Source organism: Pseudomonas sp. LBUM1659 (assembly GCF_059716045.1).
On sequence record NZ_CP166797.1, the window covers coordinates 3,554,269 to 3,611,939 of the forward strand.

Consider the following 57,671-nt stretch of genomic DNA (forward strand, 5'->3'; position numbering starts at 1 on the left):
AGAGCGATGTGCGGGTGATTGCTGCAACGTCCACCGATCTTGAGGCCGCGATCAAACGCGGTGAGTTTCGCGCGGATTTGTACTACCGCCTCAACGTGCTGCCGATCCGGGTGCCGCCGCTGCGGGATCGTCTCGACGATATCCCGGCGCTCAGCGAAGCGATCCTTGAGGAATTACGCAGTCAGCATGAACTCAACCGCGAGGCGCTTGAGCTTTTGGGCCAGCACGCATGGCCGGGGAACATTCGCGAACTGCGCAACGTCCTGGAGCGGGCGGCATTACTCAGTGATGATCTGGTGCTGGATGCGGCGGAGATTCGTGCGGCGATTGGCACCTTCACGCCAGTGGAGCGCTCGACACCGCTGATGATTGAGCCGGTTGCGCATGAGACGTTTAGCGAGGCTCGGGCGCGGTTTGACCGGCAGTTGATCGAATCCACCCTCGCGCAATGCGGGGGCAAGGTAATAGAAGCGGCAGCGCGATTGGGTTTGGGACGTTCAACGTTGTACAAGAAGATGGTGGCATTAGGGATTGCAGAGTCTCCATAACGAGACATAGATCTCCATTGTTAGACAGTCCATCGCGAGCAGGCTCGCTCCCACAGTTTGACCGAGTCGCCCATGAGAATGCGGTCCCCTGTGGGAGCGAGCCTGCTCGCGATGAGGCATTCACTGCCAAACACGTCTCAAATCAGAGACAGCCCTCTCGAAAACCCATCAAAAACAAAACAAATTTCCTTATATTTCAAATACCTAAGCGTCTGGCACGAATCTCGCTAAAGCCCTCTCTCACAAAAGACCTACCCTACAAAAATAACAATCCAGGAGACACACCATGAGTGTGATCATTGCCTTGGCAGCCCTCACGCTGCTGATGGTGGCTGCTTACCGCGGCTACAGCGTTATCCTTTTCGCCCCGATTGCCGCCCTCGGCGCCGTCCTGTTCACCGACCCTTCCGCAGTTGCCCCAGTCTTCACCGGGGTGTTCATGGAGAAAATGGTCGGATTCATCAAACTGTATTTCCCGGTGTTCCTGCTCGGTGCCGTGTTCGGCAAGCTGATCGAGTTGTCCGGCTTTTCCCGTTCAATCGTCGCCTCCGCTATTCGCCTGCTCGGCACGCGCCAGGCGATGTTGGTGATTGTGCTGGTCTGCGCCCTGCTCACCTACGGCGGCGTGTCGCTGTTTGTGGTGGTCTTCGCGGTCTATCCGTTTGCCGCTGAAATGTTCCGCCAGAGCAACATCCCCAAGCGGTTGATCCCGGCGACCATCGCCCTCGGCGCATTTTCGTTCACCATGGACGCCCTGCCCGGCACCCCGCAAATCCAGAACATCATCCCCAGCACTTTCTTCAACACCACCGCCTGGGCGGCGCCTTGGTTGGGTTTGATCGGCGCGATCTTCGTGTTCTGCGCCGGCATGCTGTTTCTGCAGCATCAGCGCAACAAGGCCCAACGCTCCGGCGAAGGCTATGGCACCGAATTGCGCAACGAACCGGAAACGGCGCTCGACATCAAACTGCCTAACCCGTGGATCGCCCTGTCGCCGCTGTTGGCTGTGGGCATCACGAACCTGCTGTTCACCCAGTGGATTCCGCAGTGGTACGGCAAGACTCACACCCTCGCGCTGCCGGGCATGGCCGCGCCGGTGACCACCGAAATCGCCAAGCTGACGGCGATCTGGGCGGTTCAAGCGGCGTTACTGGTGGGCATTATTATGGTGCTGGTGTTCGGCTTTCAGGCGATTCGCGGCAAGTTGGCTGAAGGCAGTCGAAGTGCAGTCGGCGGTTCGTTGCTGGCGGCGATGAACACGGCGTCGGAATACGGCTTTGGGGCAGTGATCGCCTCGTTGCCAGGCTTTCTGGTGCTGGCCGACTGGCTCAAGAGCATTCCGAACCCGCTGGTCAACGAAGCCATTACCGTGACCGTGCTCGCGGGCATCACCGGTTCTGCCTCGGGCGGCATGAGCATCGCCCTGGCGGCCATGGCCAACAACTTTATCGCCGCAGCCCATGCCGCCAACATTCCGCTGGAAGTGCTGCACCGCGTGGCCGCGATGGCCAGCGGCGGAATGGACACCCTGCCGCACAACGGCGCGGTGATTACCTTGCTGGCGGTCACCGGCCTTACGCACCGCGAAGCCTATAAAGACATTTTCTGTATTACGCTGATCAAGACCCTGGCGGTCTTCGTGGTCATCGGCACTTTCTACGCCACTGGCATTGTGTGAGGTATTCATGACGACTCTTACAGGCAAGACCGCACTGGTCACCGGCTCCACCAGCGGCATCGGCCTGGGCATTGCGCTCAACCTGGCCAAGGCCGGCGCCAACGTGGTGCTCAATGGTTTCGGTGATGCCTCCAAAGTGATTACCGAGGTCCAGCAGTTCGGCGGCAAGGTCGGTCATCACCCGGCCGACGTCAGCGACCCGGCGCAGATCGCCGAGATGATCGACTACGCCGAGCGTGAGTTCGGTGGCATCGACATTCTGGTCAACAACGCCGGCATCCAGCACGTGGCGTCGGTGGAAGACTTTCCCGTGGAGCGCTGGGACTCGATTATCGCCATCAACCTGTCGTCGGTGTTTCACAGCACCCGCCTGTGCCTGCCGCGCATGCGGGCCAAGAACTGGGGGCGGATCATCAACATCGCTTCGGTGCATGGTCAAGTAGGTTCGGTGGGCAAGGCTGCGTACGTGGCGGCCAAGCATGGGGTGATCGGCTTGACCAAAGTGGTGGGCCTGGAGACTGCCACCACGCACGTGACCTGCAACGCGATCTGTCCGGGCTGGGTGTTGACGCCGCTGGTACAGAAGCAGATCGATGACCGCGCCGCGACCGGGATTGACCCGCAGCAGGCCCAGCATGATTTGCTCGCTGAGAAACAGCCGTCGCTGGAGTTCGTCACCCCGCCGCAGCTGGGTGAACTGGTGCTGTTTTTGTGCAGCGAGGCCGGTAGCCAGGTCCGTGGTGCGGCGTGGAATATTGATGGTGGGTGGTTGGCGCAGTAATTCCCTGCCAGACCGCGTTATCGTTCATCGCGGGCAAGCCACGCTCCCACATTAGATCGCGTTTACCTGTGGGAGCGTGGCTTGCCCGCGATTGGATCTGCAGATAGAAGAAGAGGCAACCCATGTCCGACATCCTCTGGCAACCCAACGCCGAACGCATCGGCAAGTCGCGCATGGAGGCCTTCCGGCGTTCCATCAGTCAGCGGCATCATGTCCACGTCGATGACTACCCGGCCCTGCACCAATGGTCCATCGATCAACGCGAAGACTTTTGGCAGGCCATCGTCGATTTCTTCGACATCCGTTTCCACGATCAACCCGATGCGGTACTGATCGAGGGCCCGCAAATGCCCAGCGCCCAGTGGTTCCCCGGTGCCACCCTGAACTTTGCCGAACACCTGCTGCGCCGCCGCGACGATGCCATCGCGGTGATCGCCATTGGCGAGAACGGCCAGCGCGAACACCTGACCTGGGCTGAGCTGGCGGAGCATGTGGCCGGGTTCCAGCACAGTTTGATCGCCGCGGGTGTCGGCCTCGGTGACCGTGTAGCGGCTTGCATGCCCAACACCTGGCAAACGCTGGTGGCCATGCTCGGCACCACCAGCCTGGGGGCGATCTGGTCCTGCTCGTCGCCAGATTTTGGCACCCAAGGCGTGATCGACCGCTTCGGCCAGATTGAACCGAAAGTACTGATCACCTGCGCCGGTTACCGCTACGCCGGCAAGGACATCGACCAGACCGGCAAAATCAACGAAATACTTCAACGCCTGCCGTCGCTGCAGCAGTTGATCGTTGTGCCTTATGCACGGCCGCAGGCGCACATCGTGGACTTCCATACCCGCGCCAACGTGACGTTGTGGGAGGATTTCTACGACGTCGGTGGCGAACCGGATTTCGTCCCCGTGCCCTTTGCGCATCCGCTTTACATCCTCTATTCCAGCGGCACCACCGGCGTGCCCAAATGCATCATCCACAGCGCCGGCGGCGTATTGCTGCAGCACGTCAAGGAGCACGGATTGCATTGCGATCTCGGCGCCGGCGACCGCTTGTTTTACTACACCACGTGCGGCTGGATGATGTGGAACTGGCTGGTCTCGGCCCTCGCCGTGGGCAGTGCCGTGGTGCTATACGACGGCTCGCCGTTCCATCCTGATCCGCAACGTTTGATCGACCTGATCGACGATGAGCGCATCAGCGTCTTCGGCACCAGTCCCAAATATCTCGCCACGCTGGAAAACAACGGCGTGAAGCCAAGGGAAAGCCATGACCTGAGCAGCCTGAAAACCCTGCTCTGCACCGGTTCCGCACTGTCGCCCCAGAGTTATGACTATGTGTACCGCGACCTGAAACCCGACGTGTGTCTGACCTCGATGTCCGGTGGCACCGACATCGTTTCGTGCTTTGTGAACGGCAACCCGTTTGAACCGGTGCGCCGTGGCGAGATGCAGGGCAAGAGCCTGGGCATGGCCGTCGAAGTGTGGAACGACGAAGGTAGGCCTGTGATCGGCGAAAAAGGTGAACTGGTATGTACCCGACATTTTCCGGCGATGCCTATCGGTTTTTGGAATGACCCGCAGCATGAACAACTGCAAGCTTCGTATTTCAGCCAGTTCCCTGGCGTCTGGGCCCAGGGCGATTACGCCGAGCAACTGCCCCACGGCGCGATGATGATCCATGGCCGCTCGGACGCGGTGCTCAACCCTGGAGGCGTGCGTATCGGCACGGCGGAAATCTACCGTCAGGTGGAAAAAGTCCCGCAAGTGCTGGACAGCGTGGCCATCGGACAGCAGTGGCAGGATGACGTGCGGGTGGTACTGTTTGTGCGGTTGCAGGACGGCGTTGAACTGGACGAAGCCTTGCAGCAGCAGATCCGCCAAGTCATACGCACCAACACCACACCCCGGCATGTGCCAGCGAAAATAGTCGCGGTGACCGACATTCCACGAACCATCAGCGGCAAGATCGTTGAGTTGGCGGTGAGGAATGTGGTGCATGGGCAAAAGGTGAAAAACACCGATGCGCTGGCTAATCCGGAGGCGCTCGAACAATTGCGCAACCGCCCCGAACTCCAGGACTGAATAAGCCCCCCTGTGGGTCTGTGTCAGTCCATGATTTCAACGCTGCGTGAAAACTTCGGGTGATTTCCATGGCAAAAAGCTCCCGCGAAGCATTCAATGAAAATAATGATCCAATATGGATCATCCAGCGTCTATTGCCCTGCGAGGATAGTAAACGCCGTCACTCCGCCTTAAGCGCAGGACCACTTGATGAACGCATCACCCACCGGCAGCGACGCCCTGGCCTTGATTGCCAGACTGGACTGGACACGCACCCCATTGGGCGCTGCCGGCACCTGGCCGCAGAGCCTGCGCACCGCCGTGGACATCGTGATTCACTCACCGATGCCGATGCTGTTGCTATGGGGACCGCAGCTCACGCAGATCTACAACGATGGCTTCGCCCTCCTCGCGGGCAGCAAACACCCACACGCGTTCGGACAGCCGACGCATCAGATCTGGCCAGAACTCCGGGACTTTACCGACCCGATTTACAGCGCCGTCCTGCAGGGTCAGGTGCGCACCTACAGCGAACAACGCTTTACCTTGCAACGTGACGGTGAAGATTCCGACTTCTGGCTGGATTTGACCTACAGCCCGATCCGCGATGAAAGCGCCGAGGTGGCCGGCATTTTGGTCACGGCCATCGAAACCAACGAACGTCACCGCATCGCACTGGAACTGAAACTGGAACAGCGCTCGGCTGCCAGCCTCAAGGCTCAGCGCGACACTGAACAACGCCTGCAACTGGCCCTGGCCGCCACCGACGCGGTCGGCACTTGGGACTGGGACATCGGCGAAGACCGTTTCCTCGCCGACGCCCATTTTGCTCAACTTCACGGCGTCGATCCGGGCATGGCCGGGCAGTTGCCGATCAGCGAATACCTGCACGGCGTGCACCCGCAAGACCGGGCGATGATTGCGCGCAGCATCAAGCACTGCATTACCCATGGCACCGAGTACGCCGAGGAATATCGCCTGCTGCAACCCGACGGCCAGTTGCGCTGGGTGTTTGCCAGGGGGCGCTGCTACAAGGATCACCACGGCCGGCCAATGCGTTTTCTCGGCGCCGCGCTGGACCTGACTGAGCGCAAACACACCGAACAGGCGTTGCGCCAGAGTCAGACCGAGCTGCAACTGATCATCAACGCCATGCCGGTCTTGATCAGCTACGTCGACAGTGAAGAGCGTTTTCGCCTGAACAATTCCGCGTACCTGGACTGGTATGGGCTGACGCCGCAGGAACTCTACGGCAAAACCATTCGTGAAGTGCTGGGTGACGAGGCCTATGCCTTGCGCGCCGAATACATCGCCGACGCGCTGAAGGGCAAGCCCTGCTGTTTCAGCATCAGTACACCGCACCGTGACGGCAGCCTCCGCCAGGCACTCATGAATTACTTGCCGCGCCACGGTGCGGATGGTGCGGTGAATGGGTTCTACATTTTTGTGATCGACGAAACCGAGCGCAAACAGACTGAAGAAGCCCTGCGCAATCTCAACGAAACCCTGGAAGAACGCGTCTGCGCCCGCACTCAACAGCTCGCTGAAGCCAACCAGCGTCTGCAAAACGAGATGTTCGAACGTGAGCGCGCCGAAGACGCCTTGCGCCATGCACAGAAAATGGAAGCGGTCGGCCAGCTCACCGGCGGTATCGCCCATGACTTCAACAACATGCTGACCGGGATCATCGGCAGTCTCGACTTGATGCAACGTTACATTGCCGAGGGACGCACCGACGAGATTGGCCGTTTTACCGAAGCCGCCGTGTCCTCGGCCAACCGCGCCGCCGCGCTAACCCATCGCCTGCTGGCGTTCTCCCGCCGCCAATCACTGGATCGCAAGCCGCTAAACACCAATGAATTGGTGCTCTCGCTGGAAGATTTGCTCAGCCGCACCAAGGGCGACCACATCGAACTCAACCTGCAACTGGCCGACGAAGTCTGGCCGATCAGCACCGACGTCAGCCAACTGGAAAACGCCCTGCTCAACCTGGTGATCAACGCCCGTGATGCAATGCCCGATGGCGGCGAACTGCTGATTGAAACCGCCAATGTTTACCTCGACTGCAGTGACATCATCACACTGGAACCGGTCAAGGCCGGGGACTACGTGATGATCGCCGTCAGCGACAACGGCACCGGCATGACGCCGTCAGTACTGGCCAAGGCGTTCGATCCGTTCTTCACCACCAAACCCATCGGCCAGGGCACCGGCCTGGGGTTGTCGATGATTTACGGCTTCGCCCAGCAATCGGGTGGGCATGTCAGCCTGTTCAGCTTGCCGGGCAAGGGCACCAGTGTTCGTTTGTACTTGCCACGCCTGCTCGCCGTGGAAACAGAGGTGGTGCTGAAGCCGGTAACGGGCGAGGCGCCGGCGGCGATTGCCGGTGAAACCGTGGTGTTGGTGGAAGACGATCCGGCGGTGCGCATGCTGGTGCTCAACTTGCTCAATGAGCTGGGTTACCACGCTCACGAAGCCGAAGATGCGAAGACGGCCCTGCCCTTGCTGGAATCCGACTTGCGCGTCGACCTGCTGGTGACCGATGTCGGGCTGCCGGGCATGAACGGGCGGCAACTCGCCGAGATCGCGCGTCAGCATCGCCCGAACCTCAAAGTGCTGTTCATGACTGGTTACGCAGAAAAAGCCACCGAACGTCAGGGCTTTCTGGAAGATGGCATGGACATGGTGGCCAAGCCCTTTTCCATCGACCTGCTGGCCAACAAGATTCGCACGATGATCGGCCAACCCGAGTGAGTTGAGGCATAATCGCCCGCCCCCCGCTGGCACTAACATAGCCACCATCGTTGCAAGGTATGCAAATGAAAGCTCAAGCCCGCCATATTCTGGTGAAAACCTCGGAAGAAGCCGAGCAACTCAAACAACGCATCGCCAAGGGCGAAGCCTTCGATGTGCTGGCCAAAAAGTACTCCACCTGTCCGTCCGGCAAACGCGGTGGTGACTTGGGCGAAGTGCGGCCGGGTCAGATGGTCGGCGTCATTGATGCAGTGATTTTCAAGAAACCGCTGCGGGTGGTGCATGGGCCGATCAAGAGCAAATTCGGGTATCACCTGGTGCAGGTGTTTTACCGGGATTGATGGTTTACCTTCAGGGCCCTTTCGCGAGCAAGCCCGCTCCCACATTTGATCTGTTTTGCTCGCAAATTATGTGTCCACTGAAGATCAAATGTGGGAGCGGGCTTGCTCGCGAACCGACCGCGACGGCCATTCACCCTTGCCTGGGAATGATCGCCCCCGGCACCTGAATCACCCGACTCGCCAACCGATGCCCCGCCTCAGCCGCTTCAACCGCGCTCCCGCCCTTGAGCCGACTGGCCAAATACGCCGCACTGAACGAATCCCCCGCCGCCGTAGTATCCACAACGCGCTCAACCTTCTGCGCCGGCACTTCAAACGACTCGCCGTCGCAGCGAATCAGGCACGCTTCTGAACCGCGCTTGAGCACCACTTCTGGCGTGCCGATCTGCTCGTACGCGGTAAACACCGCATCGCAATCGGAAAAATGGAACAGCGCCTGCTCGTCCTCCACGGTCAGCAACGCCAGGTCCACATAGGGCAACACACTGCGATACGCCGTGCGGGCCTCTTCAACCGACGCCCACAAACGCGGCCGGTAATTGTTGTCGAAGACGATCCGCGCATCTCGCTGGCGGGCTTCGATCAAGGTTTCCAACAACTTTTCCCGACCTTGCACACCGAGCACCGCCAAGGTAATACCGCTGAAATACAGTACGTCGTAGTCCGGCAGCGCCGCCAGAATCGGCTTGGCGGCCGGCGTGGTAAAGCAATCGCGCACGGCCGCTTCGTTGCGCCAGTAAAGGAAACGGCGCTCGCCGGCCGCGTCGGTCTGGATGCAATACAAGCCGGGCAAACGTCCCGGTAGCCGCTGAACCATGCCAAGGCCGATGTTTTCGCCGGCCCAGTTCTGACACATGGCTTCGCTGAAGCTGTCATCGCCCAGGGCGGTGACGTAATCGACGATGCCGCTCGCACCCAGTTCACGGGACAGGTAGACGGCGGCGTTCAACGTGTCGCCGCCGAAGCTTTGTTGCAGGCTGCCGTCAGCGCGTTGTTGAAGTTCGATCATGCATTCGCCGATCAAGGCAATGCGTGGGGTGTTGGGGCCGAGGGTGTTGATGGTGTGCATTGTGTGGGGTCTCTGGTGTTTCTTTGTTGTCTGGGCGGGCCTCATCGCGAGCAAGCTCGGCTCCCACAGGGATTGTGTGAACACTGAAAATCAACTGTGGGAGCCGGGCTTGCCCGCGATGGCCGCACCTCGGTCCCAAACCTTAGAAACAGGTTTCCATGGTTTCGATGACGTTCAGCTGTTCATCCACCAGACACCCCGTACGCCACTTGTCGAACGTCAGGCACGGGTGCGAGGTGCCGAACGAAATGATGTCGCCCACTCGCAATTCAACCCCCGGCGCCACAGTCATGAACGCGTGCTGATCCATCACCGCCGTCACCTTGCAGGCGCTGACGTCATCGCCCTTCGCCGGCACCACGCCGGCCTTGTAACGCAGCAACGGCACCGGCAAACCGGCATCGTAGGCCACATCGCGCTTGCCCAGGGCAATCACTGCGAAACCCGGCTCCGGTATCGACTGCACGTGCGCCCAGACTTCCATTGCCGGACGCAGGCCTTCGTGCAGGTCGCTGCGGCGGTCGAGCACGCAGCATTGCGCTTCTTTGTAGATGCCATGGTCGTGGGCCACATAGCTGCCGGGACGCAGCACACTGAGGAAACGGCCGCCCGCGTTCTGCGCTTCGAACTCCTCGGCAATCAAGTCATACCAGGCCGAACCCGACGCGGTAATGATCGGCTTGGCAATTGCAAACGCGCCGCTGTCCTGCAACTGCACCGCCAGGTGTACCAAAGACGCAGCGAAATCACGAATACCGCTGACCGCATGATCACCATGGATCACGCCTTCATAGCCTTCGATGCCGGTCAACGCCAGCGCCGGTTGCGCGTTGATGGCTTTGGCCAACGCGATGACTTCTGCTTCAGTCCGACAACCGCAACGACCGCCCACCACGCCGTACTCGATCATCACGTTCAAGCGCACACCGCGTGAGGCGAAGTAGGCGCCGAGGTCGGCGACGTTGTCCGGGTGATCGACCATGCAATGAAAATCGAAGCTCGGGTCTGCCAGCAGAACGGCAATCAGCGCCATGTTCGGCGTGCCGACCAATTGGTTGGCCATCAGCACCCGACGCACGCCATGGGCATATGCCGCGCGGGTTTGCGTGGCACTGGCCAATGTGATGCCCCAGGCGCCGGCGTCCAGTTGGCGGCGAAACAGGGCTGGAGTCATGCTGGTTTTGCCGTGGGGCGCGAGCTCGGCGCCGCTGTTGCTGGCAAAGGCCTGCATCCAGCGAATGTTGTGTTCCAGCGCTTTGCGGTGCAGCACCAGCGCCGGCAGGCTGACATCGCGGACCAGGTTGGCGCCGATATGGGCAAAGCCCTTTTCCACGGTGGCAGTGTTTTGGGCAGTAGACATGGTCAAACTCCTCACGTTTGCGGTCGCAGACAGCCGCTGTTATTCGTTGATACGCCGGGCCAGGTTGTTGGCGCTGTCAATCAGCACCCGACGATAGTCGCTGTAATGAGTCTTGGCATCGGCCCGTGGGGCAACGATGCACAGGGTTGCAATGGCCACGCCGCTGGGGTCTTTGACCGGGGCAGCAAAGCAATGAGTAAAGGTGTCGGCGACGCTATCGAACGAGAAAAACCCATCGATAGCGGCCTGACGGATTTCACCCAGGAACTGCTCCAGCGGCAGGCGTTCGCCGTTAGGCAGGATGAAATCGTCGTGGTCGATCAGGTCGATGATTTCCTCGTCACTCAAGTGCGCCAGCAGCAAGCGCCCGGACGCGGTCCAGGGAATCGGCGCGTTTTCGCCAATGTCCGAGGAAATGCGGAAATGCCGCTCGCCCTCCTTCATCAACGCCACGGTGTATTTGCGCCCGTTGAGCAGGCACATTTGCGCGGTTTCATGAGTCTGGCTGACGATCTCCTGCAAGGCGTGATCGGCCTCGCGGGTCAGGTCGAAATGACGTAAATGCGCCTGACCGAGGAAGTACAACTGACGGCCCAGATAGACGTGACCGTCTTTGCCCACAGGTTCCAGAATGCGCCGCTCCAGCAGGGACGCCACCAGTTCATAAACCGTGGATTTCGGACTGCCGATGCCACTGGCGATTTCATTCGGGCGCAGCGGTTTGCCGACTTCCTTGAGGAAATCGAGGATATCGAATGCCCGGTCCAGACCACGCGCCCGACGCTTGATGGTGTCTTCGGTCATGTCTTCAGGTTCCCACTCAAAGTGGCCGCGAGTTTAACCAGAGTAAGAAGGCGACTGTCAGGCCGCCATCGCTGGCAAGCCATGCTCCTACAGATTTTGCAGCGCTCTTGTAGGAGCAAGGCTTGCCCGCGATGGGCGCGACTCGGTTCAAGCCTTTTTCTTGTAGGCGATGCAGTCAATCTCGACCTTGCAATCCACCATCATGTTCGCCTGCACACACGCGCGCGCCGGGGCATGTTCCGGGCTGAAGTACTCGGAAAACACCTTGTTGAAACTCCAGAAGTCTCGTGGGTCTTCCAGCCACACGCCGGTGCGCACCACGTCTTCGAGCCCATAACCGGCCTCTTCGAGAATCGCGATCAGGTTTTTCATGGTCTGGTGAGTCTGCTCGACGATGCCACCGACAATGATTTCGCCATTCAGCGCCGGCACCTGCCCGGACACATGCAGCCAGCCATCGGCTTCAACGGCGCGGGCGAAAGGACGGGATTGGCCGCCACCGGCGGTGCTGCCGGTGCCGTAACGGATAATGCTCATGAGTGTTTATCCTGATTGATGCATATTCCGCTATAGCGGATGCGTGTAGGTAATAACGGAAACAGACGGCAGAAAGTGTGCCACAGGTTTTGGGGGGAATGTTGGGGGAGATGGAAAACAGAACGTGCGATGCAGTAAGCCGCATCCTTCACAGCTCAGGAAAAAGCCACCTGTAATTTCTGACAGTAGACCCACCCTGCCCCCTCCTTTAACGTCAGAAAACCTCGATGGTCGTTGTGAAAAGGAGATTTCAATGAGCTCGACCCGCCACCCTCCAACACTAGCCCCGGCCTACAGTAAGGCCTTGAACACCTGGCGCCCGGTGATCCTGTATTTCGGAAATACCCACTGCCCTGCCTGCGAAATCGCCGAGCCGATTTTCCGTCAGGTTGCGGAACAGTATCGGGACCGGGCGAGTATTTACGTGCTGAACACCGGCGAGTCTCCCCGCCATCCTAATGTGACCGGCACACCGACCGTGCTGTTTTACCAGGACGGAAAACTACGGGAGAAACTCAAGGGCACCGGTAGCAAGCAGTTTTTGAGCGAAGTCTTTGCCCGGCACGTCACAAAGCGGCATGGCAAAAAGCTTGAGCGAAAACCGCGCCACGATTTGTCTTGGCTTCGACACACTCTCAAGACCCTTTGCCAACCGGCTCGCGCGCGTAATCTTTTGAAACGAAGACTTTTTGATGGCACGAGCTGATCACCGGTCAACCGGGAAAGTTGTTACAAACTCCCGGCTGCTGAACCGCCTTGGTGCGTTGTACCATCCCGCCCCCGTTGGCCGAGAGCCATCATTCTCAGCGTAACCACGGCCTTTGACTGACCTCAATCAGGGGCCGAACCGAATTGGACAAGCTTCCGATCGGCTGTTTTTTTCATATACCAATAAGAGACGCAACCCTGTAGGCCTTAAGCCTGGGCGTTGCTCCGTATCTGGAGAGTCAATGTCTTTCAAAGTCATGATGGTTTTCGGTACTCGCCCAGAGGCCATCAAAATGGCACCGCTGGCCAGAGTGCTGCGTCAGTGTCCCGACATCAAACTGAACATCTGCTCCACCGGCCAACACCGGGAGATGCTCAAACAAGTGCTCGATTCCTTCGACCTGACGGTCGATCAGGATCTGCAAGTGATGACTCAGGATCAGACCCTCAACGGCCTTTCTCAACAACTGCTGATTCACCTCGACCAGGCTTACAAGCGTGTAAGACCTGACATCGTCCTGGTCCACGGTGACACCACCACCAGCTTCATCGCGGCGCTCGGCGCCTTCAATCGCCAGTTGCCCATCGGTCACGTCGAGGCTGGCTTGCGCACGGGCAATCTGCGCGCGCCCTGGCCGGAAGAAGCCAACCGGCACCTGACCGGCGTCATCGCCGATCTGCATTTCACCCCCACCACCAAGACCGAGGCCAACCTGCTGCGCGAAGGTGTGCCCCAAGCCAGTATCGAAGTCACTGGCAACACGGTAATCGACGCGCTGCTTTGGATGCGCACGCATCAACAGGACATCAACTGGCACCCGGCCGCCGACTCGCCGCTGGCCGTGCTCGACGACAAACGGCGGATGGTGTTGATTACCGGTCATCGTCGGGAGAATTTCGGCGACGGCTTTCGCAACATCTGCCAGGCGCTGGCCAACCTCGCCGAGCGTTACCCGGATGTGCAATTCGTTTACCCGGTGCATCTCAACCCACAGGTGCAAGGCGCGGTGTATGGCGTGCTCTCGGAGAAGCCGAACATTTATCTGGTGGCGCCGCAGGACTACCAGCATTTCGTCTGGCTGATGGCCCGGGCGCATTTCATCCTCACCGATTCCGGTGGCATCCAGGAAGAAGCGCCCGCCCTCGGTAAACCGTTGCTGGTACTGCGCGAAGTCACTGAACGGCCCTCAGTTGAAGGTGGAACCGTGCTGCTGGTGGGCACCGACACCGATCGCATCGTCAAAGAAGCCAGCCAGTTGCTCGATGACGAGGCGCACTTCAGACGAATGAGTCGCGTCCACAGCCCCTATGGCGACGGCCACGCCAGTGAACGCATCGCCACCCGACTGTGCGCCTGGCTGAGCGAACGCTCGGCAGCAGTTAAAACGGTATGACGCTGGGTTTAGTCGATTTTTTTGCCTATGTGCTGTTCGGTCTCAAATACCTCGCGATTACTTTGGCTCTGTTGATGTTCCTGCTCGGGCTCGATGACCTGTTCATCGACCTCGTGTACTGGAGCCGCCAGTGGATCCGTCGCAGGCAGATCTACGAAAAATTCAAGCGCGCGGATGAGGAACGCCTGTATGCCATCGCCGAAAAACCGCTGGCGATCATGGTCCCGGCCTGGAACGAAGTCGGTGTGGTCGGTGAAATGGCGCGCCTGGCAGCCTCGACCCTCGATTACGAGAATTATCAGATTTTTGTCGGCACCTACCCCAACGATGCCGAGACTCAGGCCGACGTCGATGCAGTGTGTCGGCACTACCCCAACGTACATAAAGTGGTTTGCGCTCGCCCCGGCCCGACCAGCAAGGCTGACTGCCTGAACAACATCATCGACGCGATCCTGCGTTTTGAAAGCGAAGCGAAAATCCAGTTTGCCGGATTCATTCTGCACGATGCCGAAGACGTGATTTCACCCATGGAATTGCGCCTGTTCAACTACTTGTTGCCGAGCAAGGACCTGATCCAGATTCCGGTCTACCCCTACGCACCGAAATGGCGAGGCTTCACCGCCGGGCACTACGTCGACGAGTTCGCCGAGAACCACGGCAAGGACGTCATCGTCCGCGAAGCCCTGACCGGCCAGGTGCCCAGTGCTGGCGTCGGCACCTGCTTCAGCCGTAAAGCGATCACCGCGTTGCTCGAAGACGGCGACGGCATTGCCTTCGACGTACAGAGCCTGACCGAAGACTACGACATCGGTTTCCGTCTCAAGCAAAAAGGCATGAAATGCATCTTCGCCCGATACTCGGTGACCGACCCGAAACTGGCGCTCGATCAACCCTGGGCGTTCGGCATGTGCCGCGTATTTTCCCAGGTGATCTGCGTTCGTGAGCATTTCCCCCGGGACCTGCAGTACGCCATCCGGCAAAAATCCCGCTGGATCGTCGGCATCGTTTTTCAGGGCACCAAGAATCTCGGCTGGAGCCCCTCCGGCCTGCTCAACTATTTCCTGTGGCGTGACCGGCGCGGCATGATTGCTTACCTGCTGAGTTTTCTGGTCAATCTGCTGTTCCTGGTGCTGTTGACGATGTGGCTGATGACGGTGATTGCACCGGACGCCTGGCGCTATCCGTCGATCCTCGGCAACAGCCCGCTGCTCGCGACCCTGTTGTGGCTCAACGGCTTGATGCTGATCAATCGGCTGTTCCAGCGTGCCTGGTTCGTCACTCGTTACTACGGTCTGGTTGAAGGGCTGTTGTCGGCTCCGCGCATGATGTGGAGCAATTTCATCAACTTCTTTGCCAACGTGCGAGCGCTGCGCCAGGTCATGGAAATGGGCGACTCGCGTCGCGTAGCCTGGGACAAAACCACTCATGAATTCCCGGCCCTGACCAAAGCCCAACGCACGCCACTGGGTCATCGACTGGTGGAGAAAGGCCTGCTCACCGAAGAGCAACTGGAAGCGGCGATCACCAATCCGATCCGGCGTCGCCTGGGCCACGAACTGTTGCTTCGCGAGCACATCAACAGCACGCAACTGGTGGAAACCCTCGCCGAGCAACTGGACATGGAATGGGCGCCACTCAACCCGTTCAAGCTCGACAAACGCCTGATCGACCTCGTGCCACGCAAGGTGGCCTCGCACTATGGCGTGCTGCCAGTGGCCGAAGAAGGCAAAACGTTGGTACTGGCCTCCGAAGGGCCGGTCAGCCAGGTTTCACTGGGCGCCATCAGTCGTCAATTGAAGCGCCCCGTGCGCTGCCGCCTGGCACCCCAGGGCCGGGTCACGCTGGGAATCCGTTACTGGTACGCCAGCCCCCATCAAACTGAGGATGTCCTCCACATGCTTCAAGTGCTTGAGCGTCATCAGGACGATGAGGCCTTGCTCGAACGCGTCAGTCACCACCAGGTGCTGCTGGGCAATCTGCTGCAAGTACGCGGCATGGTCCCGCCGAGCCTGTTCAATCAGGCCTTGATCGACTTCGATGCCGAGCACATGTCCCTGGGCCAACACCTGATCTCGCGCGGCATGATTACTCTGGAAGTCCTCGAACAGGCGTTGGCCGATCAGGCCAGCGAACAACAAGCCGCCTACCGCATTGCCCGGGAGGTCGCATGAAGCCGCTTCTCGTCGCCAGCCTGTTGCTGAGCCTGAGCGCCGCTACCTGGGTGCAGGCCGAACCGCTCACCGAGTTCGAACAGTTCCGCAGTTTTCCTTACATGGATCGCAGCTACCGCGAAGCGAAAAAAGGCAACTGGGGCGAAGTCGAACAGCTGATGCGCCACCTGCTGGCCAAGGTGCCAAAAAACGATGAGGCGCGGGCACTGCTGGTGGAAGCGCTAGCCAAGCAACGACGCTACAAGGATGCCGTGCAAGCGCTGCCGGACAACCCGGACAACAGCGATGCCCTGCTCAACCTGCGCCTGACCTGGATCGAACAAGATCCACCGGGCGGTGGGCAAGTCGAACAGTGGATGGCCACCGCCCCCCTCAACCACCGCGTGCGCCTGTGGCAGGCTTACAGCCTGAGCCTGGCCAAGTTCGGTGGTGGGGCCAAGGCGTACGACTGGCTGGCGCAATTGGCGCCCCGGGGCGACGACGACATCTTGCGTCGCGCTCGCGCGAACTGGTCCGAGCAACTGCGCGACTGGAACGGCACCATCGAACAACTGGCGCCACTGGCGGCCCGCAAACAACTGGACGCTCAAGGCTGGCAGCGATTGGCTAATGCCTACGTGCAGCGCCTGGACGAGAAACCGCTTCAACAACTGCTGGAACAGGCACCCAGCGCCGAAGCCGCGCGCAAAACCCGCCTGGCCATGATCGACCGCGCGATTGCCAGGGGCCACATCGAGCAAGCCCAGCGCTGGATGCAATCGCTGCCGGCCAGCGACCTCGCGGCGCCGACCCAGCGTCAGCGGCTGTGGGAATTGGCACGGCAAACTGGTGACGCACCCACCGTGCAGCGCCTGAGCGGCGAATTGCAGCGCCCGTGCCTGGAGACGACAGAATGGCTGTCGCAGCACGACCCGGACGCTGCACTCAGGCAATTGCGCGGTTGCCGGCCCGACCACGATCCGCAGACCTGGCTGATCCTCGCCCAACGCCTGCAAGCCACCGAATTGCTGGACAGCGCACGCCTGCCGGAGCCGTGGGACACGCGCCGACGCGAACGACTGCTGGACGTCTGGCAGGCGCAGGGCAAAAACGACAAAGTCATGGCCTGGCTGGCCAGCCAGCCGCAAACTCCTGACGTGGTCAAACGCCGTGCCGAACTGATGCAAGCACTGGGCCGAACAACTGAAGCGGCGACGCTGTGGGAACGCCATTACCAGCAGACCGGTAACCTCGACTCGCTGAATCAGGCCACCTATCTGGCGCTGAACAACGGCCAGCGAGAACACGCGCAACAACTGCTCGAAAATGCTTACGATCGTCACAACGGCAAATTGCCGGCCGCCCTGCTGCAACGCCTGGCGAATTTCCATGCCACGTCGACCCCAACCTCGGCGCAGCAACGGCGCATCGTCTCGCTGCTCCATCGTGTCGATCCCGCTACACGCGGTCAGTTGTTGGCGCAACTGGCTGAGAACGGTCAATGCGACGCGGTTCAGCAAGCCATCGGCGCCCATCCTCAGGCGATGGGCGACTTGCGCGCACTCGGTCGCTGCGCCATGCCGGATCGCCCCGGCGAAGCCGTCGTTTATTACCAACAAGTCGAAAAACTCGGGGACCGAAGCGGTCGCCTGCCGTTGGCCTATGCCCTTGAAGCAGCGGGTGACTCGGTCGGTGCACTGGCGATCTGGCGCAGCGTTCCTGCGGTACAAATGAGCGACAACGCCACGATTACCGCCAGCCGTAGCGCCCTCACCGCAGGTGACAATCAGGCCGCTGAACGCTACTGGCAACAGAGCCGCGCGCGGGGTTCCAATGTATGGACGTTTGGCGCAGCAATTGCCGATGCGCGGGGTGATCATGGATTGGCCTTGCAGCGACAACGCTCAGCCTTGCAGCAATCGCCGGACGCTGGGGATTACTACGCGGCGTCCGTCACGGCGCAAAAGGCCGGTGAGACGCAGCAAAGTACCGCGTGGCTCGCCGAAGCCGTGCGCCGCGAGCCAGACAACCCCCGTTATCGGGCCGATTACGGCATGCGACTGGCCGGCGCCGACACCCGCGAAGAACGCGCGAAAGCGCTCCCCTACCTGCAAACCGTCACCCGCAATTTCCCCGAGGACTATCGCCTCGGCGAAACCCTCGCCTGGCGCTATGACGAGATCGCAGACAGCGCTTCGGCGCGCAAGGAACTGCGCCGGGTGATCGACCTGGTGCAAAACCCGGTGGCCGCCGACGATGAAGACGGCAGTTTGCAAGCTCGGCGTTATCGCCAGCGTCGCGCTCACGAAAGCCTGTCTCGCCGCGATACGCGCACTGTGGCGAGTATTTGGTCGCCGGCCGGCATATCGACCAACGACTTCGTGCGCCCCGACGACAACAGCACCGGTTCCAGCCGCCATCGCGCCTCGCAAAACCTGCAATTGGCCATGTGGGACCATGCGCTGGGCGAAGAACCGAGCCGGGCCGGCAGCTCGCTATCGGTTTATGGACGGGTGTTGCTCGGCGGTGTAAGCCGTACGAGTTACGCCGAATCCATCGGCACCGGCGTTGGCCTGCGCTACAAACCGTGGGGCACGGCAAACATCAATTTTTACGGCGAGATCTACAAACACAGCCAGTTCGACGACCAGGACAATCACAGCCTGAGCCTGGGGCAACTGCTGATTCCTGAAAAACTGGCTGATCAGGTCGACGATCACCGTCAGGATGGCCACACCACCACCGATTACCTGTTGCGCGCCACCGGGTCATTTCTCGATCAGGGGCGGTTCCGCAACGACTGGCGAGTCGATGAAAGTGACTGGGATGAACGCTCCCTCTACCTCGACGCCGCCTGGTGGACCAAGGCGGGCGACCACCAATGGCGCTCGCGTTTCCAGCAAGGGCATACCTGGAAGATGCCATTCAACGGCGCGCAAACTCTCATGCCGTACGGATTTCTTGAATTCGCCAGCCAGGACTCGAGCAACGTCTGGCGCCAGGACCTGCGCACTGGTCTGGGCTTGCGCTGGCAATGGTGGTTCGACGAGGACATCTACAACGCTTATCGCGCGCACCTGAGCGTACATACCGAGTACCAGCAAACGCTGGGCGGCAACTTGTACGAGGGCGGCAACGGCATGCGGGTGGCCGTGGAGTTGAATTTCTGATGAAACGAATAGTGTTGATGCTCTGCTTACTGCTGGTCAGCCTCGGGGGGCGTGCCGATGAGCGAGTTTTCTATCAACCGCTGAACGTCGATGCCAGCCTCAGCCAGGCGCAATGGCGAACGGTCTGGCAAGAAACCGCCAGGCAGGGTTCACACACCTTGATTGTGCAGTGGACGGCGTACGGCGATTCGCACTTCGGCGGGGCCAATGGCTGGCTCGCCAGCAGTTTGCGCCTGGCCCACGAGCAGGGCCTGAAACTGGTGCTGGGGCTGTCCATGGACCCGGCCTACTACCAGCGCATCAATGAGCTGGACAGCGTCGGGCTGGCCACCTACTGGCAAGCACAACTGGGGCAATCGCTGGCTCAGCAGCAGATGCTGCGCAAGGACTGGAAACTACCCGTCAGCGGCTGGTACCTGCCGCTGGAACTGGATGATCTGCACTTTTTGCCCGCCGACCGACGCACCACCCTGCAACGCCAGTTGAAAGACTTCGCCGGCAAACTAGATGCGCCGCTGCATATCAGTGCCTTCAGTGCCGGCAAGCTGGCGCCAAAGGTCAACGGACAATGGCTGGGCGCGTTGGCCAACGCTGGCCTGCAGGTCTGGTGGCAAGACGGCGCCGGCACCGGCCGCTTGCCGACATTGGTTCGCCAGGGCTACGCCAGCGCAATGCCCTGCCCGGTCGGTATCGTGCGTGAAGCCTTCCATCAAGTCAGCGCCGAAGGCCAGCCGTTTCGTGCGCAACCGGCGACGCCTGAGGCAACGTCCGCGGGTTGCCATCCGACATCGGTGTTTTCCCTGCGCTACCGGCCATGGGGCAAGGTGATCCTCGACAACCAGCTCAACAGCAAGGTCGGTGATGTACAAAACCATTGAGGCTGAAATCCGTAGCAAAGCCGCGCCGGCCGCGTTGAAAGCCGAGTTCATCCAGCACGACTTCGAACGTCTGCACAGCTTTTGCCTGCTGATCTATGTCGCCAGTGTCGCCATGTGGGTGGTGTTCGACTTAATCCTCGGTTTCATGGGCGGTCGGCCTTTCACTTGGCTGTCGCTGCTGTTCTTCGGTTTGTTTTCGATCCTGACGATCATTTTGCTGTTCATCCGCAAAGCCAGGCATTTCGATGTCCTGGATCTGCTCTTCGTGTTCTCCACCACGTTGGGCGCACGGCTGTTGGTTGAAGATTTGCCTGAGACTTATCGTGCCGCATGGCTATTAATTGCCGCGTCAAGCACGCTGTACAGCGCCTCGATCCTGCCGCTCAGTCACTGGTCCTTTTACGGTGCGCAGCTGATTACATGGGTGAACCTCAACCCGTTCTTTCACACCGACGTGCACGTGTTCGAGTTCAGGGGCGTGATGATTCTAAGTTACAGCGCCTTCATCTGTGCGCTGACGCTCTACAGCTTCTTCAAATTGCGCGAGGCCAAACTACACAACTTCATCATGTCCAACTTGTTGCTGGATCAGGCCTACCTCGACACCCTGACCAAAATCCCCAATCGCCGGTCATTCATGACCCGCGCCGACCAGCAATTGCGCGCCGCCCCCCGCACGCACGACCATTACCTGGCGATGATCGACATCGACAACTTCAAGAAGGTCAACGACGTCTACGGTCACGACATCGGCGACGAGGTGCTCAAGCGCATTGCTGCGGACATCAAAACGGTGATGGTCGATTTTGCATACGCTCGATTGGGTGGTGAGGAGTTTGCGATTTACCTGGCCGGGGTGCGTCGCGAAGACGTCGAGCACCTGGCAGGTGAACTGTGCCGGGTGGTGCGCGAACACCCGACCCGGCATCCGGTGACCATCAGCATCGGACTGGTGCGGGTGGCGGACGACGACTCGTTGAATCGGGCGCTGATCAAGGCCGATAAGGCCTTGTATGAGTCAAAGCACTCGGGGAAGGATCGGTATACGTTTCACGAATAGCGTACAGCGGCTTTTGACCTGATCGTTCCACCTCGTCCCGGTTCAAAAAAACTTTGCCCTGAGCCTGGAATAAACCCAGGCGGGGCTCGTCGTACTGCCACTGAAATCATTCAGTAGCCACTACGAGAGCCCCATCATGAAAAGCCTTCTGTCCGCGCTGTTTCTGATTGGCCTGTGCGGCACCGCTGCCGGCGCCGCTGTCGACAACTCCAGCCCCTCGAACGTCGAGGATTACGGCTATTCGAAACCGCTGAACATTGCCAAGGTCGTCAACATCACCAACGGCGACTATTGCGGAATCGGCCCACGGGAGATGACTTACGTCGACACCATGGGCACCACCCATGTCTTGCGCTACCTGGCTTACGGTGATTCGTGCATCGATCAAAACTGATGCTTGAGCGACGCCATCACCCGCTCGGCATTTGCCTCACAGGCTATCCCTTCGGGCCGCGCCTGGATGCCTTCGATCACCACTAGCAACTTCGCCTTGCTCTGGGCCAGGTGAAGTTGCATTTCTTCGATCTGCTCGACCTTGCGCACAAGCCCCGCCACCAGTTCATCGCGCTTGAACTCGCCCGTCACCGTGTCCGGTAACAACTGCTTTAGCTCTTCAAGGCTGAACCCGGCCTGTTGGGCGCACTGAATGATCATAAGCGTTTGCAGCACTTGCGCCGGATACCGCCGGTAGCCATTGGACGAACGCTCGACCTGACGAATCAAACCCTGAGCCTCATAAAAACGAATGCGCGAAGCGTTCAGTCCACTTAACTGCGCCAGTTCACCAATTTTCATCACGGCCTCATTTGCCTGCTTGACATTAAAGTTAACTTTAAGCTTAGCCTCTGCTCTTCACTGATGAGGAGTCAAGCATGTCGCCCTTCCAAGCGTTGAATCTGCCCAACGGCCAGACCGTCGGCAATCGTATCGCCAAAGCCGCGATGGAAGAAAACCTCGCCGACACCGGGCAAGCACCGTCCGAGGCGTTGTTTCGGCTGTATCAGGCCTGGGCCGAGGGCGAAACCGGTCTATTGCTGACCGGCAATGTCATGATCGACCGCCGCGCCATGACAGGCCCCGGTGGCGTAGTGCTGGAAGACGAACGCGATCTGCAACGCTTTCGTCAGTGGGCAACCATCGGCCGATCCGGTGGCGCGCAGTTCTGGATGCAACTCAATCATCCCGGCCGCCAGACCATGGCCAACCTCGGCCAACAAGCCTTGGCGCCGTCGGCCGTGGCACTGGACCTGGGGGCGTTTTCGAAGATGTTTGCCGAGCCAAAACCAATGTCCGAGGGTGATATCGCCGAGGTCATCGCGCGCTTCGCCACCAGCGCGGCCCTCGCCGAAAAGGCCGGCTTCACCGGGGTGCAGATTCATGCCGCGCACGGCTACCTGATCAGTCAGTTCCTCTCTCCGTTGACCAATCGCCGCACCGACCGTTGGGGTGGATCACTGGAGAATCGCGCGCGTTTGCTGCTGGACGTGGTCAGCGCCGTTCGCCAAGCCGTCTCGCCGCAGTTTTGCGTAGCGGTGAAACTCAACTCAGCCGATTTCCAGCGTGGCGGGTTTGACGCCGATGACGCCCGCCAGGTGATTGTCTGGCTCAACGAGCAACAGATCGACCTGCTGGAACTCTCCGGCGGCAGCTACGAAGCCCCGGCCATGCAAGGCGAAGCCCGCGATGGCCGAACATTGGCCCGTGAAGCTTACTTCCTGGAAATGGCCGGTGAACTAGCCAGCGTGGCGCGCATGCCGGTGATGGTCACGGGCGGCATTCGGCGCCTGGCCATCGTCGAACAAGTGCTCGACAGCGGCATCGCCATGGCCGGCATCGGCACGGCGCTGGCGGTCGAACCGCAGTTGGTCAAACACTGGCGCGAAGGCCGCTACAGCCATCCGCAGTTGCCGCCGATTCTGTGGAAACGCAAACCGCTGGCCGCGCTGGCGAGCATGGCCGTGGTGAAGTTTCAGCTTCATCGATTGAGCCGCGGGCGCAAGCCGCGGCCGCAGGTCTCGGCGGTGTGGGCGTTGATACTTGACCAGTTGTACATTGGCCGTCGTACGCGGCAGTACCGTCAGGCGATGGGCAAATAATCTGAGACCGAGTTGGCCCCAGTCGCTGGCAAGCCAGCTCCTACAGGTTTTGTGAACACCGAAGAACCACTGTAGGAGCTGGCTTGCCAGCGAAAGGGCCGTGACAGACAGCCAATAACTCAGCCCAGAATCAGCTCATCAATATGCCGATAATCAGCTTGCAGCTCCGCCGCCATCTGCTTCGCCCGCCCGAGCCGAATCGGCCCACGCTCGATATCAATCAGCAGCCCCGGACACTCCAGCACCGGCAAATACGACCACTCTTTCAACCGCCCATCCGTCACCAGCAACACCCGCTGCTGTTCCGCCGGGAAACGCTTTTGCCGTATCGCCAGCCAGCGCCCCGCCTCACCCAGCGCCGCCAATAACGGCGTACCACCGCCCGCCCCCAGGTTATCGAGCCAGTCGCGCATACCCGACGACGCTTTCAGGCCTTGAACTTGCCACTTGGGCGCAAGACCGCTGGCTGTCAACAACGCCAACCGCGCGCGCTGGCGGTAGGCATCGTCGAACACTTGCGCCAGCAGGCCTTTGGCATCGCGCAACGCCTGGTGACGCCGGGTCGAGGCGGAGGCATCGACGATCACCAGCCACAACTCATGGGAGCAACGGGTACGCAGTTGGAACAGCACATCACTGCGCTGACGTGGCCGGCCGGTGAGCAAAGTGCCGGGCCAGTTGATCGCGCCGCTGCGCGCGGCGTGGCGTTTGCCTTGCTTGCCATTGTCCAGCCGTCCTGCGCGGGGTCTGGCATTCGCCCCCGCATCAGATCGAGGGCGAATGCCTAGGGCTTTTTTGGCCAACTCGGCATTTCGCGGCGTGCGCCGACCGGCAGCGCCTGGGCAGGCATTTCACCCCATTGGCCCTGGCCTTCGCTCGGGTTGGAGTTTTGCGCAGACGGCGGCTGACGGTGTTGCGGTGCCGGCGGTGATTGCTCGCGGCGACGATGGCGCAAGGCGAATTCGGCGACGGCGTCGATATCGGCCTCGCTGATCGCGTTTGCACCGCGCCATGCGGCATGGGCGCGCGCAGCGCGTAACCAGACCAGGTCAGCGCGCAAGCCATCGACGCCGGCGGCAAAGCAGCGCTCAGTGATCAGTGCCAGCGCTTCATCGTCGAGGGGGATGCTCGCCAGGACGCTACGGGCCTTTTCACACCGTTCGCGCAACGACTGCTGCTGGTGTTCCCACTGCGCACAGAAGCTTTGCGGATCGCTGTCGAAATCCAGTCGTCGACGGATGATCTGGCCGCGCTCGGTGGGTGCTGTGTGCCCACCGAGCGCGACGTTCAGGCCAAAGCGATCGAGCAGTTGCGGACGCAGTTCACCCTCTTCCGGGTTCATGGTGCCGATCAGCACAAACTTCGCCGAATGCCGATGGGAAATGCCGTCACGCTCGATCAGGTTGGTGCCGCTGGCGGCGACGTCGAGCAACAGGTCCACGAGGTGATCGGGCAGCAGATTGACTTCATCGACGTAGAGCACGCCGCCGTCCGCCTTCGCCAATACACCGGGGGAAAATTGCGCACGCCCGTCACTCAGGGCGGCGTCGAGGTCGAGGGTGCCGACCAGACGCTCTTCGGTGGCGCCCAGCGGCAAGGTGACAAATTGACCGCTGGCCAGCAGGTCCGCGAGACCCCGGGCCAACGTAGATTTGGCCATGCCGCGCGGGCCTTCGATCAGCACGCCGCCGATTTTCGGGTCGATGGCGGTCAGGCACAGGGCGAGCTTCAAGTCGTCGGCGCCGACCACGGCGGATAAGGGGAAATGCGGGGTGTCGGTCATCTTCAATACTCGGTCATGGTCGGTGGCAGGTGAACCTTGTACCTGTGGGAGTGAGCCTGCTCGCGATAGCGGTATTTCAGACAGCATCTTTGTCGGCTGAAAGAATGTCATCGCGAGCAGGCTCGCGCCCCCAGGGGTAAGCGCATTAGCTGTCTTCTTCTATATCCAACAGGAGGTTTTCCAGCGCCTCGCGGTACTCGCCCGGCTCCTTCCACATCCCCCGTTGCTGCGCCTCCAGCATCCGCTCAGTCATGTCTCGCAAGGCGTGCGGATTGTGCTCGCGAACAAAATCCCGAGTCGCCGGGTCGAGCAGATAGGCGTCGGCCAGCAACGCGTACTGGTGATCGTCAATCAATTGCGTAGTGGCGTCGAACGCAAACAGGTTATCGAGCGTCGCCGCCAGTTCAAACGCGCCTTTGTAGCCATGACGCTTAACCCCCTCGATCCACTTTGGATTGGCCGCCCGGGAGCGGATCACCCGGTTAAGCTCTTCCTTCAAGGTACGGATCTTCGGCAAGTCCGGCTGACTGTGATCGCCGTGGTAGCTGGCCGCTACTTCACCGCTGAGGATCTCCACGGCGGCGAGCATGCCGCCCTGGAACTGGTAGTAGTCGTTGGAATCGAGCAAGTCGTGCTCGCGGTTGTCCTGGTTTTGCAGCACCGCTTGCACCTGGCTCAAGCGCTGGGCGAATTGATCGCGGGCGGCGGTGCCTTCGTCGGATCCGCCATAAGCGTAGCCGCCCCAGTTCAGGTAAACCTCGGCCAGGTCTTCACGGCTTTGCCACAGACGACCGTCGATAGCGCCCTGCACACCGGCGCCATAGGCACCGGGTTTGGCACCGAAAATTCGCCAGCCGGCCTGGCGGTTCGCGGCCTCTGCATCCAGGCCCGATTGCATCAACGCTTCACGTTCGGCACGCACTTTGGCGGCCAGCGGGTTGAAGTCGTCGGGCTCATCCAGCGCGGCCACCGCTTGTACGGCCGCGTCGAACAAGCGGATCAGGTTGGCAAAGGCATCGCGGAAGAACCCGGAGACGCGCAAGGTCACGTCCACGCGCGGGCGGTCGAGCAAGCTCAGCGGCAGAATTTCGAAATCGTCGACTCGCTGGCTGCCCGTGGCCCACACCGGACGCACGCCCATCAGCGCCATGGCTTGGGCGATGTCGTCGCCGCCGGTGCGCATGGTCGCGGTACCCCAGACTGACAGGCCGAGTTGACGCAGGTGATCGCCATGGTCCTGCAGATGTCGTTCGAGAATCAGGTTCGCTGACTGGAAGCCAATGCGCCACGCGGTGGTGGTCGGCAGGTTGCGCACGTCCACCGAATAGAAGTTGCGCCCGGTCGGCAGCACGTCCAGGCGACCTCGACTGGGTGCGCCGCTCGGTCCGGCGGGGACGAAGCGACCGTTCAAGGCGTCGAGCAGACCGCGCATTTCTGCCGGGCCGCAGGCGTCCAGACGTGGGGCGACGACTTCGTACAGGTTCTCAATGATCGAATTTACATCAGACCACACAGGTTCCTGTGGGAGCGGGCTTGCTCGCGAAGGCGTCGTGCCAGCCAACATTTCTGTTGCTGATATACCGTATTCGCGAGCAAGCCCGCTCCCACAAGGTTCGTTGAGTGTCAGCTGGATCAACTGGGCGGCGAACAACTCAAGGCGTTCGCGGGTATCACCGGCGGTGCGCCAGACTTCGTCACTGACAGTTTGCAATTCCATCGGACGCGGACCGTTCCAGGGATCAGCAAGTGCGCAATCGAGCGGATCGAACCCCAACTCGAACGCCTTCGCCAACGCCCGCAGCAAACTCGATTGCGCACCACGCCCATCGCCACGCGGAATCCGCAACAAAGCCAGCAACGTGTCAATGCGCAACCGCCCGGTCGGCGACTCGCCAAAGATGTGCAGGCCATCGCGGATCTGCGATTCCTTCAAGTCGCACAAATACGTGTCCAGGCGCGGTAACCAGATCGCCGCATCGGCATCGCTGTCGAGTTTTTCGTCCAGTTGCAGTTCCCGATCGATGTGCGTATCGCGCACCAGCTGCAGGATGTCGCGCTGCAATTCCCGGGCACGACGCGGATCAAGCAGTTGCGCTTCGTAATATTCATCGGCCAGCAGCTCAAGGTTGCGCAGTGGCCCGTAGGTTTCGGCGCGGGTCAGCGGCGGCATCAGGTGGTCGATGATCACCGCCTGGGTACGGCGCTTGGCCTGCGCACCCTCGCCCGGATCGTTGACGATAAACGGATAAATGTTCGGCAGCGGCCCGAGCAGTGCATCCGGCCAGCAGTTTTCCGACAGCCCGACGCCTTTGCCCGGCAGCCATTCGAGGTTGCCGTGCTTGCCGACATGAATCACGCCGTGGGCACCGTAGGTGTTGCGCAGCCAGAAATAAAACGCCAGGTAGCCGTGAGGTGGTACCAGGTCCGGGTCGTGATACACCGCGCTCGGGTCCACCTGATAACCACGCGCCGGTTGAATGCCGACGAAGGTCAGACCGAAGCGCAGACCGGCAATCATCATCCGTTCGCCACGGTACATCGGATCGTTTTCGGGTGTGCCCCAGCGCTCCAGCACGGCCTGGCGATTAGTCTCGGGCAAGGCGTCGAACATCCGCTTGTATTCGTCCAGCGAGAGGCTTTGATGACACGGACGCTGGTCGAGGGTGTCGAGGTCGTTGCTGACGCCGCCGAGCAATTGCTGGATCAGCGCAGTGCCGCTGTCCGGTAACTCGGCCGGCAGCGGATAACCTCCTTTATGCAGCGCTTGCAGGATGTTCAACGCGGCGGCCGGAGTGTCGAGGCCGACGCCATTGCCGATGCGCCCATCACGGGTCGGGTAGTTGGCAAGGATCAGGGCGATGCGTTTTTCGCTGTTCGGCACCCGCGCCAGATCGATCCAGCGCCGCGCCAGTTCGGCGACAAAATCCATGCGTTCCGGCTGCGGTCGATAGCACACCACATCGGACTGACTGCGCTCGCTGCGCCATGCCAGGTCCTTGAAACTGATTGGGCGACTGATGATGCGGCCATCCAGCTCCGGCAGCGCGATGTGCATCGCCAGGTCCCGCGGACCGAGGCCCTGCTCGCTGGCGCGCCAACCGGGTTCGTTGTCCTGGGCGCAAATCGCCTGGATCACCGGAATGTTGCGGCGAAACGGTCGCAGGTGCGGGGCTTCGGGGCTGGATTGGGCGAAACCGGTGGTGTTCAAAATCACCCCTGCCTCGACTTCATCCAGCCAATCCTCGACCACCGTCAGGCAGCCGGGCTCTTTCAAACTGGCCACGGCAATCGGCAAAGGGTTTAACCCGGCCGCTTGCAAACGTTGGCAGAAAACATCGATGAAAGCGGTATTCGCCGCCTGCAAATGCGAGCGGTAAAACAGCACCGCCGCCACCGGTTGATCAGCTTGCCAGTCGGCTTGCCAATCGCTCAGTTCAGCGGGGCTTTTTTGTGGGTGGTAAATCGCTGTGCGCGGCAGGACTTGCGGCTCGGCCCAAGCGTAATCACGGCCCAACCAGCGAGTGGCCAGACAGCGAAAAAAGTCCAGGGCATTGCCCATGCCGCCCTGACGCAAAAACTGCCAGATCCGATCACTGTCTTCGGCAACGACGGTACTGAGGTCGCTGAGTTCCGGGTCCGGACGATCATCGCCCGGCACCAGAATCAGCTGCACGCCCCGTTCGGACAATTGCACCAACCGCTCGACGCCATAACGCCAATAGGCGATACCACCGTGCAGCGAGATCAGAATCACCTTGGCGTGGCGCAGCACTTCGTCGACGTACAGATCGACCGAGGCGTGATTCTGCACCTGCATCGGGTTGGCCAGCCGCACGCTGGGGTAGTCGTCGGGCAGTTGCTGCGCGGCTTCGGCGAGCAGCGCAAGGCTGGAGTCGCCGCTGCACAGGATCACCAGCTCGGCGGGGGTTTGTCCAAGGTCGGCGATGTTGTCATCCGACACAAAACCGCCGGGCTGGGTCCTGAGCAGGTGCATGGCTTAAACGCCCAGCGCGGCGCGCAATTGCGTTTCGAGCTGGACGGCGTCCAGTTCCTGGCCGATCAGCACCAGGCGCGTGGTGCGCGCTTCTTCGGCGCCCCACTGACGGTCGAAGTGCTTGTCGAAACGCGTGCCCACGCCCTGGATCAGCAAACGCATTGGTTTGTTCGGGATGGCGGCGAAACCTTTGACGCGCAAGATGCCGTGCTTGACCACCAGTTGCGTCAGCGCATCCATCAGCAGGCTTTCGTCGGCTTGCGGCAGCTCGATGGAGATCGAGTCGAACGCGTCGTGGTCGTGATCGTCTTCACCTTCATGGTGATGATCGTGATGGCTGTGACGGCTGTCGATGTGTTCTTCGGAACCGGCGCCAAGGCCGATCAACACGTCCAGTGGCACGCGACCGCTGCTGGCTTCGATGACTTTCACCGCAGGCGGCAATTCTTCGGCGACTTCAAGGCGCACGCGGGCCAGGTCTTCAGGGCTGATCAGGTCGGCCTTGTTGAGGATCACCAGGTCGGCGCTGGCCAGTTGATCGGCGAACAATTCGTGCAGCGGCGACTCGTGGTCCAGGTTCGGGTCGAGTTTGCGCTGGGCATCGACTTGATCCGGGAAGGCAGCGAAGGTGCCAGCAGCGACGGCCGGGCTGTCGACCACGGTGATGACTGCGTCGACGGTGCAGGCGCTGCGGATTTCCGGCCACTGGAAGGCCTGGACCAGCGGCTTGGGCAGGGCCAGGCCCGACGTTTCGATGAGGATGTGGTCGAGATCACAGCGACGGGCGACCAATTCGCGCATCACCGGGAAGAATTCTTCCTGGACGGTGCAGCACAGGCAGCCGTTGGCCAGTTCATAGACGCGGCCGTTGGCTTCTTCTTCGGTGCAGCCGATGGAGCACTGCTTGAGGATTTCGCCGTCGATGCCCAACTCGCCGAACTCGTTGACGATCACCGCAATGCGACGGCCCTGAGCGTTGTCGAGCATGTGCCGCAGCAAGGTGGTTTTGCCCGAGCCGAGGAAGCCGGTAACGATGGTGACGGGGAGTTTGGCCAGTGTTTTCATCGGATGCCCTTTGGCAAGGTGGCGGGCATACGGGACGACAACCGCTGCAGCACACGCTGCGCGGAAGATTTCGCCACCGGATCACCCCGCCCGGTTGAAAGTGAGAATCTGTGTCGAGGCAGGTCTCCTGGCTGACGGCTGGCCAGTCGTTTGACTGGCGGCTTCTGCGCCTTCCCGCTCGCGCCATGGCTGGCGCATGCAGTGGCATGGCAGAAACTGAACCGTTCACAGTTGCGGGGGCAGCCGCGGCATTGACCGCGTTCCCTTCTTAGCTTCGGCAAACGCCGAAGAACCTCGAAAGCGCAAGGCTACGCATCGCGCTGGGGCGGGTCAATGTCTTGTGGCGGCCATCAGACGCTATCACGGGCAAGCCTTGCTCCTACGGGACTATGGCGCACTTGTAGGAGCAAGGCTTGCCCGCGATGGCGTCGACACAATCCCGAGTTGAGAACCCTTGCCAATTGACGCGTATCCCCCGCCCATGCTCTCCTACGCACTTTGTTACGGGTGCCCTTCACAGGGTGAAACGGGAAACCGGTGAATCATGTGCTTTACTCAAAGCCATGTCAGTCCGGTGCTGCCCCCGCAACGGTAAGCGAGCGAAGCATCAAATCCACTGTGCCAGCAGTTCGGCATGGGAAGGTGATGCTTGCAGGTCAAGGCGAAAGCCTGCGCCCCTCGTGAGCCCGGAGACCGGCCCGCAACACAAAGTGACCGTTACGGACACTGAACAACAAACCCGCGGTGGGCGGGCGCTGTTTGAACGTCTGCGTGCCCGACTCGCAGGGGTTTTCCATGCGCTCTATTCACCCGCTGACAGACCAGAGGGATGCGCCATGTCGATCATCAGCAGCACCGGCCACACAACCGCCAGCACCACTTCAACCCTTACCCAACGCCTGACCGCCGCCGTGTGTGCGTCGATCCTCGGCGCTAGCCTCGTGTATTTCGCCGGTTTCTCGCACATCGAAGCGGTGCACAACGCCGCGCACGATACCCGTCACAGCTCTGCATTCCCGTGCCATTGAGAGCTGCCGACATGATCAAGCGTATTGCGCAAACCGCAGGGTTCACTGGGCTGCTGGCCGCCCTGCTACTGACCCTGCTGCAAAGCTTCTGGGTCGCACCGTTGATTCTTCAGGCGGAGTCCTACGAAAAAACCGAGCCGACGCTGGTTCAACCCCATGAACACGCCGATGGCGCCATGGCCGGCCACACCCACGACGCCGAGGCCTGGGAGCCGGAAGATGGCTGGCAGCGCGTGCTGTCGACTACCGGCGGCAATCTGGTGGTGGCCGTCGGTTTTGCCCTGATGCTTGCCGGCCTCTACACCCTGCGCGCACCGACCAAAACGTCTCAGGGCCTGCTCTGGGGTCTGGCCGGTTATGCGACGTTCGTACTGGCGCCGACCCTTGGCCTGCCACCGGAACTGCCGGGCACTGCGGCAGCTGATCTGGCTCAACGGCAAATGTGGTGGATCGGCACTGCCGCCTCCACCGCTGTCGGGATCGCGCTGATCGTGTTCAGCCGGCACTGGCTGATGAAAGTGCTAGGCGTGGCGATTCTGGCCGTTCCGCACGTGATCGGCGCGCCACAACCGGACGTGCATTCGATGCTCGCACCGCAAGCCCTGGAAACTCAGTTCAAGATTGCTTCGCAGCTGACCAACGTAGCGTTCTGGCTGGCCTTGGGCCTGATCAGTACCTGGTTGTTCCGCCGCAAAAGTGATGGCCAATACCACGTATGACCGATGCCAGCACAGCGCCGACGTTAGTGGTCGGCCTGGGCTGCCAGCGCGGCTGCCCCGCCAGCACGCTGCGCGCATTGCTCGATCAGGCATTACAGGCTCATCAAATCGGACTTCATGAGATCACGGCCCTGGCCAGCATCGATTTGAAGCGTAATGAACCTGGCCTGATTGAGCTCGCGGAGCAACTCGCGCTGCCGGTTATCTATTTCAGCAGTAAACAATTGGCCGGGTACCAGCCCAGACTCAGCCATCATTCAGACATCGCGTTCGAACGTACCGGCTGCTACGGCGTCGCGGAAAGTGCCGCCCTGGCACTGGCCGAACAGCTGGCTCAAGCGCCAGCAAAACTGCTGATCCCCCGACAAAAATATGCGCAGGCGACTCTGGCATTGGCGGGTGCTGCGTAAAATCCCCGATAATCGCGCTTTCGATCATGAGCAATCTTCATCTGAAGCCTTGCCCAGTCTCTTTTTTCACAGGAACCGACGATGACCGTCTACTTCATTGGCGCAGGGCCCGGCGACCCGGAACTGATCACGGTCAAAGGCCAACGGCTGATTCGCAGCTGCCCGGTGATCATCTACGCCGGCTCCCTGGTGCCTGCGGCTGTGCTGGAAGGCCATCGCGCCGAACAGGTGGTCAATAGCGCCGAATTGCACCTGGAACAGATCATCGAACTGATCAAAAACGCCCATGCCAACGGCCAGGACGTGGCGCGGGTGCATTCCGGTGATCCGAGTCTTTATGGCGCGATTGGCGAGCAGATTCGCTACCTGCGCGAGTTGGATATTCCGTTTGAAATCATTCCGGGCGTTACGGCGACGGCGGCGTGTGCGGCGCTTTTAGGGACGGAACTGACCCTGCCGGATATTTCGCAAAGTGTGATTTTGACCCGCTACGCCGACAAAACGGCTATGCCGGAGGGCGAAGAGCTCGGCAGCCTGGCGCAGCATGGGGCGACCATGGCCATCCATTTGGGTGTGAATCACCTGGAGAAAATCCTCACTGAACTGCTGCCGCATTACGGCGCGGATTGTCCGATTGCGGTGATTCACCGGGCGACGTGGCCGGATCAGGATTGGGTGGTGGGGACGCTTGAAGATATTGCCGGGAAGGTTGAGGCCAAAGGGTTTCGGCGGACGGCGTTGATTTTGGTGGGACGGGTGTTGGGGAGTGATCAGTTCAGCGAGTCGTCGCTGTATCGCGCGGGGCATGCGCATCTCTATCGCCCGTAGGGCCTCTTCGCGAGCAAATTCTACCCATAAAAAAACGGCACTCACGGGTGCCGTTTTTCATGTCGCAGCGAACACCTTAGTAGTAGGCGTTTTCTTTCTGCGTGTGGTCAGTCACGTCGCGCACACCTTTCAATTCAGGAATTCGCTCAAGCAAGGTGCGCTCGATGCCTTCCTTCAGGGTCACGTCCGCCTGGCCGCAGCCCTGGCAACCACCACCGAATTTCAGCACGGCGATGCCGTCTTCGACCACATCGATCAAGCTGACCTGACCGCCGTGGCTCGCCAGCCCCGGGTTGATCTCGGTTTGCAGGTAGTAATTGATGCGCTCGTTGACCGGGCTGTCGGCGTTGACCATCGGCACTTTGGCGTTTGGCGCCTTGATGGTCAGCTGGCCGCCCATGCGGTCGGTGGCGTAGTCGACCACCGCATCGTCCAGGAACGCTTCGCTGAACGAGTCGATGTAAGCGGTGAAGCTTTTGAGCCCCAGCGCCGTGTCTTCAGGTTTTTCTTCGCCCGGCTTGCAGTAGGCAATGCAGGTTTCGGCGTACTGGGTGCCAGGCTGGGTGATAAAGACGCGGATGCCGATACCCGGGGTGTTCTGCTTGGAGAGCAGGTCAGCCAGGTAATCGTGGGCGGCGTCGGTGATGGTTATAGCGGTCATGGAAACTCCTCGCAGGCTTGGGCGCAGTTTACGCCAATCAACGCGCCGCACAAAGTCCTAGTATTTTTGTCGGGAAAGAAATAGTGATCCCCCCTGTAGGTGTGAATCAGAGGTTTTCGTAGCGATTCATGTCCAGCACGCCCTCTTCCACCGGGTCGGTCTCGTGGACGTAGCGGCTTAGGTCGTGGAAATAGAACCAGAATTGCGGATGACTGCGCCGAATACCCCAACGTTCGACGATTTTCTCAAAGCTGTGGGTGTCCTTGGCGTTTTCCATTGCATCAACGAAAGCCGGCACCTGATCGGCCGGGATGTTGAACATGAAATTCGGATAACTGCTGAGTACACCCGGGAAAATGGTGAGCGTGTCGAGCCCCGGCTGATAGCGCAACGACTCACCGAGCAGGAACGCCACGTTGCTGTGCGCGCGGTTGCGCAGCAGGCTGTAGACCTCACGTTTGCCGCTCGTCGTTTCGATACGCAACATCGTCGCTTCCGGCAACTGGTCGATGACCTTCAACCCGGCTGCCGGGCGCGACGTCAGACGACTCAGGGACTGTTCGGCGCTCTGCAAGTCCGGGGCGATGTTCGGCCGCGAGCAATACGCACCGTCGCAGCGGTTGATCGGATCGGGCTTGGCATTCACATCGCCGTAACGGGCGAGCAATTGCAGGGCGAAGTCGCGTTTGGGGTCTTTTTCGTCGAGTTTCAGCGCCGTCGGTTTGTCGTCATCAATGGACTCGTAGTCCAGCCACATCTTGAACTTGCCGCTGTTCTGGTACCAATCATCGAGGTAGCCATCCCGGGAATCCGCCGGCATCAGGCGCAGGAAGTTCTGCTCGGCGCCGTTACGGATCAGGTCGAAGTACAGGCGGGTCTGGGCCTGATGGGAAACGTTGCCGAACACGTCGAAGTTCACCGCCAGTTGATAGTAGGTGCGTTCCAGCAGCGGGAAGTCGAACAGCCACATTGTTTGTGGCACCTCGCCGATCAGGCCCTTGTTCACCGACGCACTGTCGAAGTGCCGGAAGATGCTCAGCAGCGCGTTGTCATTTCCCGCCCACAGGGTCGACCAGCTGGGCGCCGGTGCATCGGCGTAGCTGTCCCGGCGCAGCGCTTCGTACTCGTTACGTTTGTCGAGATAGTCATGCCACAGGCTCAAGACACTGCCGACGTCATCGTTCTGCCCCGGCATGGCCAGCAACGGCGTGGCTTGGCCGCGGTAGTTGGGGTCGATGATATAGAGGTCGTGTTCCGGGGCCTGGAACAGCGCCCAGAAGTTATCGCGAATCACATCGGTGGCGATCTGGCCACGGCACACCGGGCCGCGAATGAAGGTGCGCACAAAGTATTCGGCGTTATCCAGCATGAACTGGTAGCGCGCCTGCGCCGGGATAGCCTCGAAGGTATCGAACGGATTGGCCCGGCGTTCCGGCCCGTAACCCGGCAAGGCATCGACCTGCCAGTTGCCGCTGTAAAACAGGCTTTTGACCCGTGCCATCTTCGCCGCACTCAGCGGATAGGTGATGTGGGTCTTCTGCACAATGACACCCTGCACCGGCCACAGACGGTAATACACCTGAGTGCCGGGGTCGTCATTCGGGCGGCGTGTGCTGATCAGATCAATCGGCTGGCCAGTGGGCGTACGCGAACGCACCCACTGGAAGAAGTGACCCGGCTCACCGTCCTTGAAGTAGATGTGAGCCAGAAACCAATGCTCGAACAACCAGCGCGCCACCAGGCTTTGCCGGGAGCCCGGCGCGTTGAGCAGGTTTTCCCATTGCACCACCTCCAGCGCTTCTTTCGCGCTCGGCATCAGCGCCTGCTCATCGATCGGCGCACCCGACGTCAACCAGCGTTGCAATGTCTGGTATTGCTGATCGGTAAGGCCCGTGACCGCCAGCGGCATGCCCTCTTTGGGATGCGAACTGGCGTAGCCGTTGAACTCCCCCGGCATGGCGCACATGTTTTCCCGGTTCAGACCCAGCACGATGTCTTCCGGCAATTTCGCATTGGGTTGCAACGGGGTTTTGTGGCCCAGCTCAAGCATCCGCGCCATTAATGCAGCCTGACTGCCTTGGGCGTCGAGCACCGGATAGAAGCCCTTCTGCTGCCAGGCGTGTTTGCCGAAGGCGTCGTAAAACAGCCGGGTCGGGGCCGCGGCGGTGCTGCGATCGCCGTCGTAGACCGGGACTTTCGTCGCGCCACGCGCCGCGCCTTCGCCACTGCCCAGGTTGAGCTGACAGGCGGCGTCGTTACAGGCATGGCAGGCGACGCATTTTTCGGTAAAGATCGGTTGAATGTCGCGGCTGTAGGAAATCGCAGTGGAAATTGCCGGACCTTGCGCAGTGGCGCCCCAGCTTAAAAGCAGCATAAAAATGCTGGTGATGACGCGATACGACATATCCCTGGTCCCAATCATAAAAAATCGCCGCGATTCTACCGGGTGGACGCCCGTACCAACATGAGTGATATTCATGCAAAACCGGGACATGCTCTAAAAGCGCACAGGTTTGCTATGATCCCGCCCCTTCGTCATGGCCTTTCCGAGTAGTCCAAATGTCCGATCGCAGTGTTCGCCTTCAAGCTCTCAAGCACGCCCTCAAAGAGCGCATCCTGATTCTCGATGGCGGCATGGGCACGATGATCCAGAGCTACAAGCTCGAAGAGCAGGATTACCGTGGCAAACGCTTTGCTGACTGGCCAAGCGATGTCAAAGGCAACAACGACTTGTTGGTGCTGACTCGCCCGGATGTGATTGGTGGCATAGAGAAAGCTTATCTGGATGCCGGCGCCGACATTCTGGAAACCAACACCTTCAACGCCACCCAGATTTCCCTGGCCGACTACGGCATGCAAGGCCTGGCGTACGAGTTAAACGTCGAAGGCGCGCGCCTGGCCCGCAAGGTCGCCGACGCCAAGACCCTGGAAACCCCGGACAAGCCGCGCTTCGTCGCCGGTGTACTGGGCCCGACCAGCCGCACCTGCTCGCTGTCGCCAGACGTGAACAACCCCGGCTACCGCAACGTGACCTTTGATGAACTGGTGGAGAACTACACCGAGTCCACAAAAGGCCTGATCGAAGGCGGCGCCGACCTGATCCTGATCGAAACCATCTTCGATACCCTGAACGCCAAAGCGGCGATCTTCGCCGTGCAAGGTGTGTTCGAAGAACTGGGCATCGAGTTGCCGATCATGATTTCCGGCACCATCACCGACGCCTCCGGCCGCACCCTCTCCGGCCAGACCACCGAAGCGTTCTGGAACTCCGTGGCCCACGCCAAACCAATTTCGGTCGGTCTGAACTGCGCCCTGGGTGCCAGCGAGCTGCGCCCGTACCTGGAAGAGCTGTCGAACAAGGCAGGCACCCATGTTTCCGCGCACCCGAACGCCGGTCTGCCGAACGAGTTCGGCGAGTACGACGAGTTGCCGGTGGACACCGCCAAGGTTATCGAAGAGTTCGCTCAAAGCGGCTTTCTGAACATTGTCGGTGGCTGCTGCGGCACAACGCCTGGGCACATCGAAGCCATCGCCAAAGCCGTGGCCGGTTACGCACCGCGTCAAATCCCGGAAATCCCCAAAGCCTGCCGCCTCTCGGGCCTGGAACCGTTCACCATCGATCGCAGCTCGTTGTTCGTCAACGTCGGCGAACGGACCAACATCACCGGTTCCGCCAAATTTGCTCGTTTGATCCGTGAAGACAACTACACCGAAGCCCTGGAAGTCGCCCTGCAGCAGGTCGAAGCCGGTGCCCAGGTGATTGACATCAACATGGACGAAGGGATGCTCGATTCGAAGAAGGCCATGGTGACCTTCCTCAATCTGATTGCCGGTGAACCGGACATCTCCCGCGTGCCGATCATGATCGACTCCTCGAAGTGGGAAGTGATCGAAGCCGGCCTCAAGTGCATCCAGGGCAAGGGCATCGTCAACTCGATCAGCATGAAAGAAGGCGTCGAGCAGTTCATTCACCACGCCAAACTGTGCAAGCGTTACGGTGCGGCTGTTGTCGTGATGGCGTTCGATGAAGCCGGCCAGGCCGACACCGAAGCGCGCAAGAAAGAAATCTGCAAACGCTCCTACGACATTCTGGTCAACGAAGTCGGCTTCCCGCCGGAAGACATCATCTTCGACCCGAACATCTTCGCCGTGGCCACCGGCATTGAAGAACACAACAACTACGCCGTGGACTTCATCAACGCCTGTGCCTACATCCGCGACGAGCTGCCGTATGCGCTGACCTCGGGCGGCGTGTCTAACGTGTCGTTCTCGTTCCGCGGCAACAATCCGGTGCGTGAGGCGATCCACTCGGTGTTCCTGCTGTATGCGATCCGCAACGGCTTGACCATGGGTATCGTCAACGCTGGCCAGCTGGAGATCTACGACCAGATCCCGCAAGAGCTGCGTGACGCCGTCGAAGATGTAGTGCTCAACCGCACACCGGAAGGCACCGACGCCCTCCTCGCCATCGCCGACAAGTACAAGGGCGATGGCAGCGTCAAGGAAGCCGAGACCGAAGAATGGCGCGGCTGGCCGGTCAACAAGCGTCTGGAGCATGCGCTGGTCAAAGGCATAACCACACACATCGTTGAAGACACCGAAGAGTCCCGTCAGTCGTTCGCCCGTCCGATCGAGGTGATCGAAGGCCCACTGATGTCCGGCATGAACATCGTCGGCGACCTGTTCGGCGCCGGCAAAATGTTCCTGCCGCAGGTGGTTAAATCCGCACGCGTGATGAAGCAGGCCGTGGCGCATTTGATCCCGTTCATCGAACTGGAGAAAGGCGACAAACCGGAAGCCAAGGGCAAGATCCTCATGGCAACGGTAAAAGGCGACGTGCATGACATCGGCAAGAACATTGTCGGCGTGGTGTTGGGCTGTAACGGCTACGACATCGTCGACCTCGGCGTGATGGTCCCGGCAGAAAAAATCCTGCAAGTGGCCAAGGAGCAGAAGTGCGACATCATCGGCTTGTCCGGCCTGATCACGCCTTCGCTGGATGAAATGGTTCACGTTGCCCGCGAAATGCAGCGTCAGGATTTCCATTTGCCGCTGATGATCGGCGGCGCGACCACCTCCAAAGCGCACACGGCGGTGAAGATCGAGCCCAAGTACAGCAACGACGCGGTGATCTACGTCACCGACGCCTCCCGCGCGGTCGGCGTGGCGACGCAGTTGTTGTCGAAGGAGCTGAAACCGGCGTTTGTCGAGAAAACCCGCCTGGAATACATCGACGTTCGCGAGCGCACGGCCAACCGCAGCGCGCGCACCGAACGCCTGAGCTACCCGGCAGCCATTGCCAAGAAGCCGCAGTTCGACTGGGGCACCTACGAACCGGTCAAACCGACGTTTACCGGCTCCAAAGTGCTGGACAACATCGACCTCAAGGTTCTGGCCGAATACATCGACTGGACGCCGTTCTTTATCTCCTGGGACCTGGCCGGCAAATTCCCGCGCATTCTCGAAGACGAAGTGGTCGGTGAAGCCGCTACCTCGCTGTACGCCGATGCCCAGGAAATGCTCGCCAAGCTGATCGACGAAAAACTCATCAGCGCCCGTGCGGTGTTCGGCTTCTGGCCGGCCAACCAGGTGCGTGACGATGACATTGAAGTCTACGGCGATGATGGCAAGGCGATCGCCAAGTTGCATCACCTGCGCCAGCAGATTATCAAGACCGATGGCAAGCCGAACTTCTCCCTGGCCGACTTCGTCGCGCCAAAGGACAGCGAAGTCACCGACTACGTGGGCGGCTTCATCACCACCGCCGGCATTGGTGCCGAAGAAGTGGCCAAGGCGTACCAGGACGCTGGTGACGATTACAACTCGATCATGGTCAAGGCCTTGGCCGACCGCTTGGCCGAGGCTTGCGCCGAATGGCTGCACCAGCAGGTCCGTAAAGACTACTGGGGTTACGCCAAGGACGAGACGCTCGACAACGAGGCGTTGATCAAAGAGCAATACACCGGCATCCGTCCTGCCCCGGGCTACCCGGCGTGCCCGGATCACACCGAGAAGTCCACGCTGTTCAAACTGCTGGATCCGGAAGCTGAAGAGCTGAAAGCTGGTCGTAGCGGCGTGTTCCTGACCGAACACTACGCGATGTTCCCGGCGGCGGCGGTCAGTGGCTGGTATTTTGCTCACCCACAGGCGCAGTATTTCGCCGTGGGCAAGATCGACAAGGATCAGGTGCAGAGCTACACGTCGCGTAAAGGTCAGGAGTTGAGCGTGACCGAGCGCTGGCTGGCGCCAAACCTTGGGTATGACAACTGATCCGATCCGTGCAAACCGCTGCCATCACGCCGATAGCAGCGGCGGCCGTGCTGGGTCTATAGGCCCAACCTGGTTCGCTCCAGCCCGGTGAATTCAATTTTCAACGCGAGCTCCGCGACTTTTTTATCGATACTCCAAGTGGTAATCGCCAGTTCGCGCCCATCATCGAAATCTGGATAAAGCTCATCCAGCCGGTTGTATTCAACGTCTCGGAGCCGTTGAAACTCGGTAAACCTTTGCGGGTATGTTTTCTTCAGGTAGTCACTCCAGAACGAACACTCTGCGAGGCTTTTCACCAGTTCATCGGTCTGTTCCGCCGCCGTAACCTGTGAGAAGGCAGTCTCGAGGTCCGCAGCGGAAACGTTCGCAATACCTTCATACAGCATGTCCAGTGGCTGGTTTGGCAGCTGGAGTCGACCGGCCAGGCCCTTGCGGTAAGCGAGACGGATTTCTGCCGAATCGATCCCTGGATTGGCTTTGACGCGGTCATCGGCAATAGCTTTGACCCGGTCCAGACGAAACAGCTGTTTGGCCAGTCCAAAGAGCGCGGCGCCCTGTTGACCGGTTTCTACGGATTGTTCGGTGTTGAATACCAGTACCTGAACTTCCAGGTCGCTGAACAGCAGAATGCGCCCATCTGCGCAGGTGTAACCTGATCGCGCGGCGACGAACAATAGCTCACGAAGTTTGTCATTACGGTTCGCAGCCTCCGGGACTCGCCAGACGCGTTCGCCAAGGTCGACCCGAGTGCGGGCGAAATCGGCGGTTTGCCGAAGCTCCGAGAGCAGGTGAAAGAACGCCTCATTCCCCGCTAGCGCCTTGAGCCCCTCCCAAACAGATCTTCTTGTTACAGTGCTCCCGGCATCGTCGGTCAGCCAGCGCGCCCGCTGTTCATCCTCTGACTCGCTACCGGCCTCCTCCAGAGACTCATCCGCAGAAGCTTCTTCCTCGTCCGACACGTCGTCTTCGTCCGCGGCATTGCGTTCAAGATCACGCTGGGAATATCCCAGTGGCTGGCCGTACTCTTGCGAACAATCGAGTATTTGCGAAAACGCCTCGCGCGATAGCGGGTTGTCGCTGATATCCAAGCCACTTATCAAGCGATCATGGCTAAGTAGACTGTTCACATACGGCCCGCGAGACTGGCCAATCTGCGTATCCCATAACGCCTCGGGAATCGTTGTCAGTCGATTGCGGCTCAGGTTCAGTTGCGCCCTGAAACCTGCAAAACACCTGTGGGCCATTCGGCCAGGTTGTTGCCCTCTAAGTTCAGGGTCTCAAGCCGGGGCATTGCACTGACGTCAAACGCCAGCAAGCGGTTATTGCCCAGGTCCAGATCCTTGAGCGCAGGCAGGCCGTTGAGTTGGCGTTGCAACGTCTCGCTCATCGACAATTCGTTGTAACGCAGGTGCAGGCGGGTAAGGTCGCGCATCCCCATCACCGCGTCCGGCAAACTGTCCAGCCTGTTTTGGTCAAGCAGCAAGTGCCGAAGTCGAGGAAAGCTGTTGAGAAACCCGTTGGAACCTTGCTCACTCAACCCTACGCCACCCAACTTCAAGGTATGAACGGATGTAAGTGGCAGCGGCAATGCAGGTATTCGGCGAGGGTGGTACATATTTATATCGGCCAATTTTTTTCATGCGGTCAGGATGACGATCATTGACGATAAAGTTGACTATTCTTGGGTGATTGAATGTACATCACAACGCGTGAGGCCCCGCATGGATGATCCAAACCACAAACCGCCCACCTTCTGGCAGATGCTGCACAGCGTCATGGCCGCCGCGTTCGGGGTGCAGAGCGGGAAGAATCGGACCCGGGACTTCACTCACGGCAAACCGAGTCATTTCGTGATTCTGGGGATTTTATTCACCGCAGTGTTCGCGTTGGCCCTATACGGCATCGTGCAGCTGGTGGTGCATCTGGCCGGGGTTTAGCGCATCAACGTTTGCAGATTGAACGGGTAACGATAAGACGTTGGCCGCCCCTTGGCCGAAAGTCGACGGAAGTTCACGCCATAATCCGGCGATGCCCCCAAGGTTAGCAGCTGTTTGGCTTGCGCCTTGTCGATCAGTTGCAGCAGCGGGATCAGCCGTTGCCGGCCGCCATACTGATCGAGATCCACGCCCCGCTCTTGGTCATGCAACGCCACCAGCGCCCAGCCCCCCAAGGTGAAATGACCGCCCAGCAGCACACTCAGGCGACCGTCAATAATCGCTTGTAACGCAGAGGGAGAGGCGTTGACTGCGCTGAAAAACGCGTCTTTGCCGGGTTGCCCACCTGTCTCGGCGAATGCCTGCATCGCGCCGAAGGCCATTTCGTCGTTGGCTGACCATATCAGCGAGACTTTCGGATAGCGCCGGAACAACATTTTCGCCTGCTCATAGGCGCGGTCACGGGTCCAGCCGCTATATACCAATTGGCGCAAACGTACTTCGGGGTGCTCGGCCAAGGCGCGCATCATCCCTTGCTCGCGCAGTTGCGCCGAAGGTGTGATTTTCAGACCGGAGAACGCCAGCAACTCAATGGGCTGATCTCCCGCCGCCGGTGGATGCTGGCGGATCAGCTCTTTGAGCATCAGGTAACCGCCTTCCTCGTCGTTAGGCACCAAACTGGCCAATTGTTCCGCACGCTCACCTAACAGGCTTTGCTGGCCAGGCGTCAGCGATGCATTGACCATAAACAGCTTTACACCGCTGCCTTGAGCCAGACGCACGATCTGCGGGGCGACGTACTGTTCGTTGGCGAAAATCAGATAGTCCGGGCGATCAGGCCCTTGCAACGCCAGACGGGCTTGCGCCACCGTGAGTTCAGGCATGCGCTGAGAATAAAGAATCCGCAGGTCGATACCCAAATCTTTGGCAGCGGCCTGCATGAATTGCGAGTAGCTGAGCCAGTAGGCTTCCTGTGTGGAGCCGGGGCTCAGGAACAGCACCGATTCCGCCCGCGCAGCCGGTCCGTAAACCACGCCCAGCATCAGCAGGAAGATGTAGAAAAACTTCAACATTAACGTCCGAGCCCCCGGAAATTCCGCCGCGCATTATAGCCAGTGAAATTCCGTAAAACGGCGTTTATTCCGGTTATTGTCCGACAATCGTCGGAACGGGACCCGGACGGGGTCGGTTATTGATGGCTGACCCAGAATACCGCTGTGCCCACGACCAGGATGATCAGAAACAAGATCGCCCAAGCATCGACCGTACTGTCAGGCTTTGTAGCTTTGGTAGGGTTGCTCATTGCATCGCCTCTTGTCGGTTTTATCGGTGATTGCATAAAGACTCGACCACAGTAAAGACGACGATTGCCCGCACCACAAATAAGGGTTTAGTCATAACGTTTCCTGTTAGTCACTTTGGTTCTTTACATATACTCAAACATCACTTTTGCGCATAACCGCAAACTGGTATCTTGCCCCGGCTCCCTAGGGAGCGCGCGGCCGTGCGCGCAGAATTGCAGAGGCTCTTTCGGACTCCGGCAAGCACAAAAACGCAGCTGTATCCGAGCGACCCAAGCCTGAGAACAGGACTTATATGTACGTATACGACGAATACGATCAGCGGATCATCGAGGACCGCGTCAAGCAGTTCCGTGATCAGACCCGACGCTATCTGGCAGGGGAGCTGAGCGAAGAAGAATTCCGCCCCCTGCGCCTGCAAAACGGGCTTTATATCCAGCGTTTCGCGCCGATGTTGCGAGTGGCGGTGCCTTACGGCCAACTGACTTCGCGTCAAGTGCGAATGATGGCCAAAATTGCCCGCGACTATGACAAGGGCTATGCCCATATCAGCACCCGGCAAAACGTGCAGTTCAACTGGCCGGCCGTGGAAGATATTCCGGACATTCTCGCTGAACTGGCGACTGTGCAGATGCACGCGATCCAGACCAGCGGCAACTGCCTGCGCAACGTCACCACCGACCAGTTCGCCGGTGTCGCCGCCGATGAATTGATCGATCCGCGCCCATGGTGCGAGATTGTCCGTCAGTGGACCACGTTCCACCCGGAATTCGCCTACCTGCCGCGTAAATTCAAGATCGCTGTCAACGGTTCGACATCTGACCGTGCCGCCATCGAAGTCCATGACATTGGCCTTGAGCCGGTGCACAACGCCGCAGGCGAGTTGGGCTTCCGAGTATTGGTCGGTGGTGGTCTGGGCCGTACGCCGGTGGTGGGTGCGTTCATCAATGAGTTCCTGCCGTGGCAGGACCTGTTGAGCTACCTCGACGCCATCCTGCGGGTCTACAACCGCTATGGCCGTCGCGACAACAAGTACAAGGCGCGAATCAAGATTCTGGTCAAGGCGCTAACACCTGAAGTCTTTGCGCAAAAGGTCGATGCGGAAATGGAACACCTTCGTGGTGGCCAGACCACGCTGACCGAGGCCGAGGTGCATCGCGTCGCCAAGCACTTCGTTGACCCGGAATACAAGGCGCTGGACAACCAGACCGCCGAACTGGCCGAGCTCGACCAGCAGCACCCGGGTTTCGCCCGCTGGCGCACGCGCAATACCCTGGCGCACAAGAAGCCGGGCTATGTGGCCGTTACCCTGTCCCTGAAGCCAACCGGTGTGGCACCGGGCGACATCACTGACAAGCAGCTCGACGCCGTGGCCGACCTGGCTGATCGTTACAGCTACGGTCAACTGCGCACGTCCCACGAACAGAACATCATTCTGGCCGACGTGGAACAGTCCCGACTGTTCGCGATGTGGGGCGAGTTGCGCGAACAAGGTTTCGCCACGCCAAACATTGGCTTGCTGACCGACATCATCTGCTGCCCGGGCGGTGACTTCTGCTCGCTGGCCAACGCCAAGTCGATCCCGATTGCCGAATCGATCCAGCGTCGCTTCGACGACCTGGACTACCTGTTTGACATCGGTGAACTGGACCTGAACATCTCCGGCTGCATGAACGCCTGTGGTCACCACCACGTCGGCCACATCGGCATCCTCGGGGTGGACAAGAAAGGCGAAGAGTTCTACCAGGTATCCCTCGGTGGCAGCGCCAGTCGTGACGCCAGTCTGGGTAAAATCCTTGGCCCGTCCTTTGCCCAGGAAGCCATGCCTGACGTGATCGAAAAGCTGATCAACGTGTACATCGAACAACGTACCGAAGACGAACGCTTCATCGACACCTATCAGCGTATTGGCATCGACCTCTTCAAGGAGCGCGTCTATGCAGCGAATCATTAAAAACAACGAGGTCGTCGACGAAACCTGGCACTTGCTGCCAAAAGACGCGACCCTCGACGGTATTTCCAACTGCGACGACCTGATCGTACCGCTGGCCCTGTGGCGTGACCATGGTCACGCGCTCAAGGCCCGCGACGGCGGCCTGGGTGTGTGGCTGGATGCCGATGAAGAAGCTGAAGAAATCGGAGACGACGTCAAGTTTTTCAAGGTCATCGCCTTGAACTTCCCGGCATTCACCGATGGCCGCAACTACTCCAACGCCCGCCTGCTGCGTGACCGTTACGGTTTCAAAGGTGAACTGCGGGCGATTGGCGATGTGCTGCGCGATCAATTGTTCTACCTGCACCGCTGCGGTTTCGATGCGTTTGCAATACGCGCCGACAAAGACCCGTACGAAGCCCTGGAAGGTCTCAAAGACTTCTCCGTGACTTATCAGGCCGCCACCGACGAGCCGCTGCCACTGTTCCGTCGCCGCTGATGGTCAAACCTTGAACCCCTTTCGGGGTTCAAGGCTCAACTCCTGCTTCAAATTAAAGATTGGCACGCTCCTCCAGTGCCCTGAAAGCCGCCATCGGATGATCAAAACGCCCGCTGCTGCGACTTAATCGATTCCACATTTGCTCGGACGCATCGGCCTCGGTCAACAATCGCCAGACTCTCGTCTGTAGCGACAAATAACTGACCTGAAAGTCGGCTGTCAGACTCAGCCTGTCTGTGACGGCTAAAAACCGTGTGCCGGAAGGTTTGCCTGCCAGTCGTTGCCAAAGGGCCTGTCGGGACTGTTGCAACGCTACGTCGTAATCTCGCAGCCATACAATCGCCGAGCCATAGTTGGCACCGGGCGCGCTGAGCCATAAATTGATTCCTGTTCGCTCTCTATGGCTGACCAGCCGGCGCAGCGTGTCCTCGTCTGTCAGCGGATTCCCCAATAGCAGCACACGATCATCTTCGACTGCCTGGTTTATAACGGCAGACGGTATCCGGGTGATTTGGTTATCCCGTAAATCCAGAGACGTCAGATAGGGCTCATCCTTGATACCGATCGGGCAGCGGGTGATTTGTGTGTTTCTCAGGTTGAGCTGACGCAGATCGTCCATACCCATCACCAGCGGTGGCACACCCAAAGGGTTATCGCTCAAGTCCAGCGCTTGCAGATGGGTCAGGTCACGCAGTTGTGAAGCGGCACTGTCAGTGAATACCAACTCAGTTGCTCGCAGGTTCAGAGAGCGAAGGCGTGTCAATTGACCGATTGCCAGCGGCAAAGATCGACCTGCGTCGCCAGCCACGAAAAAATGACGCAAGTCCACGCTCTCCAGATTCAAAATCTCGAGGTTGGGGAAGCTCTCGAAAAACCCGTTCAAACTCTCCTGCTCGGTCAGATGAAAGCCTCCCATCAACAGCTCGGTCACATCGTCGAAACCGACATTCAATGTGGGCAGTCGGTGGTAATTCTCAAAATTCATATCCAGCGTGGCATGTGGAGAGCCTCCACGCTTTTGCCAGATGGCGACCAGCTCTTCGGCGAGCTCAGTCCTTAGGGCGCGCTCGTCTTGCCGCTCATCCATCAGGAGCTGGACGTTGTATGTTGCGATCTGTGCTGGGCTCAAATCCGCTGCCGCTGCGTCGCCAACTGTCAGAAAGGGAAGCACCATGTCATCAACATCATCGACGACCTGATCTATCCAACTGCTCAAATCGGTATTGAGTTGCTGTAACTGCTGCGTCAACCCATCGATATAGACCTGAGCGTTATTGCCCACGCGTTGCAGTACTTCATCAGCCTGCGCAGAGGTGAAGTCGGGGTAAATATCCTTGAGCTGCAATCTCATCATCTCGCGGGTCATGGCTTCGCCTTGAGGCGTCGACGGGTGACCTCCGCCGCGCAACCCCTGAGGCTCAAACGTCAGCCCGCTGTCCATCCTTTGCAACCCGAGCAGGGTTTGCGAACGAGGCAGCGCCACCGCGCCGACCTTTTGTCGCAACTCATTGGCAGGATCTTCAGACGTCAGGTGTAACGCCGAGCGTTCGTCCTTTGACAGGATGGCGAGGACAGCCTCGTAGAAGTCCGATGGCAAGGCCGGGGACTGATAGCCGTCCTCTGCCCTGATGAGGATTCGAGTGTTTGCCGCATCGAGTGGACCGCAGCTGTCCAGAACTCGCCCGGAAGGCGAATGGTCAAGAATGTTTATCCGAAGATTTTTGGGCCACCCGGGCACATTCTGGAGCGAGTGCAAAGCCAGAGTGTCCGTCTCGGCATTGGCGGCCGCCCCAAGGTAAAGGCCTTCGTAGGCACGATTCAGGCGCACATGCAGCTGGTACTGACGGGCCTTGCTGTCCAGGCGTTTGAATACGTGCCTGACCTCGCTGACGTCGGGCATCGCACGGATGTCTACACCGTAGCGGTCGAGCATTTGCTCGATGGCATTTTTGGGAAGCCCCGGGTATTGGCGTTGAAACAGCTGGACCCATTCATGCTCCGATTGCTGCAGCGCAGCGTAACGGCTATTGAATAACCCGGTTTGACCGGTCGACCCCAGCTCCTGATCGAGTTTGAACCGACTGATCGTATCGGCCAGCAACGGAGTCGGTGGCCGGCCGGTGTTCATCAAGCGCAGCATGTCGTCGTCTACTGCGCTGACCTTGCCGATCTGCGCCAGGACTTCGTCGCTGAATGACGTTACTGAAGGGCCGATGCCGCGGATCAACTCCAGCCGCGATAGCCTGGAAGGTGCTGCCACACTTTCCTCGGCCGGCGTTACGAAGGCGACGTGTTCACTTGGCCCAAGTGCTTTGGCCTCAGCCCTTCCAACGCTAACATCCGCCCCCGCGCCTGCCAGCGGCAGCGCATTGAGCAAGCCAAACACCGTGCGCGTTACGCCCTCTTTGCGCTGGCCCGGCGTTTCACCGTTCACGGCCTGATCCAGCCCGTAACCGGCGTCGATGAGCCCGGCCAGCGCCAATACGCCCTCTCCCCCCGGTACAAACAGTGCCAGCGGCCCAAACTGGTTTATCCATTGCACGAGCGGTTCAACAACTGCGCTCAAATTGTCACGGTTGACTTGCGCGTCGTTCCGAATGGTTTTGACGCTCTCCCAAGCCGCCTGCTTCATGTTCAATACCAACTGTGCAAACGGATCGGTCGCATGGCCTTGATCGTCGAAGCCGATGTACTCGGCGGGATCCCAGTAACCATCATTGTTGAAGAAGCCGGCATTGTTCGTCAGCCAGTGCTTTTTCGGGTAAATCGCCATGCCGTCCAGCGCCGTCAACACGCCTGCGTGGAACGTGCCGTCCTGTCGATCGTCTTCGATAAAATGCGCGGCCAGCGCCTGCTTCGTGGCACTGGCGTTGCTTTGTTTCACCACCCATTGCTGCAACTGCGAAACGTCGGCGAAGTCATGCAGTGGTGAAGAATTGCCCGGGATGTACATCAACACCCGGGGGCTGGCGGCGACACAAAAGGTCCAGATGTCGGTCGCAGTGTAGCGATACAGCTTTAATCGGCTCGCCGTGACCGTGGGTGGAGTTCGGGTCGGTGCTTTCAGCGATTCGATCGTCAGGGTTTCCCATGCCTGATCCACCGGCAATCCTGCTGCCTGCATCGCGAGCTTCAGGCCCTCTTCACTCAGGCGTTGTTCTTGTCGCTGCAACCAGGCGGACATTGCAAATGCCGCTATGACTGACGTCCTGAACCCATAGGCTTGCGGTGCCAAGAGCACCTCGTCAGACGGCCAGGCCTGATCGAGATACGCCTTGTACAAACCCTGCAAATCCAGTTCCCAGACCCATTTCTTGAAGTCGGCGGGTTTTAAGCGAATTTGCGACAGCGGCCCGTAGGTTTGCGGGGTCGTTTGGCGATAAATGCCTTCGTAGGTCTGGTGATTGCCGCTGCCGTGGTCAGCGAACTCGTCGACATGCTGCACGATTCGAACAGAAGGCCCTAGGTCCGGCGGGGTATACAGGCCAAATGCGGTTTCCGCGAAACGTCCGTCTCCCACGGTTTGATAATTGGAAAGCAGCGCTTGCAGCAGCGATTGCGAGCTCGCCACTTGCCCCTGCTGAATGCCACCCTGTGCAGGATGGCCCTTGTAGTCGTAATCGAGCGTGACCAGCAAGGCAGTCTGCGGATCGATATCCGCCCCCCACTTTTCCTTGATCAAGCGGGCGCCAAATTGACCAGGGGTTTGCGGCAGTGCGATGTTCACAGCGGCGTTAAGTTCGTCGCGCATTCGTAGCGGGCCGGCGGCGATGTAATGATTGAGGTCGGTCATGTGCATTCCTTTGCGAGCATTTGGAACATCACCCTACCTCCCCGCCATTCAATCGGATGCAGGAACGGGTCGACAGCCGGCTTAGGAGATTTCGCAAGTTGAGGAAGGAATGTGAACGGAGCTGAAGCGCTCTGTCCCCCACAAAAAAAGAAACCGGGACATGAGCCCCGGTTTCTTCTTCAAAACGATGATGCGCTGGCGATTACCAGAAGCGTTGCTGGGTCAACCGGCTCCACCAGGTCAGCAAAACGCGATCGACCGAACCGCTGGCCGCCATGCCAATACGCTCTTGCAGGCTTTTTCGCTCGGCGTAGTGCAGGTGAAAGAGTTCGGCATTTTTTGCCCGTTCGGCGAGGTATTCATCGCTGGTTTTGAGTTCGTCGACCAGTTGCTTGTCGAGAGCTGCGACACCGAGCCAGACTTCACCGGTGGCCACGTCATCGATGGCCAGTTGCGGGCGATAACGCGAGACGAAGTTCTTGAACAGCTGGTGGGTAATGTCCAGGTCTTCCTGGAATTTCTCGCGACCCTTTTCGGTGTTTTCGCCAAACACGGTCAGGGTGCGTTTGTATTCGCCGGCCGTCAGCACTTCGAAATCGATGTCGTGTTTTTTCAGCAAGCGATTGACGTTGGGCAGCTGCGCCACCACACCGATCGATCCGAGGATCGCAAACGGGGCGCTGATGATCTTCTCGCCGATGCACGCCATCATGTAGCCGCCGCTGGCGGCGACCTTGTCGATGCAGATGGTCAATGGCACGCCAGCATTGCGAATGCGCGCCAGTTGCGAGGACGCCAGGCCGTAGCTGTGAACCATGCCGCCACCGCTTTCCAGACGCAGCACCACTTCATCCTTGGGCGTGGCAAGCGTCAGCAGCGCAGTAATTTCGTGGCGCAGATTCTCGGTGGCCGAGGCTTTAATGTCGCCGTCGAAATCCAGCACGAACACGCGTTGTTTGGACTCGTGGGTTTTCTTTTGCTTTTTCTCGGATTTAGCCTGGGACTTGCGCAAGGCCTTGAGCTGGTCCTTGTCGAGCAAGGTTTGCTCCAGGCGTTCGCGCAGCCCTTTGTAGAAATCATTGAGTTTGCTGACTTGCAACTGGCCGGCCGACTTGCGTCGACCTTTGCTGCGCAACGCCGCAAAACTGGCCAGGACCACCAGAATGGCGATCACCAGTGTCACGGTCTTGGCCAGAAAACCGGCGTATTCGGACAAAAACTCCACAGTGACTCCTTCATTACGATGCGCGGCTTAAACACGCGCGGGATGTGTTCAGCATACCCATGCGCCAGCTCGGCGACCAGACGTGAAACCTCTGGCAACAGCCCTGGAGCAGCCATTTCAAACAAGCGTATGTTTTTTCATTGACAGCTCACTGCCATCCTCATAACCTCGCCAAACCTTCAACGTACCGGGACGACGCGGACGTGGGCAGTATCTATTTGATTCGACATGGCCAGGCCTCCTTTGGTGCAGACGACTATGACGTCCTGTCGCCGACCGGTATTCGCCAGGCAGAAATCCTCGGCCAGTACCTGGTCGAACTGGGTATCAGCTTCGATCGCTGCCTTTCGGGCGACCTGCGCCGCCAGCAACATACCGCCAATAGCGCGATGGAACAGTACGCGGCCGCGGGCCTGCCAGTGCCGACCCTGGAAATCGATCCCGCGTTCAATGAGTTCGACGCCGACGCGGCGATCCGCGCGCTGTTGCCGGCCATGCTGGACGATGAGCCCGAAGCCCTGGACATCCTGCGCAATGCCGCGCAAAACCGCGCCGAATTCCAACGCATCTTTGCCTTGATCATCGAACGCTGGCTCACCGGCTCCTATGACACACCGGGCCTGGAAAGCTGGCTGGGCTTTGTGGAGCGTGTGCACGGCGGACTGCAACGAATTCTGGAAAGCGCCGACAACCATCAGAAAATCGCCGTGTTTACCTCCGGCGGCACCATCACGGCCCTGCTCCACCTCATTACACAAATGCCGGCCAAGCAGGCATTTGAGCTGAACTGGCAAATCGTCAATACCTCGCTCCACCACCTGAAGTACCGTGGTCGCGAGGTAGCACTGGCTTCCTTCAACAGTCATGCACATCTGCAACTGCTGAAGGCCCCGGAACTCATCACGTTTCGCTGAGTCCGGATTATTGTGACCCTGGCTGTAATCACCCAGCTCTTATTACCCCAAAAAGGATCGAACCATGACCTCCGTAGCTGATGCCGTACAAGCAATGAAAGCCAAGTTCAACCCAGCCGCTGCTGCCGGCGTGGACCTGGTTTTCGGTTTCCGCATCGACGAAGAAAAGAACTTCTCGTTGATCGTTAAAGATGGCACTTGCGACCTGCAAGAAGGCGTGAATCCTGACGCTCAAGTGACTCTGGTCATGGACGGCGAAACCCTGGAAGGCATCGTTGACGGTTCGACCGACGGCATGCAAGCGTTCATGGGCGGCAAACTGCGCGCTGAAGGCGACATGATGCTGGCGATGAAACTGTCCGAACTGTTCCCGAGCTAAGACGGCGGCTCCCGACCTTCGGGAGCCTGTCTGGCTATCAACGAATCCCGCCCCTTGTGGCGGGATTCGTCATTTTCCGCCCCCGGAAAACGCCCCGCTGCGGATTCACCGTCTATATTCCTTCTGGCCGCATGCGTCAGAGATCGGCTGTTTGCCCCCGACTGATTTTACGCGGAGCACGGCCATGAGCCCACCTGACGACCCTGACGGCTTTAACCGCCGACGTGTACTGCAAGGCCTTACGGTTGGTGCTGTCGGTGCCTGGATCAGCCCGCTATTCGCAGGGAGTAAGACCATGCCCGATACCCCGGCCGACCTCATTCTGTACAACGGACGCCTGCACACCGTTGATCGCAAAAAGCCCCAGGCCAGCGCTGTCGCGATCAAGGACGGGCGCTTTGTGGTGGTCGGCAGCGATGCCCAGGCCATGGCCCTGCAAGGCCCCGGTACGCAAATCGTTGACCTGCACGGCCGCACGGTGGTTCCCGGCCTCAATGACTCACACCTGCATTTGATCCGGGGCGGCCTCAATTACAACCTCGAACTGCGCTGGGAAGGCGTACCGTCTCTGGTCGATGCCTTGCGCATGCTCAAGGACCAGGCCGATCGCACACCCACGCCGCAATGGGTGCGGGTGGTCGGTGGCTGGAACGAATTCCAGTTTGCCGAGAAACGCCTGCCGACCCTCGATGAACTGAACAAAGCAGCGCCGGACACCCCGGTGTTCGTCCTGCACCTCTACGACCGCGCCCTGCTCAACCGCGCGGCACTGAGGGTGGTCGGCTACACCCGCGACACGCCGAACCCACCCGGCGGCGAAATCCAGCGCGATGCCAATGGCGATCCCACCGGCATGCTGATCGCCCGGCCGAACGCGATGATTCTCTACTCGACCCTGGCCAAAGGGCCCAAGTTACCACTGGAGTACCAGATCAACTCAACCCGTCAGTTCATGCGCGAACTTAATCGACTTGGCATCACCAGCGCTATCGATGCCGGTGGCGGTTATCAGAACTATCCCGACGACTATCAAGTCATCCAGCAACTGGCCAAAGACCAACAACTCACGGTGCGCATCGCCTACAACCTGTTCACCCAGAAACCCAAGGAAGAACTGACCGACTTCAAAAACTGGACCAGCACTTCTCACTACGGCCAGGGCGACGATTTCCTGCGGCACAACGGGGCCGGGGAAATGCTGGTGTTCTCGGCGGCGGACTTCGAAGACTTCCTCGAACCGCGCCCGGACCTGCCGCAAACCATGGAACAGGAACTGGAACCGGTGGTGCGGCATCTGGTGGAACAGCGTTGGCCGTTCCGTCTGCACGCGACGTACAACGAATCCATCAGCCGCATGCTCGACGTGTTCGAGAAGGTTAATCGCGACATTCCGTTTAACGGTCTGCCATGGTTTTTCGACCACGCCGAAACGATTACGCCGCAGAACATCGAACGGGTAAAAGCCTTGGGCGGCGGCATTGCGATCCAGGACCGTATGGCGTTCCAGGGTGAATACTTCGTCGACCGGTATGGCGCCAAGGCGGCTGAACATACGCCACCGATTGCGCGCATGTTGGCCGAGGGCCTTCCGGTCGGCGCCGGTACCGACGCCACCCGCGTTTCCAGCTACAACCCCTGGACGTCAATGTATTGGTTGGTCAGCGGCCGCACCGTCGGTGGATTGGAGCTGTACCCGCAAGGCTTGAGCCGCGATACGGCGCTTGAGCTCTTCACCCACGGCAGCGCCTGGTTTTCCTCGGAACAAGGCAAGAAGGGTCAAATCAAAGTCGGGCAATTGGCGGATTTGATTGCGCTGTCGGCGGACTACTTCCACATCGAAGATGAAGCGATCAAATGGATCGAGTCGGTGCTGACCATTGTTGATGGCAAGATTGTCCACGGCACCCATGAGTTCGAAAAACTCGGGCCGCCGCCGATCCCTGTGGTGCCTGAATGGTCGCCGGTCACCAAGGTGCCGGGGCACTGGAAACACCTGGCGCCGATGACCGCGCAGGTTCATCAATGTGCAGGCGCTTGTGCGGTGCATGCGCACAGCCATGAACGGGCGCGAATGTCATCAGCGCCGGTCAGTGACTTCCAGGGATTTTGGGGAGCGTTTGGCTGTTCGTGTTTTGCGTTTTGAACAACGATCCCGCAAACACCGATCATCCACTGTGGGGGCGGGCTTGCTCGCGAAGGCGTCGTGTCAGTCGGCATCAATGTTGAATGATATGCCGCCTTCGCGAGCAAGCCCGCTCCCACATTAGATCTGTGTACGCCAGTCGATCAGGGTTGTAGCAACAACGCGATCAACGCACTCCACCCGGTCTGATGGCTGGCCCCCAGTCCGCGTCCGGTTTCCCCATGAAAATACTCATGGAATAACACCAGATCGCGACTGGCGGGATCCGCCTGCAACTGCGGATACGCCGCCATTGACGGCCGATTGCCCGTTTCATCGCGAAGGACAAGCCTGGTCAGTCGTTGACTCAAGCGGTCGGCGACCTCTTCCAGTGACGCCAGAAACCCCGACCCCGTAGGGTATTCCACCGAAAAGTTCTGATCGTAATAGCGATGAAACTCGCGCAGGGATTCGATCAGCATGTAGTTGATCGGCATCCACACCGGCCCGCGCCAGTTGGAATTGCCACCGTACAGGCGTGATTCGGATTCTGCCGGCTCGTAATGGGCGCACAGCCGGTTACCGTCAATCTGCAAGCCAAAAGGTTGCTCGGCGAAAGCTTTGGACAATGAGCGAATACCGAACCCGGAGAGAAACTCGCTTTCATCGAGCATGCGCTTGAGCAGGTCCTTGGTGCGCTCACCACGCAACAATGCCAGTAGCATCCGGTTGCCTTCGCCAGGTTCGGTCCAGCGTGAAACCAGGCTGGCGAGATCCGGGCGGTGACGCATAAAACCGAGTAAACGCTCACGCAAACCGGGTAAACCTTCATGCTCGTGTTGCTCCAGCACCTGCACGGCAAACAGAGGCATCAGGCCGACAATCGAGCGCAAGCGCAGCGGTTCGTTCACACCACCGGGCCGGTGCAAAACGTCATAGAAAAACTGGTCCTGCTCGTCCCACAGCCCTTCGGCGTCGGAGTCGACCCGATTGATTGCCCCGGCGATGTAGAGAAAATGTTCGAAGAACTTCACCGCTATATCGACGTAAACGCTGTTGCGCTTGGCCAACTCCAGCGCGATGCGCATCAAGTCCAGCGCATAAGCGGCGACCCACGCCGTACCGTCGGCCTGATCCAGCTGATATCCGGGCGGCAATAGCGCCGAACGATCGAACAACGCAATATTATCCAGCCCCAGAAAACCGCCCTGAAACAGGTTGCGGCCTTCGGCATCCTTGCGATTGACCCACCAGGAAAAGTTCAGCAGCAGTTTGTGGAAGATTCGCTCGAGAAAATCCATGTCCCCTGTGCCGGTCAGCGCCTTGTCCTGCTGATACACCCGCCAACAAGCCCAGGCATGAACCGGCGGGTTAGCGTCGTCGAAACGCCATTCGTAGGCCGGTAATTGGCCGTTGGGGTGCATGAAGCGGTCTTTGACCAGCAGCAATAATTGATGCTTGGCGAATCCAGGATCGATCAGCGCGAAAGCCACAGCCTGAAAGCCCAGATCCCACGAGGCGTACCACGGATACTCCCACGTGTCTGGCATGGAGACGATGTCGAAATTCGACAGGTGTCGCCAATGCGCATTGCGAATGTGCGAACGCCCGGAAGGGGGCGAAGGTTGCGCCGGATCGCCGTCGAGCCACTGATTGACGTCGAAGTAATACAGCTGTTTCGACCAGAGCAGCCCGGCCAGCGCCTGACGCTGAACATTACGTGCATCGGGATCGCCGATGCCGGCTTGCAGGGCCGCGTAAAAATCATCGGATTCAGCGCGACGCCGCTCGAACAGTGTTGTGACATTGACCCGAGCCGCGCCGGTCGGGGCGAAACGCAGGTAAACGCATCGGCTTTGGCCCGCCTCGAACGTCAGGGTGAAATGCGCTGCTACCCGGGTTCCAGTGTCATGGCGGATCGCATCGTTGTTGCCAGCGACCAGAAAATCATTGATGCCGTCCTTGAATGGACCACTCGCCGCCACGCCATCCAGTTTGGGGAAGTTGCTCTCGTTGTTGCAGAACAACCATTGGCAGTCTTCCTCGCCCCAGGCGCTGGCCTGCCGATCGGCGAGTTGCGGGTGCCGGGCCAGAACCTCATCACCGCTGTGAGTGAGGCTCGGTCGCAGCCCGTCCGCCGCCCAACTCCAGGTGTTACGTGCCCAGAGTTGCGGCAACACGTGCAGCCGTGCTGGCTGATCGGATCGGTTGTGCACGGTGACGCGCATGAAGACGTCATCTGCTGCCTGTTTGGCGTATTCCACCGTCACGTCGAAATAACGGTTGTCTTCAAACACGCCGGTATCGAGGATTTCATACTCGGTATCGGCCAAGCCACGGCGAGCATTTTCGGCCACCAGGTCCGCGTAGGGGAATTCGGCCTGCGGGTACTTGTAGAGCATGCGCATATAGGCATGACTGGGCACGCCATCGACGTAGAAATACAGCTCTTTGACGTCCTCGCCGTGATTGCCTTCAGCGTTATTCAAGCCAAATAGACGCTCTTTGAGAATCGGGTCACGCTCATTCCATAAGCCCAGCCCCAGACACCAGTGCTGAGCCTTGTCGCAAAATCCGGCAAGCCCGTCCTCGCCCCACCGATAGGCCCGGCTGCGGGCGTGTTCATGAGGAAAATAGCGCCAGGCATCGCCGTCGGCGCTGTAGTCTTCGCGCACCGTGCCCCATTGGCGTTCGCTCAAGTAAGGCCCCCATTCGCGCCACGCCTCGGCATCAGCGCCCGCCAGACGCTGGCCTTCAGTGGTATCGAGGATATTTGCTGCGTGCTTTGCCGTCATGGGTGGGGTCGCAGGGCAGGAGACGTTTGCAGTGTAGTGCGCACGCCCCACCAGCAATGTGAAAACTATGACAACTGCACAAACCTGTGGGAGTGCTCCTACAATGCCCACACTTCCTGCAACGGCTTTCCCATGGACATCGACCTCGCTCGCACCTTTCTTGAAATCGTCCGCCACGGCAGCCTCGCCGCGGCGGCGGAGAAGCTTCACGTCACCCAGACCGCGATTACTGCCCGCGTGCAGAAGCTTGAAAGCCATCTGGGCAGCACGCTGTTCGTGCGCAACCGCGCCGGCGCGCGTCTGACGCCCAATGGCGAGGCCTTTGTGGTGTACGCCAATCAACTGGTCGAGACCTGGGAAGCGGCACGCCGGGATTTACCGCTGCCTGAAGGTTACCGGGATGTGCTGCACATCGGTGGCGAGGTCAGCCTGTGCAATCCGTTGATGCTCCGTTGGGCCGGCGAACTGCGCGAGAAGATTCCCAGCCACGCCCTGCGCCTGGAAATCCGCGATGGCGAAAACCTCTTGCGACAATTGGAGCTGGGCGTGCTGGATGCAGCGCTGGTCTATCAGCCGGAGTACTGGCCGCGCCTGCAAGTCGAGCAGGTGCTGGAAGAAAAACTGGTGCTGGTG

Annotated in this window: 43 protein-coding genes and 2 riboswitches (2 of these 45 only partly in view); of the genes, 26 read left to right on the forward strand and 17 right to left on the reverse strand. The window is 59.7% G+C overall.

The genetic code is table 11. From position 1 onward, the window contains the following. The 6 genes from ACA048_RS16065 to ACA048_RS16090 all read left to right on the forward strand — a co-directional run. Positions 1–548 carry the 3' portion of a sigma-54 interaction domain-containing protein gene (locus tag ACA048_RS16065; protein ID WP_497625303.1) on the forward strand. 868 nt of this gene lie to the left of the window's left edge, so the window shows 548 of its 1,416 coding nt (coding positions 869–1,416); its start codon lies off the left edge, out of view; it ends in the stop codon at positions 546–548. 286 nt (positions 549–834) lie between these two features. Further along, positions 835–2,226 (forward strand): GntP family permease, encoded by a 1,392-nt coding sequence (locus tag ACA048_RS16070; protein ID WP_497625304.1) that lies wholly within the window; start codon positions 835–837, stop codon positions 2,224–2,226. Between the two features lie 7 nt (positions 2,227–2,233). Beyond that, the gene (gene hbdH, locus ACA048_RS16075) at positions 2,234–3,007 is read left to right on the forward strand and encodes a 3-hydroxybutyrate dehydrogenase (RefSeq protein ID WP_497625305.1); all 774 of its coding nucleotides are present in this window, start codon (positions 2,234–2,236) and stop codon (positions 3,005–3,007) included. 122 nt (positions 3,008–3,129) lie between these two features. Then, a complete protein-coding gene (locus ACA048_RS16080) occupies positions 3,130–5,085 on the forward strand; it encodes an acetoacetate--CoA ligase (protein WP_497625306.1) in 1,956 nt (651 codons plus the stop codon). 189 nt (positions 5,086–5,274) lie between these two features. Then, positions 5,275–7,818, forward strand: a complete 2,544-nt coding sequence (locus ACA048_RS16085) for a PAS domain-containing hybrid sensor histidine kinase/response regulator (protein ID WP_497625307.1) — start codon at positions 5,275–5,277, stop codon at positions 7,816–7,818. Between the two features lie 65 nt (positions 7,819–7,883). Next, positions 7,884–8,159: a peptidylprolyl isomerase gene (locus tag ACA048_RS16090; RefSeq protein WP_007898282.1), complete on the forward strand. Its 276-nt coding sequence runs from the start codon at positions 7,884–7,886 to the stop codon at positions 8,157–8,159. 130 nt (positions 8,160–8,289) lie between these two features. Here the strand turns inward: ACA048_RS16090 and ACA048_RS16095 are convergent, their stop codons facing one another. The 4 genes from ACA048_RS16095 to ACA048_RS16110 all read right to left on the reverse strand — a co-directional run bounded on the left by ACA048_RS16095 (position 8,290) and on the right by ACA048_RS16110 (position 11,929). After that, positions 8,290–9,228 carry a sugar kinase gene (locus ACA048_RS16095; protein WP_497625308.1) on the reverse strand — a complete coding sequence of 313 codons (939 nt, stop codon included), beginning with the start codon at positions 9,226–9,228 and terminating at the stop codon, positions 8,290–8,292. 142 nt (positions 9,229–9,370) lie between these two features. Continuing rightward, positions 9,371–10,588: an amino acid deaminase gene (locus tag ACA048_RS16100; RefSeq protein WP_497625309.1), complete on the reverse strand. Its 1,218-nt coding sequence runs from the start codon at positions 10,586–10,588 to the stop codon at positions 9,371–9,373. Positions 10,589–10,627: 39 nt separating this feature from the next. Continuing rightward, positions 10,628–11,392, reverse strand: a complete 765-nt coding sequence (locus tag ACA048_RS16105; protein ID WP_497625310.1) for an IclR family transcriptional regulator — start codon at positions 11,390–11,392, stop codon at positions 10,628–10,630. 147 nt (positions 11,393–11,539) lie between these two features. Next, positions 11,540–11,929, reverse strand: coding sequence for a RidA family protein (locus ACA048_RS16110; protein ID WP_497625311.1), 390 nt, complete (start codon positions 11,927–11,929; stop codon positions 11,540–11,542). A 253-nt stretch (positions 11,930–12,182) separates the two neighbouring features. Here ACA048_RS16110 and ACA048_RS16115 point away from each other — a divergent pair, with 253 nt between their 5' ends. The 7 genes from ACA048_RS16115 (at position 12,183) to ACA048_RS16145 (ending at position 21,683) form a co-directional block, all read left to right on the forward strand. Further along, positions 12,183–12,635 (forward strand): thioredoxin family protein, encoded by a 453-nt coding sequence (locus tag ACA048_RS16115; protein WP_497625312.1) that lies wholly within the window; start codon positions 12,183–12,185, stop codon positions 12,633–12,635. A gap of 244 nt (positions 12,636–12,879) precedes the next feature. Continuing rightward, positions 12,880–14,031 carry a non-hydrolyzing UDP-N-acetylglucosamine 2-epimerase gene (gene wecB, locus ACA048_RS16120; RefSeq protein WP_497625313.1) on the forward strand — a complete coding sequence of 384 codons (1,152 nt, stop codon included), beginning with the start codon at positions 12,880–12,882 and terminating at the stop codon, positions 14,029–14,031. Continuing rightward, the gene (nfrB, locus tag ACA048_RS16125; RefSeq protein ID WP_497625314.1) at positions 14,028–16,202 is read left to right on the forward strand and encodes a cyclic di-3',5'-guanylate-activated glycosyltransferase NfrB; all 2,175 of its coding nucleotides are present in this window, start codon (positions 14,028–14,030) and stop codon (positions 16,200–16,202) included. Before wecB ends, nfrB begins: the two co-directional genes overlap by 4 nt. Continuing rightward, entirely contained in the window at positions 16,199–19,351 is a 3,153-nt protein-coding gene (locus tag ACA048_RS16130) for an NfrA family protein (protein WP_497625315.1), read from the forward strand. The genes nfrB and ACA048_RS16130 overlap by 4 nt, the downstream gene beginning before the upstream one ends. Then, positions 19,351–20,229 (forward strand): DUF4434 family protein, encoded by an 879-nt coding sequence (locus ACA048_RS16135; RefSeq protein ID WP_497625316.1) that lies wholly within the window; start codon positions 19,351–19,353, stop codon positions 20,227–20,229. The genes ACA048_RS16130 and ACA048_RS16135 overlap by 1 nt, the downstream gene beginning before the upstream one ends. Then, positions 20,213–21,289: a GGDEF domain-containing protein gene (locus ACA048_RS16140; protein ID WP_497625317.1), complete on the forward strand. Its 1,077-nt coding sequence runs from the start codon at positions 20,213–20,215 to the stop codon at positions 21,287–21,289. Before ACA048_RS16135 ends, ACA048_RS16140 begins: the two co-directional genes overlap by 17 nt. 136 nt (positions 21,290–21,425) lie before the next feature. After that, complete coding sequence (locus ACA048_RS16145; protein ID WP_497625318.1) at positions 21,426–21,683, forward strand: DUF2790 domain-containing protein; 258 nt, start codon at positions 21,426–21,428, stop codon at positions 21,681–21,683. Here the strand turns inward: ACA048_RS16145 and ACA048_RS16150 are convergent. Then, positions 21,674–22,084 carry a MerR family transcriptional regulator gene (locus ACA048_RS16150; RefSeq protein WP_497625319.1) on the reverse strand — a complete coding sequence of 137 codons (411 nt, stop codon included), beginning with the start codon at positions 22,082–22,084 and terminating at the stop codon, positions 21,674–21,676. The two genes, ACA048_RS16145 and ACA048_RS16150, sit on opposite strands and share 10 nt — an antisense overlap. 77 nt (positions 22,085–22,161) lie before the next feature. Between ACA048_RS16150 and ACA048_RS16155 the strand changes: the two genes are divergently transcribed. Further along, positions 22,162–23,385 carry an NADH:flavin oxidoreductase/NADH oxidase family protein gene (locus ACA048_RS16155; protein ID WP_497625320.1) on the forward strand — a complete coding sequence of 408 codons (1,224 nt, stop codon included), beginning with the start codon at positions 22,162–22,164 and terminating at the stop codon, positions 23,383–23,385. A 119-nt stretch (positions 23,386–23,504) separates the two neighbouring features. Here the strand turns inward: ACA048_RS16155 and ACA048_RS16160 are convergent, their stop codons facing one another. The 4 genes from ACA048_RS16160 to cobW all read right to left on the reverse strand — a co-directional run bounded on the left by ACA048_RS16160 (position 23,505) and on the right by cobW (position 30,227). Continuing rightward, on the reverse strand, positions 23,505–24,116 hold the full coding sequence (locus ACA048_RS16160) for a vWA domain-containing protein (protein ID WP_497629878.1): 612 nt from the start codon (positions 24,114–24,116) through the stop codon (positions 23,505–23,507). A 53-nt stretch (positions 24,117–24,169) separates the two neighbouring features. Continuing rightward, complete coding sequence (locus ACA048_RS16165) at positions 24,170–25,168, reverse strand: magnesium chelatase ATPase subunit I (protein ID WP_497625321.1); 999 nt, start codon at positions 25,166–25,168, stop codon at positions 24,170–24,172. Positions 25,169–25,313: 145 nt separating this feature from the next. Next, positions 25,314–29,162, reverse strand: a complete 3,849-nt coding sequence (gene cobN / locus ACA048_RS16170) for a cobaltochelatase subunit CobN (protein ID WP_497625322.1) — start codon at positions 29,160–29,162, stop codon at positions 25,314–25,316. A gap of 3 nt (positions 29,163–29,165) precedes the next feature. Then, positions 29,166–30,227, reverse strand: a complete 1,062-nt coding sequence (cobW, locus tag ACA048_RS16175; protein WP_497625323.1) for a cobalamin biosynthesis protein CobW — start codon at positions 30,225–30,227, stop codon at positions 29,166–29,168. A 100-nt stretch (positions 30,228–30,327) separates the two neighbouring features. After that, positions 30,328–30,539, reverse strand: a riboswitch (cobalamin riboswitch). A gap of 176 nt (positions 30,540–30,715) precedes the next feature. After that, positions 30,716–30,943: riboswitch (cobalamin riboswitch) on the forward strand. 120 nt (positions 30,944–31,063) lie between these two features. Here cobW and ACA048_RS16180 point away from each other — a divergent pair. From ACA048_RS16180 to cobM, 4 genes are all read left to right on the forward strand, one after another. Then, positions 31,064–31,255 (forward strand): CbtB domain-containing protein, encoded by a 192-nt coding sequence (locus ACA048_RS16180; RefSeq protein ID WP_217838207.1) that lies wholly within the window; start codon positions 31,064–31,066, stop codon positions 31,253–31,255. 11 nt (positions 31,256–31,266) lie between these two features. Continuing rightward, positions 31,267–31,974 (forward strand): CbtA family protein, encoded by a 708-nt coding sequence (locus ACA048_RS16185; RefSeq protein ID WP_497625324.1) that lies wholly within the window; start codon positions 31,267–31,269, stop codon positions 31,972–31,974. Beyond that, a complete protein-coding gene (locus ACA048_RS16190) occupies positions 31,971–32,384 on the forward strand; it encodes a cobalamin biosynthesis protein (protein ID WP_497625325.1) in 414 nt (137 codons plus the stop codon). The genes ACA048_RS16185 and ACA048_RS16190 overlap by 4 nt, the downstream gene beginning before the upstream one ends. A gap of 81 nt (positions 32,385–32,465) precedes the next feature. After that, on the forward strand, positions 32,466–33,212 hold the full coding sequence (cobM, locus tag ACA048_RS16195; RefSeq protein ID WP_497625326.1) for a precorrin-4 C(11)-methyltransferase: 747 nt from the start codon (positions 32,466–32,468) through the stop codon (positions 33,210–33,212). A 76-nt stretch (positions 33,213–33,288) separates the two neighbouring features. Here the strand turns inward: cobM and nfuA are convergent, their stop codons facing one another. Further along, positions 33,289–33,873 (reverse strand): Fe-S biogenesis protein NfuA, encoded by a 585-nt coding sequence (gene nfuA / locus ACA048_RS16200; RefSeq protein WP_007946504.1) that lies wholly within the window; start codon positions 33,871–33,873, stop codon positions 33,289–33,291. Between the two features lie 106 nt (positions 33,874–33,979). Further along, entirely contained in the window at positions 33,980–36,277 is a 2,298-nt protein-coding gene (locus ACA048_RS16205; RefSeq protein WP_497625327.1) for a fatty acid cis/trans isomerase, read from the reverse strand. 155 nt (positions 36,278–36,432) lie between these two features. On the opposite strand from ACA048_RS16205, the gene metH reads away from it, so the two are divergent. After that, on the forward strand, positions 36,433–40,143 hold the full coding sequence (gene metH / locus ACA048_RS16210; protein WP_497625328.1) for a methionine synthase: 3,711 nt from the start codon (positions 36,433–36,435) through the stop codon (positions 40,141–40,143). Positions 40,144–40,199: 56 nt separating this feature from the next. Here the strand turns inward: metH and ACA048_RS16215 are convergent, their stop codons facing one another. Then, positions 40,200–41,231 carry an NEL-type E3 ubiquitin ligase domain-containing protein gene (locus ACA048_RS16215; RefSeq protein ID WP_497625329.1) on the reverse strand — a complete coding sequence of 344 codons (1,032 nt, stop codon included), beginning with the start codon at positions 41,229–41,231 and terminating at the stop codon, positions 40,200–40,202. A gap of 116 nt (positions 41,232–41,347) precedes the next feature. Beyond that, positions 41,348–41,758 carry a hypothetical protein gene (locus ACA048_RS16220; protein WP_497625330.1) on the reverse strand — a complete coding sequence of 137 codons (411 nt, stop codon included), beginning with the start codon at positions 41,756–41,758 and terminating at the stop codon, positions 41,348–41,350. Positions 41,759–41,864: 106 nt separating this feature from the next. On the opposite strand from ACA048_RS16220, the gene ACA048_RS16225 reads away from it, so the two are divergent. Beyond that, positions 41,865–42,080, forward strand: a complete 216-nt coding sequence (locus ACA048_RS16225) for a DUF2970 domain-containing protein (protein ID WP_497625331.1) — start codon at positions 41,865–41,867, stop codon at positions 42,078–42,080. On the opposite strand, the gene ACA048_RS16230 is transcribed toward ACA048_RS16225, so the two are convergent. Continuing rightward, positions 42,077–43,150, reverse strand: a complete 1,074-nt coding sequence (locus ACA048_RS16230; protein WP_497625332.1) for an ABC transporter substrate-binding protein — start codon at positions 43,148–43,150, stop codon at positions 42,077–42,079. The two genes, ACA048_RS16225 and ACA048_RS16230, sit on opposite strands and share 4 nt — an antisense overlap. 523 nt (positions 43,151–43,673) lie before the next feature. On the opposite strand from ACA048_RS16230, the gene ACA048_RS16235 reads away from it, so the two are divergent. Further along, positions 43,674–45,332, forward strand: coding sequence for a nitrite/sulfite reductase (locus tag ACA048_RS16235; RefSeq protein ID WP_497625333.1), 1,659 nt, complete (start codon positions 43,674–43,676; stop codon positions 45,330–45,332). Further along, the gene (locus tag ACA048_RS16240; RefSeq protein ID WP_497625334.1) at positions 45,316–45,810 is read left to right on the forward strand and encodes a DUF934 domain-containing protein; all 495 of its coding nucleotides are present in this window, start codon (positions 45,316–45,318) and stop codon (positions 45,808–45,810) included. Before ACA048_RS16235 ends, ACA048_RS16240 begins: the two co-directional genes overlap by 17 nt. A gap of 52 nt (positions 45,811–45,862) precedes the next feature. Here ACA048_RS16240 and ACA048_RS16245 read toward each other — a convergent pair whose 3' ends face one another. Both ACA048_RS16245 and sohB read right to left on the reverse strand, forming a co-directional pair. After that, entirely contained in the window at positions 45,863–49,603 is a 3,741-nt protein-coding gene (locus ACA048_RS16245) for a dermonecrotic toxin domain-containing protein (protein WP_497625335.1), read from the reverse strand. Between the two features lie 202 nt (positions 49,604–49,805). After that, a complete protein-coding gene (gene sohB, locus ACA048_RS16250) occupies positions 49,806–50,828 on the reverse strand; it encodes a protease SohB (RefSeq protein ID WP_497625336.1) in 1,023 nt (340 codons plus the stop codon). A gap of 203 nt (positions 50,829–51,031) precedes the next feature. Between sohB and ACA048_RS16255 the strand changes: the two genes are divergently transcribed. The 3 genes from ACA048_RS16255 (at position 51,032) to ACA048_RS16265 (ending at position 54,264) form a co-directional block, all read left to right on the forward strand. After that, positions 51,032–51,742: a histidine phosphatase family protein gene (locus tag ACA048_RS16255; protein WP_497625337.1), complete on the forward strand. Its 711-nt coding sequence runs from the start codon at positions 51,032–51,034 to the stop codon at positions 51,740–51,742. Between the two features lie 64 nt (positions 51,743–51,806). After that, entirely contained in the window at positions 51,807–52,121 is a 315-nt protein-coding gene (locus tag ACA048_RS16260; RefSeq protein ID WP_497625338.1) for an SCP2 sterol-binding domain-containing protein, read from the forward strand. Positions 52,122–52,416: 295 nt separating this feature from the next. Then, positions 52,417–54,264 (forward strand): amidohydrolase, encoded by a 1,848-nt coding sequence (locus ACA048_RS16265; RefSeq protein WP_497629879.1) that lies wholly within the window; start codon positions 52,417–52,419, stop codon positions 54,262–54,264. A gap of 143 nt (positions 54,265–54,407) precedes the next feature. On the opposite strand, the gene ACA048_RS16270 is transcribed toward ACA048_RS16265, so the two are convergent. Continuing rightward, positions 54,408–57,038 (reverse strand): MGH1-like glycoside hydrolase domain-containing protein, encoded by a 2,631-nt coding sequence (locus tag ACA048_RS16270; protein WP_497625339.1) that lies wholly within the window; start codon positions 57,036–57,038, stop codon positions 54,408–54,410. Positions 57,039–57,170: 132 nt separating this feature from the next. On the opposite strand from ACA048_RS16270, the gene ACA048_RS16275 reads away from it, so the two are divergent. Further along, positions 57,171–57,671 carry the 5' portion of a LysR family transcriptional regulator gene (locus tag ACA048_RS16275; protein WP_497625340.1) on the forward strand. It continues 363 nt past the right edge of the window, so the window shows 501 of its 864 coding nt (coding positions 1–501); its start codon is at positions 57,171–57,173; its stop codon lies beyond the right edge, outside the window.

Bases quoted from the DNA above. Each gene is read 5' to 3' on its own strand.
- ACA048_RS16070 (WP_497625304.1), top strand. From the start codon at position 835: ATGAGTGTGATCATTGCCTTGGCAGCCCTCACGCTGCTGATGGTGGCT.
- hbdH (WP_497625305.1), top strand. From the start codon at position 2,234: ATGACGACTCTTACAGGCAAGACCGCACTGGTCACCGGCTCCACCAGC.
- ACA048_RS16080 (WP_497625306.1), top strand. From the start codon at position 3,130: ATGTCCGACATCCTCTGGCAACCCAACGCCGAACGCATCGGCAAGTCG.
- ACA048_RS16085 (WP_497625307.1), top strand. From the start codon at position 5,275: ATGAACGCATCACCCACCGGCAGCGACGCCCTGGCCTTGATTGCCAGA.
- ACA048_RS16090 (WP_007898282.1), top strand. From the start codon at position 7,884: ATGAAAGCTCAAGCCCGCCATATTCTGGTGAAAACCTCGGAAGAAGCC.
- ACA048_RS16095 (WP_497625308.1), bottom strand. From the start codon at position 9,228: ATGCACACCATCAACACCCTCGGCCCCAACACCCCACGCATTGCCTTG.
- ACA048_RS16100 (WP_497625309.1), bottom strand. From the start codon at position 10,588: ATGTCTACTGCCCAAAACACTGCCACCGTGGAAAAGGGCTTTGCCCAT.
- ACA048_RS16105 (WP_497625310.1), bottom strand. From the start codon at position 11,392: ATGACCGAAGACACCATCAAGCGTCGGGCGCGTGGTCTGGACCGGGCA.
- ACA048_RS16110 (WP_497625311.1), bottom strand. From the start codon at position 11,929: ATGAGCATTATCCGTTACGGCACCGGCAGCACCGCCGGTGGCGGCCAA.
- ACA048_RS16115 (WP_497625312.1), top strand. From the start codon at position 12,183: ATGAGCTCGACCCGCCACCCTCCAACACTAGCCCCGGCCTACAGTAAG.
- wecB (WP_497625313.1), top strand. From the start codon at position 12,880: ATGTCTTTCAAAGTCATGATGGTTTTCGGTACTCGCCCAGAGGCCATC.
- nfrB (WP_497625314.1), top strand. From the start codon at position 14,028: ATGACGCTGGGTTTAGTCGATTTTTTTGCCTATGTGCTGTTCGGTCTC.
- ACA048_RS16130 (WP_497625315.1), top strand. From the start codon at position 16,199: ATGAAGCCGCTTCTCGTCGCCAGCCTGTTGCTGAGCCTGAGCGCCGCT.
- ACA048_RS16135 (WP_497625316.1), top strand. From the start codon at position 19,351: ATGAAACGAATAGTGTTGATGCTCTGCTTACTGCTGGTCAGCCTCGGG.
- ACA048_RS16140 (WP_497625317.1), top strand. From the start codon at position 20,213: ATGTACAAAACCATTGAGGCTGAAATCCGTAGCAAAGCCGCGCCGGCC.
- ACA048_RS16145 (WP_497625318.1), top strand. From the start codon at position 21,426: ATGAAAAGCCTTCTGTCCGCGCTGTTTCTGATTGGCCTGTGCGGCACC.
- ACA048_RS16150 (WP_497625319.1), bottom strand. From the start codon at position 22,084: ATGAAAATTGGTGAACTGGCGCAGTTAAGTGGACTGAACGCTTCGCGC.
- ACA048_RS16155 (WP_497625320.1), top strand. From the start codon at position 22,162: ATGTCGCCCTTCCAAGCGTTGAATCTGCCCAACGGCCAGACCGTCGGC.
- ACA048_RS16165 (WP_497625321.1), bottom strand. From the start codon at position 25,168: ATGACCGACACCCCGCATTTCCCCTTATCCGCCGTGGTCGGCGCCGAC.
- cobN (WP_497625322.1), bottom strand. From the start codon at position 29,162: ATGCACCTGCTCAGGACCCAGCCCGGCGGTTTTGTGTCGGATGACAAC.
- cobW (WP_497625323.1), bottom strand. From the start codon at position 30,227: ATGAAAACACTGGCCAAACTCCCCGTCACCATCGTTACCGGCTTCCTC.
- ACA048_RS16180 (WP_217838207.1), top strand. From the start codon at position 31,064: ATGTCGATCATCAGCAGCACCGGCCACACAACCGCCAGCACCACTTCA.
- ACA048_RS16185 (WP_497625324.1), top strand. From the start codon at position 31,267: ATGATCAAGCGTATTGCGCAAACCGCAGGGTTCACTGGGCTGCTGGCC.
- ACA048_RS16190 (WP_497625325.1), top strand. From the start codon at position 31,971: ATGACCGATGCCAGCACAGCGCCGACGTTAGTGGTCGGCCTGGGCTGC.
- cobM (WP_497625326.1), top strand. From the start codon at position 32,466: ATGACCGTCTACTTCATTGGCGCAGGGCCCGGCGACCCGGAACTGATC.
- nfuA (WP_007946504.1), bottom strand. From the start codon at position 33,873: ATGACCGCTATAACCATCACCGACGCCGCCCACGATTACCTGGCTGAC.
- ACA048_RS16205 (WP_497625327.1), bottom strand. From the start codon at position 36,277: ATGTCGTATCGCGTCATCACCAGCATTTTTATGCTGCTTTTAAGCTGG.
- metH (WP_497625328.1), top strand. From the start codon at position 36,433: ATGTCCGATCGCAGTGTTCGCCTTCAAGCTCTCAAGCACGCCCTCAAA.
- ACA048_RS16220 (WP_497625330.1), bottom strand. From the start codon at position 41,758: ATGTACCACCCTCGCCGAATACCTGCATTGCCGCTGCCACTTACATCC.
- ACA048_RS16225 (WP_497625331.1), top strand. From the start codon at position 41,865: ATGGATGATCCAAACCACAAACCGCCCACCTTCTGGCAGATGCTGCAC.
- ACA048_RS16230 (WP_497625332.1), bottom strand. From the start codon at position 43,150: ATGTTGAAGTTTTTCTACATCTTCCTGCTGATGCTGGGCGTGGTTTAC.
- ACA048_RS16235 (WP_497625333.1), top strand. From the start codon at position 43,674: ATGTACGTATACGACGAATACGATCAGCGGATCATCGAGGACCGCGTC.
- ACA048_RS16240 (WP_497625334.1), top strand. From the start codon at position 45,316: ATGCAGCGAATCATTAAAAACAACGAGGTCGTCGACGAAACCTGGCAC.
- ACA048_RS16245 (WP_497625335.1), bottom strand. From the start codon at position 49,603: ATGACCGACCTCAATCATTACATCGCCGCCGGCCCGCTACGAATGCGC.
- ACA048_RS16260 (WP_497625338.1), top strand. From the start codon at position 51,807: ATGACCTCCGTAGCTGATGCCGTACAAGCAATGAAAGCCAAGTTCAAC.
- ACA048_RS16265 (WP_497629879.1), top strand. From the start codon at position 52,417: ATGCCCGATACCCCGGCCGACCTCATTCTGTACAACGGACGCCTGCAC.
- ACA048_RS16270 (WP_497625339.1), bottom strand. From the start codon at position 57,038: ATGACGGCAAAGCACGCAGCAAATATCCTCGATACCACTGAAGGCCAG.